Below are 57,671 nucleotides of genomic sequence, written 5' to 3'. Positions count from 1 at the left end.
CTTACCAGTGATATCCTGTTTGGTGTAAGCAACGAAACCTATCTGGATGTTCACGGAAATAATTATGAGGGCATGGGTATTCCTCCCAACATTGCTGTGCCATTTGCACCACTGCAAGAGCGCCAAAATAGTTATGATGCCGGAATAGACTCTGCCATCAATTGGATTAAGGGAACCCGCTAATTTAAGGTGTAGATACGCCCTCACAGCCAGTGCCTTTATAAAATTATTCTGTCAATCAGGTGCTGTGAGGCAGCTTAAATTAATTTGCGAATCCAGTGGCAGTGTGGAATTAAAATAACGTATGGCTACATTCTGCATGCCGGGTTGCTCTATATTTTTAACAAGCAATTTGGGGGGGCATGAGAATGGCAGTTTGCTGTTGCTAGTGTAAATTGCAACAAATAACACGTAGGTACGATTAACTCAGCGTAATCGTACGCATGAAAAATCAATCGCCAAAATTTCAGGAGGCAAGGAAATGCCCAATTATTGCCGCTTACAAATACCTGGTTCCACCTGGTTTTTTACCGTCAACTTACTGCAGCGCCATAACAACAATTTGCTGATAGAGGAAATTAAAATCCTAAAGGCTTGCATTAAGAGGGTTAACCGCGCCCGTCCGTTTGAGATTGTCGCTTGGACGGTTTTACCTGATCACATGCATTGCCTCTGGCGACTTCCAGATGGTGATACTGACTACGCTACGCGTTGGCGATTGATCAAAACCTATTTTTCCAAAGCCATTCCCCAACAAGAATATCGATCATCAATACGAATTAAAAATGGCGAACGCGGTATTTGGCAAAGGCATTACTGGGAGCACTGGAGACGCGAAGAATTTGATGTCAAGCAACATTTCGATTACATACATCGCAATCCTGTAAAGCACAAACTGGTCAATCGTGTTGTTGACTGGCCTTACTCAACATTTTATAAATATGTAAAAGCAGGAATTTATCCCGCAAACTGGTGTGGGGATAACAGCATGAAGATAGAAGCTGGTGAATAACATGCGTACGATTACGCTGCGCTAATCGTACCTACATATGTTTTATGGCGATTAAAACGTGCTCGTCACCACCCCAGCCTTCACTTCCTTTCTCCAATGCCTCACCGGGCATGGAGGCAGAAATGCAATCGGGGTTGGCGATGATTTTTATTTTTTCGCCGCGTTTTATTGTTGTGGTATCCCGGAAGACTAATTGTTAGCGACGGTGGGGATTAGCGCTTATCAATCGTTTGCGTGGTGTGTTGAGTGATTGCTGAGCGTGGTAGCCAAATGGAAACATTTAACCCGCGTTCCGGTCGGTTGGAAAAATGAATCCGGCCATTATGCGCTTCAATAATTTCGCGACAGAGCGCCAAACCCAGGCCGGTGCCATCGCGTTTGGTTGAATAGAAGGGCAGCATTGCTTGTTTCAATTGCTCTTCGCTCATACCGCTGCCGTCGTCACCCAGGGTGATTACATCCCAGTCACCTTGTTCTTTTATGGCCAGAAAAATTCCCTTTTCACTCGCACCAGCTTCGCGCGCATTTTTTATCAAATTAATGAGCACTTGTGAGATTTGTGCCGGGTCGGCAAATGCTGACCGATAGTGACAGCTATTGTCCCACTCAAAATACATTAAGCCTTGCAAGTTGCGTAAAAAAGCGATCCAGTTGATCGGCTCGCGCACCGGGGTTGGCAACCGGGAAAACTGGGCGTAGTCGCTTAAGAAATCGCGTAAATGCTCTGCGCGCTCTTGCACTGTAGCAAGTATTTTCGTTAACAGTTCTTGTTGGTGCGCGGGTAGGGCAGTGTCGTCAACAAGCTTCAAACCGGAATGGGCGAGTGAGCAAACCGGGGCGAGTGAATTATTCAGTTCATGGCTAAATACCCGAATAACTTTTTTCCAGGTATCTACTTCAGTGCGTGCCAGCGCGCGCGTTAAGGGTTGAAAGTGATAGAGACAATGCTCATAGCCGTGCAATTGAAATTTTTCACAGAATAAATACCAACTTTCGGTTTCACCGGTGGACTCAAGCATGCTTGCTGATTGAGTGTGTCCCTCGGGTAGGGTGAGTGATTTATCCAACGTAAACATGAGGTTTTGCTGGTGAGTAATGGCTTCCTGCAGCGATACCGGCATGTTGGCAACCAGATCATACAAGGAAAGTCCGCGCACAGGTTTGCCATGATTTAACAGCTGTCGCGCTGTGGGGTTGCATAGCACAATCTTTTGGCGGGTATCGGTTAATACCAGGGCGGAAGAAACCGTTTCAAACACACGATTCAGCATCAGATCGCGCTGCAACAAATGCGTTTGTTTGGCGCGCAGACCGGCAATGACCTGGTTAAATAATTGCCCCAGCTGATTGAACTGTGAATTTTTCTGTGTCGGTAATTGCAGAGAAAGTTCGCCGTCTTTTACATGCAATAAGGCGGATTCCAATGTGTGCAAAAACCTATCCAGTGGTTTGCCAAACAGGCGATAGGTCAACCATGTAACAATCACCATCGCCAAAAAGCCACCGGCTATTGCAGTGCCGGGTTGGTTGATGGTGCGGTAAACCAACAGACCACAGCCTAGTGCCAGGCAGTTGCCTAGAATGAGTGCCAGCAAACGTAATGAATGGTTCATGCGGTGTCTACCGAATTGGTGCCGGTCTTATCATTGGAAAAATAATCCTCCGAATTGAGAGCATATTTTTCCATACGACGGTAGAGCGCTTGTCGACTCAAACCGAGTAATCGCGCTGCTTCGGCGAGGCTACCAGCCTGGGTTAAACACTGGCGTAATTGCGCTTCACTGGGTTCATAGAGTGGGCGATTTTTTATTTTCTGGATCGGCAACTGCAAATCGCTCGTTTCAATATTGTGAGCGCTGGCGAGCAGGCAGGCGCGCTGAATCGTGTTTTGTAATTCGCGCACATTGCCTGGCCAATCGTGTGCTTCCAATGCGCGCAAGGCTTCCGGTGTAATCGGTCGCCCTTTTAAAAAATGGCGTGCGAGTGGAAGAATGTCTTCTTTGCGTTCCGCTAAAGCCGGCGTGTGCAATTCAATAACGTTCAAGCGGTAATATAAATCTTCGCGAAATTCGCCGCGCGCGATGGCGGCCGGTAAATCGCTGTTGGTCGCGGTGATAATCCGCACGCGGGCGTGGCGTACCTGAGTTGATCCCAATCGCTGGAATTCTCCGGTTTGCAGCAGGCGCAATAATTTCATTTGCCCGCTTAGAGACAGGTTGCCAATTTCATCCAGAAATAATGTACCGCCATGAGCCTGTTCAAAATGACCGACGCGGGTCTGTTTGATGCCGGTGTAGGCGCCGGCTTCAGCGCCAAACATTTCTGCTTCCATTAAATCCAGCGGCATGGCACCGGCATTTAAGCGAATGAATGGTCCGTTTTTAATGGATGAATTGCGTTGGATAATTTCGGCAATTTTTTCTTTGCCGGAGCCATTGGGGCCAGTGATGAGAATGGGTACATCAGCTTTGGCAACCTGTACGGCAGTGGTGAGTAAGCGGTAGATGCTGTCTGATTGGTAAATAACGCCGGCCAGGTCAAATTTATTTTCCAGAGCGCTGCGCAGTTGTTGCCGTTCACTGGCCTGTTCGCGCTGCTGGTGTGCCACCTCGGTTAATTCCAACAAATTGTTAACACTCAGTAATAATTTTTGGTCGTCCCATGGCTTTGCCAAGTAATCTGCGGCGCCTGCTTTTACCAGCTCCACGGCGCTAGTCAGGTCCGCCCAGCCGGTTAACAAAATAATGGGCAAGTCGGGGTTGATGGCGCGCGCTGCATAAAAAAAGCGTTTGCCTTCTTCACCGCTGGTGGTCTCGCGCTGGAAATTCATATCCGCAATAACCAGCGACGCCGCGCCTTGCTTAATAAGCTCTAGCGCATGCGACGGGTATTCGCTGGTTATGCAGGGAAAGCCATTTAACGAAAATAATATCTGCAGCGATGTGAGCACTGCCGGGTTGTCATCAAGTATTAAAATGCTAGTCATAAGTGCTTTGAATAAATTATTTTAATCACATTATAAAGTACGTGTTGCCAGACTGGGCGAAATTTTTCCCGCCTGCCAGGCGGGTACGGCAGCGCTCACCAGACTAATAATGAAAATAACCAGCGCGGTCGCGAATAGGAACCAAGGCGATATGGCTGCTATGTCGGACGTTTGGTAGATCAACTGGCTGAGGGAAAATGCCAGCGCTACGCCTAATTCCAACCCAAACAATAAAATGACTGCATTTTCCAATAATATTTGGGCAATGAGCTTGCCGCGGGTTGCCCCCAGTGCGCGCAAAATGCCGAGCTGTTTGCGTCGCTGATGCACAGAAAAATAAGCCTGCCCCGCAATAGCAATAATCGACGCAATGCTTAATACCAGTGTGATCATTACCAGCAAATTGATGGTGCTGTGATTTTTGTATTTTTCAACGATGTGATCCAACTTGTCAGCATAAAAAATCAGTCCTTGCGGATACTGTGCAGCGATATATTGCTCAACAGTTTGAATAACCAGTGCGCGTATTTCCGGCGTTCTGGTGCGAACCAGATAGCGAAATTCCTTATTCATTTCGTTGTATTCGGGAAAAAATACGGTGGATTCCGAGCGGTACATTTGCGGATAAAAACCGCGCCAATCAGAGGTTACCCCAATGATTTCATATGGCTTGCCTTTTTCATAAACCACCTTGCCAATAGCATTATTATTTTCACCAACGAGCGCTTTGGCCATAGTCTGGGTAACAATGATGACGTGCGGCTCCGTTTTATACGTAAATGCCATATCGGTGTTTTTAAATTGCCGCCCGGCTACTAAGGTAAGGCCCATTGTTGTCAGTGCATTGGGTGAAACATTGCTACGCACAAAGCTTATTTGTTGCAGGTCGTTCTCTGGTGTGGTGGTAAAACTGCCGGTTTTCAGATTAAAGCGTTCGTCAAAGGGAATGGCGTCCAGGCTAGCCACATCAACGACTCCCGGAATTACTTTGATTTTTTCCAGGTCGCGTAAGCCATCTGCCAGCATGATTCCCTTCAGTTCTGGTGGAATGCGCAAGGTGAAACAGACAAGATATGGATCATCGATACCAGTAGGCGCTTGATAAAATTTATTTATTTCATTGAGCACGTGCGCCATATTGCTCACTAACATAGTGATTAACGCAATCTGCAACGTCAGTAACACCAGCATCAGCTTTTTACGCAACAGCGGTTTTATAATCGGCGGTAGAGCAAGCATAGGATTTCCGTATTTTTAATCGAGATAATTGGGTTCTCATAAACCTGAAATTGAATTTGTAGCGGCGTCATTGAATTTTCAAATAGTTCGCGGCAGCAACCCGGCAGGCTTGCCAGGCGGGATAGAGTCCCGCACAAAGACTGGCGAGCAGCGCTGTTGCGATACAACTCGCCAGGATGGTCAGGTCTGGTTCCATGAGTGCAACATTGTCTGGCCCCAATAGCCCATTGGCCGGTGGCGGTGCTGATTTCCACGCGAGCTTCACGTACCACAAACCAGCGATAGTCATGACTACGCCCAGTGCTCCTGCTGCCGCACCCAGGGTGGTACTTTCCAGCAAGTGCTGCATAAATATTGCCTGGCGGTTTGCCCCTAGCGCGCGGCGCACACCTGACTCCGGTAATGCACGCATAAATTTGGCTAACAGCAATGCCACAAAATTTAATGTGCACACCAGCAAGGTAAAAGCCCCTAGGTAAATAGTGGTGTTGTCTTCATCGTAGGCAGCCTGGTTCAGGTGCATATAGTCGCCAATGCTGGTTAATGCGAAGCGCAAAGGTCGTGGATAGTTGCCCGACTTTTTTTGTTCTTGAATATAGCTGCGTACAAATTCTTCAAATTGTGTTTTTTGCGGATCGTCCGCAAATTCAAACCACAAACTTATCCAGGTGCAGCTATTAATCAAGCGTGGCTGATACCAATGGGACCCGTAATCGCGCGTGTCTTCCGGGCATTCGTAGCGTATCCATGCCCCTAGTTCTGTGGCCTTTAATATTGAAATGGGAAAGTAAAATTGCGCGTCTGGCTGGGGCCAGCGATAGAGTGCAATTTCATAAGTGGGATTAGTGCGGAGTTTCTTTTTTACTACTCCCACAATTTGATAGTGGGCGCTCTCGTAAACGACTGACTTACCAACACTGTTTTTACCACCAAATAATTGTTGATTCACATCGTCACTGATCACGATGACATTTTGAAAGTGATCATCGGCGGTCGCGTTCCAGGGCGCCCCGTAGATAAATTCATGCTCAAACATACTGAAGAAGTCGTGCGTGGTTATATGGCCGCGCACAAACAGCGCTTTTTGTTGCAAGTCCGGATTGTGAATAGATCCGCCCCAATTGGTAATCGCGGTTTTGCGCAGGGGTATATTGCTGGCTAGCAACCCCATGGAATCACGATAGCTATGCAACGGTGGTAACTTGTTAGGCGTATTTTCGTATTGGTGTTTTGCATCCCAGGAATCCGTTTGTAGTAAAAATAAATTCTCATCTTTGTGGGCGAGCGGATTCTTTTTTAAATGGTAATAGTGGGTGTAGCTAATAGTGGTTATCGCAACACCCGTCGCCAGTACGAATACCATGACGCTACTGAGTATCGGCGCCTTGCGAATTGAACGCAGGGCTAATTGCAGTGGATACCAAAACATAATTGTTCCTTTAATGAGCTAGTCCTTAACTGTGTTTAAACACTTCGGTGACCTGGCCATCCACAATTTGAATATGGCGCTGGGTACGGCGCGCCAGATCCTGATCGTGAGTCACCATGATGATGGTAGTGCCCTGGTCATTTATATCTTCCAGCAGTTCCATCACTTGTCTTGCCATTAAGGTATCCAGGTTGCCAGTGGGCTCGTCCGCGAGAATAAATGCGGGCGATCCTGCAATTGCGCGTGCGACGGCAATGCGTTGTTGTTGCCCGCCCGATAATTGCGCCGGGAAATGTTTTGCGCGCGACTCCAAACCCACTCGCGCCAGCGCTTGCCGTACACGCTCTTTGCGTTCGCTGCGGGGCATATTGCGATAGCGCAGCGGCACTTCGATATTGTCATAGGCATTTAAATCGGGAATTAAATTGAAGCCCTGAAATACGAAGCCGATTTTGGTATTGCGCAAGTGGGATAGCTGGTTATCGTTTAAATCGCGCGTGTTAATTCCATCCAGAAAATAATCGCCGGCGGTGTAGGTTTCCAACAAACCGGCAATATTCAGGAAAGTAGTTTTACCGGAGCCGGAGGGGCCGGTAATTGCGACAAATTCGCCTTCATTAACCTGCAAACTAAAATCGCGCAGCGCATGGGTTTCAATGAGTTCGGTGCTATATACCTTGCTGATATTGTGCATGGCAAACAGCGCTTTTGCTGCTTGCGTATTGTGCGTGATCTGCGCTTGATTCATAGTCCTGCTCGTGATGTTGGTGTGATTGCTATTGGATGTTTATGCAGTTGTATGCGCGCGTTTATTGCCGTAAATACAGTGATTGCGCATCGCGAAAGCCCGAGGTATCGGAAACGATGATTTCTTCCCCCAGTGCCAGGCCGTTAGTAATTTCAATATCGTTTAACCCCCATACACCGTAGCTCACGGGTGTTTTAAGTGCTTTGTTACCGATCACTTTAAATACGCTTTTGCCATTATCCAATTCGGCGTACAGGCCGCGTGGAAGTTTTAATACCTGAGTGCGAACTTCCAGCAGAATAATCGCAGTAATGCGCTGGTTTTGGCGCAACTGCTGCGGTTCTGTGCCGGTAAAATGCAGGCGTACTTTCACCTGGCCGGCATTAACCTCGGGTGCGATTGCAGTAATAGCACCCGCATACAATGTGTTATCGAGTTTTATTTCGGCCGTCATTTCTGGCACCAACTCGGCAACATAGTTTTCCGGTACTTCTATTTCCACTTCGTAATGAGCGAGGTCAATGACGGTAATTAATGCCTGATGCATGACGACAGCACTTTTTTGATTTAACGACAGATTGCCCACTATGGCATCTACCGGAGATTTTACCTCCAGTGCGTTTACCTCGCGCGCGAGTTCACTGACAACAGCTTGCTGCTCTTCAATTTGTTTGGCGGCATTTTGTATTTCAGTATTGCTGACTTGTGTAATCAGGGTTAGTTGTTCCGGGGCCTGCTGTGCTTTTAATTCGGCAATATGTAAATTTTCCTCGGCGCGATCAAACTCCTGTTGTGACACAAAACCTTTAGCTAATCCAAGTTGGTAACGGCCAAAGTCGCGCTGCGCATTGCGCAAGTTTAATTCGGCAAATTGTAATGCCTGTTTCGCTTCCAGCTGGCTTTTTTGTGCGGCGATTTCCCGCCCGTTTAATTCATTGTGCAAACGCGCTAATACGGCGTTCGCTTGTTGATAGCGGCTGGCGAGGGCAGGGCTTTCTACCCTTAACAGTAATTGTCCTTGTTTAACTTTGTCGCCCGCGTTGACTTGATAAGTCACTATGCCATCGGCGCTGCTATAAAGGGTGGGGCTATTGGCTACCACGACTTTACCCTGGGCCGAAATTTCACGGCGTATATCGCCGCGTGTTACGGGGGCGATAACAAGTTCCGAGCGCGCTACACGCCGATCAGTTTGCAGTTGGTCTCGCCACATAAAGACGCTCGCTGCCAATAAAACAATCAATAAGAACAGTCCTGCTATCAACAGTCCCGCTATCAACAATCTGCGCCGGGTAAGCAGAGCTGAGCGAGCTGCGCGTTTCACATCCTGGGCCTCAGTGCCTTGGATTCCCGTCACGCGGATTGTATGGGCATCAGCTTTAAGACCCTGAGACGACGGTTCGCGATGGGCCTGTTGGTCCTGGTCTGCCTGTGGCTTGCAGTGTGTTTGTTGTTGTGCGTTGTGCATCGTTTACCAATTAATAAAATGTATGGCGATGCAGTGGTGATTGCAGAATGAATGCCAAATTGGCAAGTGATTAATCTTAAAGCGGTTTTTGTAAATGCGTGGAAAAAAGATGTGTCCGGAACCAGTGTCCGCTACGCGCAGCGGACACTGGTGCTGTACTTATTGCGGGGCTTCTTCGCCTGGAATCATGACCATCCAGCCTACGCCAAACTTGTCGGTTACCTGGCCATAAAGTGGTGACCAGAAAGTTTTCATTAATGGCATATCCACCTTGCCACCTTCACTGGCGAGTGCGTTAAAAATACGGCGCGTTTCTTCTTCCGTGGGAACTGATAAAGCGATACGGAATCCACTGAATTTTTCGACATCATTGCAACCGTCGGACGCCATCACTCGCACATTGCCCAGACTAAATTCGGCGTGCATCACTTTATTTTCAAAGCCGGGCTGCAACACCCCTTCCGGCATGGGCTCCGGGCTTTCGTTAAAGCGAATTATAAATTTTACGTCTGCACTTAAGTGTTCTTTATAAAATGCCAGTGCTTCATCGCAGCGACCGGAAAAAAATAAATAATTTTGTACTTCCACTTTTTGCATCGCGATGGTTTGACGCAGTGCGTCTTCGTGTGCAGCGGCTGTTCCGTCCAGGTCTGCTTCTGCAAAATCCTCCATGGTATAAAAGGTGCGAATTTCAATATCGGAATCTTCATCGTCCATGGGGTTAGGGCATTTTTTCGCCCATTCAATGGCTTCTTCCATGGAGTTCACATTCCAGATCCAATAGCCGGCAATTAATTCGTTGGTCTCAGTAAAGGGGCCAGTGGTGACTACGCGTTTGTCGCCGCTGAAACGAATACGGTAACCCTGGCTGCTCGGTTTCAATCCATCGCCAGATTCCATAATGCCAGCTTTGACTAATTCTTCATTAAACTGACCCATAGCGGTCAGCAACTCCGCACTGGGCATTTTGCCTGCTTCGGAACCGGGGGATGCTTTTACCATTACCATGACTTTCATTGGGTTGTCTCCTTCGATTGAATTGAAACTAACAGGTTTAGGGGATGTTCTACACCCTAGTCGAACTCGGCTGACGGATTTAGACAGTGTGATAAAAAATAGTTAAATTTTTTCTGTTATTCGCACATTTCCCGCCGTTTCATTCACCACCAATTGTTTGAAAGAGGCCAAATGTGCGACTGCAAGGCTAATATGCAAGTTCACCTCTGCTCCATAGTCTACCGACAGAATCTGGCCTGGAAATTGGTTTACCAAGTGACGAATTCTGGTCTCCCTGGAAAAATCCACGGCGATCTCAAGTTCTATGCAGGGAATCACCGCGCGTAACTCAGCGTTATTCACCGCGTGGGATACGGCTCCCGAATAGGCGCGCACCAATCCGCCGGCCCCCAGCTTTACCCCGCCAAAATAGCGTACTACTACGGCGAGTGAATTACCCACGTCGCGCTCGGTTAATACATGCAGCATGGGTTTACCGGCGGTGCCGGATGGTTCTCCATCATCGCTAAAGGCCTGGGTCTGCGGCTGGCGGGTGTTGCCAATCACGTAGGCCCAACAGACATGGTTCGCATCGGGGTATTGCTGGCGATAGGTCTCCACCAACGCGATAGCCTCGTCCCGTGATGTAACAGGATGAAGGAAGGTAAGAAAATCGCTGTTTTTTTCTTCGGTACTGGATTCAACCGGAGCGGCGAGAACGGTGTAAGACATAACTGGCTCATCAAACCTGATAAGCGGTGATTATATCCGTGAATCCATGTAAATCGGTTGCAGGAGTCTAGAGTAGCGGCTATAAAATTCGATAGTACGGCGCTAAGTTCGTAGCGTTAAAAGGCGGTAGTTGAAGTTAACCTTGAGTCCGTAGGTATGGAAAAAGCTGAATCCTGGTCATTAGTCCGTATGGCGTATGCCACCTTGGCTGGCGTCACTTTGGCGTTAGGTATTTTGGGGTTATTCCTCCCCCTTTTACCGACAACCGTTTTTGTACTCATTGCCGCGTGGGCTGCTCCTAAAGGGTCACCCAGGTTAAACCGTTGGATTCGTCACCACCCACAAATTGGCCCGTTACTAGAGGCTTGGCATACCAAAGGCGCCGTACCACGCACCGCAAAATGGCTTGCCTGCATCACCATGAGTTTGAGTTGGATTGGTTTGTTTTTTATGGGCATGAACGGGATAGTGTTAACGGTAATGGCAGTGTTATTTATTGCGGTTGCGGCGTTTTTAATTACGCGGCCTGAGCCGGAGAACTAATGTATTGCTCAAACTGCGAGCCCAAGCAGATACATTCGCGTTTTCAATCGTTATCCAAGCTGCTGTTCCCTTCTTGTTCTTCTAATTTTCTTCACCCAAATGCTCTCCATAAACACCATGAATATTGAAACCATCCAGGCCCCTCGGCGCGCCAATAAATCAATGCAAATAAAAAACCCGATCATTGCTGATCGGGTTTTTTATCTGGGTGTTTGGTGGAGCCGGGGGGATTTGAACCCCCGTCCGCCAGCACTCCATCCTCGGCTCTACATGTTTAGGTCCGTTTACTGATTTAACCCTTCACAGCCCAGCGGGCAGGACGTGAAGCGCGATCCTGTAGAGATTTAGCCACTCGGCACCAGGCAGGCTTTGCGGCGATCCAGTTCTGTATGACGGGCTCTAGCGCGGTACTGGCACCTTGTCAGAGACCGTTAGCAGCAATTAAGCTGCTAAAGCGTAAGAATCGTCGTTTGCGACTATTCAAGTACAGCTTTGGATTAACGTGATTGGCTGTCATCACGACATGCACCTCGGGCTTTGTTACCGGCGTCGAATCCAAATCGGCCCCAGTCGCTGGACGGTTACTATCTGAGGTAATAGTGGGTGTCCAAGCCAGCGAGAACTCGCATTGTAAATGCCTGGGAGGATTGCGTCATCAGTTAATTTTACGATGGCGATTAGCGGGTAAAAAAATTGAAAATTTTGATCGGCAATCACTCAATTTTACCCAAATTGTGGAAAAATGCGCGGGCGATGGAGTCTTGGGGTATTAGGGAATCTGTCGGGATCAATTTGGACGTTAACTATCCCGGAGTATAAAAATGAGGAAGATTGGCCGTAATGTAGCAATTATCGGTTCTTTTTTTGCAATCCTGGCCACTCAGGCAGTTGCCCAGAGTAAGAAAGAATCCTTGGTGTTAAGCCAAAAGAAAGTGGAGTTTTCCAGCGAAGAGGGAGCTCCAGCACCTGCCGCGGAACTGATAACCGCACAGGTGAGTAATACAAAATCAACCGTGTTTTATTTGGTTGAGTCACAAACAGCGCTAGTTAAGTCTGCTTCTGTTGCCCTGGTAAACGGCGGTGCACAGATCAAGATAGCTCCTGAAGTTGCCGCTAAAGTCCCAGAGGGCAATAATTCCGGGATTGTGCTCATAAAAGCGTGTAAAGATCAAAAGTGTAAAGTCCAGTTTGCCGGTAGCCCTGCGGCTGTTACCGTAAAATACAAAGTCAAAAAGAAAAACAAGTCCAGCAGTTCCCTCTCAAGTAGTTCTTCATCCAGCAGTGTTTCCGCGACGGCGTGCACCAACAGCTTGGGTGATGTATTTTTTGATGAGGTGTGCTCACCTTGGCGCCCGGTATCGGCCTATGAGCAAAACTATGCGGACTACACCAATGCCTACGAAACCTCTGATGGTAATGCCAGTAGCGGAGCACGTTTTAACATAGTGCAGTCAACAGACTCCGGCCGTAACAAAGTACTGGACATCCATTATCTTGATGCGCCTGAATTTTTCAGTGCTGTGCATATTCGCGCCCCTGAGGCAGTGCCCGAAGGTATCGACATGAGTGAATTTGCCAATGGTAAAATTCAATTCGATTTGAAAGTGATTAGCCAGGGTAGTTTCAACGCGCCTTTGGAATTCTCGCTTGATTGTTCCTGGCCCTGTGCAAGTACGCCCAAACTGATTCGCGTTGACCAGTTGAATCAATGGAAAACTTATGAGTTTTCAGTTGCGGAAATGATTGATCGCGGTTTGGATATCACACGTGTTTCTCAAGGTTTTATGTTGCTTCCCACCTGGGCTATGCAAGCCGGCGCACACTATCAAGTCGATAATGTACGTTGGATAAAAGGCAATGCACCTAAACACCCTGAATCAATCTGCTATTCCAATTTTCTGGATACTCCATGGGCCGGCGGTGTGAGTGGAACGGGCGTCTCGATTATCGGGATTGACCGTGAAGTACCTTGGGATCAGTTAATGAATTTGACTCAGGGTGTTTTGCCTTGGGTTAAAGCTAATCCTAATTGGAGTTTGATGAACTTCCGTTGGCTTTATGCAATATCAACGGAAATGAATTACCAAACTGGCGACTTGACTGACCCAGACCGGTTATCCAGCTGTTCCGGGGCGGGCACATTATCCTTGGAGGTATATACACCGGCAGCTCTGGTTGCGGATGGTAAGTTGACCTTCTCCTTAAGTTTTGTGCGTAACGATTGGTCGGTAATGGATATTCCAAATTCCACCTTTAGTATGGCGGGTATGAAGGCAGATGATTGGAACAAAATTTCAGTACCTTTGTCAGCCTTAACCATGAGTACAAATCTGAAGTTCGTGGCAATGAACATAGATGCAACCTCGGTGTCGCCGAGCCTGCAGGCGGGCTTTAACGTAGATAACATTCTGATCAAGCAGCCAGCTAAACCCGGTGCAGTTTCCAGTCGTTCATCATCTTCGCGTTCAGTCAACAGCAGTTCAGCGGCCAACTCCTCCTCAGTAAACCTCTCTTCAACTGGTGTAAGTTTTTCCAGTAGTTCGTTGGGTTCAAACTCTCCTGTTTCCAGTAGTGTTGCATCCAGTGAAAGTCGTGTTATGGCCTGTAACGGAACCATGGGGGATGTGTTTTTTGATGGAGTTTGTTCGCCCTGGCGTTCAGTGTCCGCCTATGAGCAAAATTATGCGGATTCGACTAATGCTTACGAAACTACCGACGGCAATACCAGCGGTGGTGCACGTTTTAACGTAATTGAGTCATCCGAGCCGGGGCGCGGTTCTGTACTGGACATTCATTACCTGAACTCTCCTGCGTTTTTCAGTGCGGTTCGTATTCGCGTACCTGAATCAGAAAGCAATGCGGTGGACATGAGTGATTATGCTGATGGCAAAGTTGTTTTTGATTTGAAGGTTATTCAAAACAGCGATGCTAACGCGCCACTTGAATTTACACTGGATTGTTCCTGGCCCTGTGCGAGCACCCCGAAATTTATTCGCGTAGCTGCGTTGAACGAATGGAAAACCTACGAGTTTTCGGTTGCGGAATTAATTGCGCGTGGTCTGGATATCAAACGTGTTTCCATGGGCTTTATGTTGCTGCCAACTTGGGGGCAGCAGTCGTCAGCTCACTATCAGGTAGACAATATTCGTTGGGTCAAAGGTGATGCGTCGACACGTCGCGATTACATCTGTTATTCCAATTTCTTTGATACACCGTGGAATGGCGGTGTTAGTGGGGTAGGTGTCTTAACCACAGGCATGACATCGTCAATTCCATCAGAGGCGTTGGCGACCTTAACGCAAGGCGTTATTCCCTGGGTTACTACTACACCAGACTGGAGTTTAATGAATAATCAATGGGCCTACTTGTTCAGTGGTGCGATGAATTATCAAACCATGGAGGTTTTAGATCCGTTTGCGTTACCCGATTGTTCCGGGGCCGGGACTTTGTCGGTTGAGATCTACACTCCCGCAGAATTGGTTGCGGATGGACAAGTAACTTTCTCGCTAGCGCTGATGGATAGCTCGTGGGATAGAGTGGATTTGCCTGGCACTTTCTCAGCGGCGGATATGAAGCCTAACGAGTGGAATAAGGTATCAGTCCCGCTCTCTGCTTTTACCTATCGCTCAAATTGGAAGTATGTAAGTGTGATGATTAACGGAACCAATGTCTCACCGACATTGCGAGCTGGCTTTAACATCGACAACATTGTGATCAAGCATCCCTTGCAATGAATGCAAAAGAAGTAAAAATAAAAAAGCCGGCATTTCGCCGGCATTTCGCCGGCTTTTTTTGCAGTATTGATTTTACTACTTGCTTAACAAATCAGGTTGATTAATCACGATAAGGAACAATCGTTTGGATGGTGCCGTCCGCGTTGTAATTGAGTGGTGCCATCTTCACAGAGCGTAAGTGGGTAATGCCTTTGGACAGTACGGAATCGTGGTAGAACAAATACCACTGGCCTTGGTACTCGGCGATTGAGTGATGCGTCGTCCAACCGATTACTGGCTCCAGAATACGGCCTTGGTAAGTGAACGGGCCGTAGGGGCTGTCGCCAGTGGCGTAACATAAAAAGTGAGTGTTGCCGGTGGAATAGGAGAAATAATATTTACCGTCGTATTTGTGCATCCAGGAGGCTTCAAAGAAGCGGCGGTCATGGTCACCTGCAAGTAATGGCTGGCCGTTTTCATCGAGGATTTTAATTTCGCGCGGTGTTTCGGCAAATTGCAGCATGTCATCGCTCAGGCGCGCAACGATGGGGCCGAGCGCAGGTTCATTATCTGCCGGTTCACCGCGGTTTGCGTCGTATTGGTTGTTGCGATAATTCTGCAATTGACCGCCCCAAATGCCGCCGAAGTACATGTAGTGACTGCCATCGTTATCTTCAAACACGGCGGGGTCGATGGTGTAACTGCCTTCGATGGCTTTTGGTTCGGCTTTAAATGGACCGACGGGTGAGTCACCTACGGCCACACCGATTTGAAAAATATCGTCTGCACGTTTCGCGGGGAAATATAAATAGTATTTGCCATTTTTGTGCGCCGCATCGGGCGCCCACATTTGGCGTTTGGCCCAGGGTACATCTTTCACGTGCAGCGCTACACCGTTATCAACTGCCGGACTGGTGGGGGAGTCCAGAGAAATAACGTGGTAGTCCTCCATCCCGAAATGATCGCCGTTGTCATTAAAGGGAATGCCAGCCTCAATGTCGTGCGATGGATAAATATAAATTTTTCCATTAAATACGTGCGCTGAAGGGTCAGCGGTATAAATGTGTTCAACCAGCGGTTGGGAAATCGCACGCGCTTTTAAATCGGCGATGACTTCCGGGGCTAGAGTTTCTTCAGCGGCCATAGATATTTCTCACTTCTTAAAAAATCTTTTCAAAAAAATTATTTACCAGCGGCTTTGCGGCGCTCGTTTAAGTCTGACTCAATTTGAGTCTCCATTTTTTTGTTGATGGGGTAAAAGTACATCAACACGCAAATCGCAAAGAATGGAATTGATGCGTATAGACTGACGATCAGCCTGATACCGTCAATAGTTTCATCGGCCTGTAAGGCTAATCCACGCTGATAGCCGTAGCCGGCGAGTAAACCTACCAATACGCTCGATCCAATCGTTAAACCACCTTTCAAACCCAGGATCATGGCTGAAAAGATAATGCCAGTGGCGCGACGAAAGTTTTTCCACTCGGAAAAGTCGGCGACGTCTGCAATCATTGCCCACAACAGAGGGATGGTGACTCCGTAGGTGAAGCCGTGTAGAATTTGCGATGTAAACATCAAGCCAATGGCATCTTTGGGGATGGCAAAAAATATCAAGATAAAGAGTGTGGAGATAAAAAGACCTACACCGAATGTATTACGTTTGCCAAACCGGTCTGCCAATGGCTTGGATAAACCAATACCCACAATCATCATCAGAATGCCAGCACCATTAAACAATCCAAACGCGGAGGCATCTGGTTCGGTTGGCCATTTGAAGTTTGGCCAAATACCCTGAATAGTGGTGATCAGCTGGGTAAATCCAATGGTATTGAAGAATTGCGTCAGCGCTTGAGTGTCTGCGTAATATTTAAAGTAATAGACGTAAGCACCGCCTTTTAGCGCCAGCGTGATGAACAAAAGCACCACAGAAAATAACATCACCGCCCAAGGCCAGTTGTGAAACAGGTCGTTGATATCTTGTCCGATTGAGTTGTCTGATTTTTCTGGCTGCATTCTCTCCTTGGTGGTGAGAAAGGTAATAACGAAACAGATAACGCTGGCGATCGCAAATATTTGCATCACCTTTTCAAATCCAACGGCTTCATTACCGTCACCCATGACTAATACCAGTGGGCGCAACAAGGCCTGAATAATGAACTGGGCAACCATTACCGCCACAAAACGGTACGCGGAAAGACTGTTGCGCTCAGCCATGTTGCCAGTAAGTACGCCGCTTAGGGCGGAATATGGAAGGTTGTTGGACGTATAAAGGGACATCAGCAAGAGTAATGTGGCAAAGGCATAAATTAGCTTGCCGGTTTCTCCAAGATTGGGGGTGCTGAAGGTGAGAAAAATCAGTACGGCAAAGGGCACGGACGTGAACAAGATCCAGGGGCGGTAGCTACCCCAGCGGGTTCTTGTACGGTCTGCCAGCGCACCAATAATTGGTGCCAAAACTACACCACCCAGTAATCCACAAGTCCCGATAACCCACTGGGCTTTATCGGGGGCAAGCCCATAAACGTCGGTATAGTAATAGGCGATAAAAGTAACAAAGGTTTGAAATACCAGGTTGGCCGCCAGGTCACCCAGGCTATAGCCAACTTTCTCTACTACGGAGAGTTTTTGCGCGTTTTGTTGAATCATTGTTGTATCTTCTTATAGGTGTTGGGGTTGTCTAATCAGCATAGCAGCCAAAAAACAATCGCCCGTATGGCCAGGACGGAGTTCTCGTGTACAAGTCGGCATCAGGATCGCCTAAAATATCCTTATAGTCAAGGTGCATATAACTTGGTCGGGCCAGTCAAAGCGACCTTGAGACGAAGATTGGGTGAGGGGCTACAACTGTTTTACTTCGCGCACCCAGTAAATGGTTGCACCTGCTACTGCGATTGGCGTAACAAAGATGTTGAGTATGGGAACCATGCTACCGAGCAGGATAATACCGCCATAGGAAAAACTGGTCAGTTGTTGTGAGTTCAGCCGGCGGCGCAGTTCGCGAAAGCTGAGCTGGTGATTGTCGGCGGGATAATCAGAATATTGGATCGCCATGCACCAGCAACTCCAAAGCGCGGCCATGAGCACGCCGAGCAAATTGGCGCCGGGGATAAAAAATAGCATCACAAAAATAGCAAACACCAAGGCGCCGCGGCTAATAAAATACCAGAGCTTTACCGCTTCGCGTTGCAGTGTGCGCGGGATTAACTGGCTCCAGGGTTCATCGGGTGGTGCAGTTCCCGTTAACTGGGTTTCGATTTTTTCAGCCAGCAAGCCAAAAAAGGGGGCTGCTAAAAAATTGGTGATGATATTAAAGCTGTAGCCATACACGATTAAAAAAACAAAGGCGACCAGCGGCCATAACAGCCATGCGAACCAATCAAGCCAGTCAGGGGACCATTCCAGAATTTGGTTGAATGCCTCACCAAAGGCGTTCCACAAATAAGCAGTGACTACAAAAAATATCAGTACATTGACCAGTAATGGAATCAAAATAAATTTTCGTAGTCCCGGTTGGGAAATGAATCGAGCACCTTCCAGAAAATAGCTAACAGCTTTGCTTGGTGAGCCTTGCATTTAAGGTTTCCTTTTCATGAATTGGATAAGTTCATCGCCCAAGGCAAATGCGGCACCGGCCATAGCGCCGTACACGTGCGACTCTACCGCGACCGCAGCGGGAATTAATTGCTGCAAATCAGTTGCTACATACCCCGGCAGATTTTCTTGCACGAGCTTTCCCATTGCCAATAACAGTCCGCCGATTTTTATCCACCAAGGGTAAGCGCGCGTTTGTATTAATCCCGCGAAAACTAAACCGTGAATGGCGCCCGATAAACCGGCATAGGGGTGGTATTGTGGATTAAGCCAATAAATTCCTAGCCCCACGGAAAGGCAGCATAGCAAAAATAAACACAGATATTTTGTCAGGGATATTTCACTCAGCAATGCCAGAGTGCAAAGCAACAACGCCGCGACATTCATCAGTGTGTGCGCCCAGCCAAAGTGAACAAAATTGGCGGTAAGAATGCGCCAGTATTCACCGGCATTTACTCGCAATGGTTCCAGGCTCAGCGTGTTAAATAGGTTTGCTTCTGCCGTTGCTAGCAGCAGCGCGATTGCACTAAAAACAATACTTGCATAGGTGGTCGGTGTAAACGTAATTGGTTTCATCAAATTTCAAGAGAAGCAAGCAATGAGTGGTGATAATGATGGTTTGCACCAGCAGGTATAGTCGCATAAACTGCCAAAAAATAAACACAAAAAGGAGCAAGCAATGAAAAAAGTAGCAATCTATGTAGCTAATCGCTTATGGGTAATTCTGGCAATTTATCTAACGAGTATTCTTATCGCCGCGGAGTTATTTTCCGTATTTGAGTCAAAGTCATTCGCTGATGGCATTTGGTGGGCTGTTGTAACGGCGCTGACAATCGGTTATGGCGATCTAAGTCCTGCGACAGTTCCAGGGAGAATTACCGGAATTTTCTTTGGACATTTTTGGATATTTGGCATTATCCCTATGATTGTAGCGAATATCATTGTGAAGCTACTGGAAGATAAAAATGCCTTCACGCATGAAGAGCAGGAGTGGCAAGAGGATATTCTAACGGACATTGCAAAGAAGGTAGGTGTTAAAGCACAGGAAACTCCGCCGGATTATTGATTTGTGCGGGATATTGAATCGGTGCCAATAATAAGGCAGCCAATAAAAGCTGCCTTTTTCGTTTTTGGTGGGCTGCGAAATATTATTTCGCGCCCACTGCTTCCAGAGCAATGGCATATTCTTCGCCGTTGCGGTGTGCTTTTACAACTTGCAGGAAGGTTTTGCCTTCCGGGCCAACGGCGTTGATGTCTTTGCCGGCTTCGACGAAAAATTTCACGAAGGTGGCAAAGTTTCCGCCGAGCATGCCGCGATAGGCTTTTTCGAGCAGATGGTAATCGGCGTTCACGCCTGCAGGGGCAGGGTAATCCAGAAATGTCGCAATGCGGGCATCGTCAAAGGTTTCGCCCAGTACTTTTTCTTTGTCTTTACGTAAGCTCATGTTTCAAATTCCGATAAAAATTTTTGAATCGCGCTCGCAGAGCGTGTGTAGCTCTGCAAGCGTGATTGATTAACCATTCAGTTTCTTGATTAGCAGTTCGTTTAATGCTTGCGGGTTGGCTTGGCCTTTGGACGCTTTCATCGCCTGACCTACGAAGAATCCAAGCATTTTTGCACGCTTGTCTTCGGCGGCAGCCCGATATCCTTCCACTTGGGTAGTGTTGGCTGCGATTATGTCGTCGATAATTTTTTCCAGCGCGCCGGTATCGGAAACCTGTTTCAAACCTTTGGTTTCGATGATGGTGTCGGCATCGCCTTCGCTGTTGGCGATAGCTTCGAATACTTGCTTGGCGATTTTGCTGGAGAGGGTGCCATCTTTAATGCGCACTACCAAACCTGCGAGCAATTCTGGAGTTACTGGTGAGTGGTCGATACGTTGCTCGGTGCGATTCAAATAAGCGCCCAAGTCGGCCATAATCCAGTTAGCAGTGAGTTTTGGCTCGCCCGAAATTTTAGTGGATGCTTCAAAAAATGCTGCGCTGAATTTATCCATAGTAATTTGGCCAGCGTCGTAGCTGCTCAAACCATATTGCTCTACAAAGCGCGCGCGTTTTGCTTCGGGCAGCTCTGGCATTTGTTTGCGCACAGATTCGATGTACTCATCATCCAGAATTACCGGCAACAGATCAGGGCAGGGGAAGTAGCGGTAATCATTGCTGTCTTCTTTGCTGCGCATACTGCGCGCTTTTTTGGTGTCACCGTTGTACAAGCGGGTTTCCTGAATAATTTTGCCGCCGTCTTCCAGTACATCAATTTGACGTTCAACTTCCAGTTCAATCGCCTCTTCCATAAATTTGAAAGAGTTGAGGTTTTTCGTTTCAGTGCGGGTGCCGAGTTTTTCGGTGCCTTTTGGGCGTACCGAAATATTCACGTCAAAACGCATGGAGCCTTGGCTCATTTCGCCATCGCAAATTTCCAGCGAGGTGACGATTGAGTGCAATTTTTTGGCAAAGGCAACGGCTTCTTCAGCGCTGCGCATATCCGGCTCGGTTACTACTTCAATCAGTGGCGTTCCTGCGCGGTTCAAATCGATTCCACTCATGCCGGCGAAATCTTCGTGCAGGGATTTACCCGCGTCTTCTTCCAGGTGTGCGTGATGAATGCGAACACGCTTGGTGCGACCACCTTCAAGTTCCAAATCCACAAAACCGGCACCGACAATCGGTTCAGCAAGTTGTGTGGTTTGATAGCCTTTCGGCAAATCCGGATAAAAATAATTTTTACGTTCAAATACTGAGCGCTTGCCAATTTCCGCATTCACCGCCAAGCCAAACATGGTGGCGAAACGGAACGCCTCTTCGTTGGCCACGGGCAGGGTGCCCGGCAATGCCAAATCAATGGCGCAGGCCTGAGTGTTTGGTTCAGCGCCGAAGGCAGTGCTGGCGCCCGAGAAAATTTTGGTTTTGGTTGCAAGTTGTACGTGTACTTCCAACCCGATTACAGTTTCCCATTGCATAGAAAGGACTCCTTACTCAATGCCAGGGGCAGTTTGTTGGTGGAAGTGGGTGGCTTGCTGGAACATATGCGCCGCATTGAGCAATTGTGATTCCGCAAAGAAATTGCCAATCAGTTGCAAGCCAACCGGTTTGTTGTCCACCAATCCGCAAGGAATGGAGAGGCCGGGCAAACCGGCGAGGTTAGTCGCGATGGTGTAAATATCTTCCAAATACATAGCCACTGGATCTTTGGTTTTTGAGCCAAATTGGAATGCCGGTGAAGGCGAGGTTGGGCCGAGGATGACATCGACCGTTTGGAATGCATCAACAAAGTCCTGCTTGATTAAGCGGCGAATTTTTTGCGCCTTGCTGTAGTAGGCATCGTAATAGCCAGCAGACAAAGCGTAAGCGCCGACGAGAATGCGGCGTTTTACTTCTGCACCAAAACCTTCGCTGCGCGAGCGCATATAAAGATCATTTAAATCGGTTGGATTTTCGCAGCGATGGCCGTAACGAACACCGTCAAAACGCGACAGGTTCGCTGAGCATTCGGCCGGTGCAATCACGTAATACGCCGGTACTGCAAGGTGGGTGTGAGGCAAGCTAACACTATGAATACTTGCACCGAGGCTTTCGTAGACTTTAATCGCAGATTCTACGTGAGCTGCTGTTTGCGGATTCAAGCCTTCGCCGAAATATTCTTTTGGAACACCGATGCGCAGACCAGTTAATGGCTTGTTTAAATCCGCGGTGTAATCTGGTACGTCGCGCTCAACGCTTGTTGAGTCTTTCGCGTCGTAGCTCGCCATATCGTTTAGCAAAATCGCCGCGTCTTCTGCTGTGCGTGACAAAATTCCAGCTTGATCCAGGCTTGATGCAAACGCAATCATGCCCCAGCGCGATACGCGACCATAAGTTGGTTTAATACCGGTTAATCCGCACAGCGCCGCTGGTTGACGAATCGAGCCACCGGTATCCGATGCAGTCGCTGCTGGCGCTAAATGTGCGGCAACTGCAGCTGCAGAACCACCTGAAGAGCCGCCGGGAACACAATCAATCGCCCAAGGATTTTTAACCGGACCGTACCAGCTGGTTTCGTTGGATGAGCCCATGGCAAATTCATCCATATTGGTTTTACCCAGCATCACCACACCGGAATTTAAATAATTTTCAACGATGGTGGCGTTGTAGGGGGCGATAAATTTATCGAGCATTTTTGATGCGCAAGAAGTGCGTACACCGGTGGTGCAAAAAATATCTTTGTGCGCAATAGGTACACCGCAAAGTGCGGGTGCGTTACCCGCGGCCAGGCGTTGGTCGGCAGCAGCCGCTTGTTGCAGCGCAATGTCACTGGTGACGGTGATGTAGCTGTTATAGGTTTTATCCAAACGCGCGATGCGATCCAGATAATGTTGGGTCACTTCGGTACTGGAAAAGTCTTTGTTGCGCAGACCTTTTACCAGTTCGGCAATGGTGAATTGATGCATTGCGAATATCCTGATTTTTGTCGGCGAGTTTTCGCCAGTTCTATAAAAATGAGTGCGATGATCTTTCCAGAAAAAGAAGTTTTGGGATTCAAAACCATCGAAGACAGGGATGTCGACGATGAGCCTCCATGGATGGATACACGGCGTATTTTGAATCCCAAAACTTCTTTTTCTTTGTGGGGTGTGTGTTCTTATTCAATAACCTGCGGAACCAGATACAAGCCATCCTGCGTTGCCGGTGCAATTGCCTGGAAGGCTTCGCGCTGGTTTGGCTCGGTTACCACATCCGCGCGCAAGCGTTGTACCGCATCCAACGGGTGCGCCATGGGCAATACGCCATCGGTATTCACGGCTTGCAATTGGTCAACCAGTGCCAACACATCGGAAATACTCTTTGCCGCCTCATCAGCAGCCTCATCGGAAATCTGGATACGCGCCAGCTTGGACAGCTTGGTGATATCGGAACGGTCAACAGCCATGGGAAGCTCCAGCAGATAAAATCGAAACATGCGGTGAACATGCGGCCAACCCGCGTTATACCGCCAAAAACGGGCGCCAAAGGTATCACATTTGCGCCTTGCCCAGAAACCCTGTGGTTGATAGAGTGCAGCCAGTTTTTAACGCGGCGAGCAGTTGTTTCTGAATTCGGCGAGATTGTGCAAAATTTAAACGCAATTGGCGCGAATTATCCGACATCCGGTGAACTTTACTTACAAAGTGGGTCGGATAAAAAAACAAATTCACTTATACTGCGCGCTTGCGAAAAAGTGCAAGGAGAGTCCTCCGGGAACGGATCAGCTATAACAGATCCGGATTTTGAGGTCCTTAACTCAGGGAGTGTGGGTCCCACCAGTGTGCCCCGAGTCCAGGCTGGAACAGAATTTTATATTTAACCTATTTTTAAGGCCCCATCACATTATGATGAAACTTCTGCGTGGAGCTTTCTCCAACGACCTTTCCATTGACCTTGGCACTGCTAACACCCTGATCTATGTGCGCGGCCGCGGTATCGTCTTAAACGAACCATCGGTAGTTGCAATTCGCCATCACAACGGTACCAAGATTGTGGAAGCGGTAGGGGTTGAGGCCAAGCGCATGTTAGGTCGTACCCCGGGCAATATCACGGCGATTCGCCCACTGAAGGACGGCGTTATTGCTGACTTTCAGGTTACCGAAAAAATGCTGCAACACTTTATCCGCAAAGTGCACGAAAACTCCTGGTTTAATCCATCTCCCCGCGTTTTGATTAGTGTTCCCTGTCTTTCTACTGAAGTAGAAAAACGTGCAATTCGTGAATCTGCGCTGGGTGCGGGCGCGCGCGAAGTGCGTTTGATCGAAGAGCCTATGGCGGCAGCAATTGGTGCAGGCCTGAAAGTGTCTGAGGCCAGTGGTTCTATGGTGGTGGATATCGGTGGCGGTACTACCGAGATCGCGGTTATCTCGTTGAACGGCGTGGTGTATTCCGATTCTGTGCGCATTGGCGGTGATCGCTTTGATGAAGCCATCGTGAACTATGTGCGTCGCAACTACGGTAGCGTGATTGGTGATGCGACGGCGGAGCGTATCAAGCAGGAAATTGGCTGCGCATTTGCGGGCAGCGAAATTCGTGAAATTGATGTGCGCGGACGCAATCTGGCTGAAGGTGTGCCGCGCAGCTTTACCCTGAGTAGCGATGAAGTGCTGGAAGCGCTGCAAGACCCTCTCGCAGGTATCGTACAGGCGGTTAAAAGTGCATTGGAACAGTCTCCACCTGAACTGGCTTCAGACATTGCTGAAAGCGGCGTGGTCCTGACTGGCGGTGGCGCTTTGCTGCGCGATATCGACCGTTTGCTCTCCAACGAAACCGGCTTGCCGTTTATTGTGGCGGAAGATCCACTGACCTGTGTTGCTCGCGGTGGCGGTATGGCCCTGGAGATGAGCGACAAGCGTAATATGGATTTGCTGTCGTCCTGATAAATGACGGGGGCGATGTGTCGCTCCCGCTGCCCTGTTTGCAGGGTTAATAACAAACAGGAGATACGGCCATTAAACCGCTCTTTGCCCGAGGCTCATCCGCAACCAGTCGCGCCTTCCTGTTCATTGTGATCATGATGGTGCTGGTCGTTGTTGGGCTCTATACCGATAAACTGGAGCCACTGCGTGAAAAGCTGGCCCAGTTTGTGACTCCCTTTTATCAAATTACCAATGTGCCCAGCCGTGTTAACGATTGGCGCAAGGATACCTTTGTCTCTCAAGCTGACCTCAAGGTTGAAAACGAGGCGCTCAAAACCGAGTTGCTCATTCATCAGCGTAAACTTCAACAATTAGCGTCATTGGCGGCGGAAAACGTGCGTCTGCGCCAGTTGCTTAATGCCAGCCAGATGTTGCAAGACACAGTGCTGATTGCTGAATTGATCGGAGTGTCGCCCAACCCGCTTAGTCATAAAGTCATTATCAATCGCGGCACGAAAGATGGTGCTTTCAAAGGCCAGCCGGTCTTGGATGCTTTTGGGTTGATGGGGCAGGTCACCGAGGTGAGCGAAAGCTCCAGTACTGTGTTACTGATTTCGGACTCTACTCACGCGATTCCGGTGCAAGTAAATCGTAATGGTGTGCGGGCGATTGCAGAAGGCACTGGTGATTTAAATAGCCTGAGTTTGCGTCATGTCTCTGCCAACACCGATATTCGTGCAGGCGATTTGCTGGTGAGTTCCGGTCTTGGTGACCGCTTCCCGGTGGGCTACCCGGTGGCTGAAGTGCTGCAAGTGGTGCGTGATCCAGGCAAAGCGTTTCTAACGGTGATCGCAAAGCCTATGGCGCGTCTGGATCGTAGTCGCCATCTGTTGCTGGTGTTTGAAAATCGCGATCAGGCCAGTGTGCCAGGTGCCTTGGCGAAAGTTTCTCTGCCTGCCGTCGTTGTTCCTACTTCCAGCAGTAGCGCCAGTTCTGCTTCAAGTTTGCAGGGCGGGGCACAATAATGCCCGCCCAGCCAATTAATCTCTTTTTCATTATCGCCTTCAGTTTTTTGTTGGCGCTGGTGCTTTCCGTTTACCCCTTGCCGATGGATTTTCGCTGGTGGCGGCCCGAGTTTGTATTGGTAGTGGCAATTTACTGGATATTTTTCATGCCACTCACCGTCAGTTTTCTGTTCCTGAGTGCGCTGGGTTTGTTCCAGGATTTGCTGGAAGGAGTGCCTTTTGGGCAACACAGTCTGGGCTTGGTGATAGTGGGTTACATCTGCATTTTGTCTTACCAGCGAGTGCGCAATTTTTCACTTTGGCGCCAATCCGCATGGATTTTTGTGTTGGTTGGGATCGCTCAACTCACTGATAACTGGGTTCAGGGTATGGCCGGGCGTCCGTTGTCCGGCATTCAGTTTTTGTATCCTGCGCTAACCAGTGCACTGATATGGCCGGTGTGTTGGGTTTGGTTGAACCGTCTGACCCACAGTCACCAACATTAATGCCAAATTGGTTCAGGGTTTATCCATAAACGCTTTACTAAAATAATTCCTCACCAGTTCAGGAGCGCCCAACCGTTGATTCCCGATTTATATCTTGCCAGCCAGTCGCCGCGCCGTCGTGAGCTATTAGACCAAATTGGTGTAATGCATTCGGTGGTGCGGGTCAGCGTGCCCGAGCAGATGGCGACCGGCGAGTCAGCACTAGCTTATGTACAGCGTCTTGCCCGCGAAAAAGCGGCCGCCGGATTTGCAGAGTTACAACAACAAAAGTTGCCGTTGGCGCCGGTATTGGGGGCAGATACCTTGGGTTTGATTGACGGCGTAGTTCTCGAAAAGCCGCGTGATAAGGCCCATGCCCGCCAGATCCTGCGCCAGCTATCGGGTCGAACCCATGAAGTTATTACCGCAATTGCCCTCCACAGCCAAACACAACAAGCGCAACGACTGGCCGTTACGCGGGTGACATTTCGCGAACTAAGTGATGCAGAGATAGACGCCTACTGGGAAACCGGCGAGCCGCAGGATAAGGCCGGTGGCTACGGAATCCAGGGTTTGGGTGCAGTGTTTGTGAAGGAAATTCACGGCAGTTATTCCTGCGTCGTGGGCTTGCCGATTGAAGCGACCTGCGAATTGTTACGTGAGTTCCGGGTGCCCTGGTGGTCGTTGGGAGTAAAAGCATGAGTGAAGAAATTCTGATTAACGTATCCCCGGTGGAAACCCGTGTTGCCCTGGTTGAAAACGGGGTAGTGCAAGAGTTCTACATCGAACGCAGCCATGGGGAAACCTATGTTGGCAATATCTATAAGGGCAAGGTTGTAAGGGTTTTGCCCGGTATGCAGGCTGCTTTTGTGGAGATAGGTTTGGAGCGCACGGGATTTATCCATGCCGCTGACATGATGCCGGAGCCTCCGGAAGGTGAGGTGCGTCGCACCGAAGTGCCAGATATTCGCTCACTGGTGCGTGAAGGCCAGACCTTACTTGTTCAAGTAGCGAAAGACCCCATCAGCACCAAGGGTGCGCGTCTTACCACTCACTTGACCTTGTCTTCCCGTTATCTCGTATATATGCCCAATGCCAATCACATTGGAGTCTCCACCCGTATCGAAGATGAGCCTGAACGCGAGCGTTTGCGTCAGGCTGTGGAGACGGCAGTCGCTGAGCAGGACATTAAAGGTGGCTTTATCGTACGCACGGTAGCGGAAGGCGCTGAAGCGGAGTCTATAGTGGCGGACATCCCCTTTCTGTTGCGCCTGTGGGAGGATTTGACTCATAAATTGCCAGGATTGGGTGTGCCAGCGGAACTTCATCGCGATATGCCGCTCTATCTGCGCGCCCTGCGTGATATGGCGCGCGCGCCTATTGATCGGGTCAGAGTGGATTCACGCCTGACCTTCCAGCAAATGCTCGAATTTGCGTCCAAATATGCGCCCCAGTTAATTGATTTGATCGATCTTTACAGTGGCGATCGGCCGCTGCTGGAGCTGTATGGTGTAGAAGAGGAAATCCACCGTGCATTAGAGCCGCGTGTAGCGCTTAAATCCAGCGGCTATTTGATTATCGAGCAGACCGAAGCCATGACCACGGTGGATGTAAACACTGGTGCGTTTGTCGGCCATCGCAATCTGGAAGAAACGATTTTCAAGACCAATCTGGAAGCGGCCTCGGCGATTGCACGGCAACTGCGCCTGCGTAATCTGGGTGGGATTATCATCCTCGATTTTATCGACATGAAGGACCCGGAGCACCAGCGTCAGGTGTTGCGTACTCTGGAGAAAGCACTGGAAAAGGATCATGCCAAAACCCGTATTACCGGTGTATCCGAGCTGGGGCTGGTAGAGATGGCACGCAAGCGCACACGCGAATCTCTGGAGCAGATGCTGTGCGAGCCTTGTCCTGTATGCCAGGGGCGCGGGCAGGTGAAATCCGCCGAAACTGTGTGCTACGAAATTTTCCGGGAAATCCTGCGAATGGCGCGTACCTACGACAACGAAAAGTTTTTGGTGCTGGCCTCGCAAGTAGTAGTAGATCGTTTGTTGGATGAAGAAGCAGCCTATGTGGCGGATCTGGAGGCCTTTATCCGGCGGACGATCGAGTTCAGGGTTGAAGCCGTATTCCATCAAGAGCAATACGATATTGTGTTGGTTTAATTTTTTGGCTGGGAAACTCTGACGTTTAATGAGGCGCGCATTTCGCAAATTGGTTAAGTGGTTTTATCTGCTGACTGCCTTGGCACTGATTTTGTTGGCAGTGCTGGTGCAGTCGGGGCGGAGCTTTTCCCATTTGTTGGGCGACTATAACCACAGCATTGCTTCATACCTTTCTTCCACGCTTAATGCGCGGGTCAACATCGGTCATATCGAATCGGACTGGACTGGATTAAAGCCTAGCCTGGTGGTGCAGGATTTCAGCATCTACAGTCAGGAGGGGCAGCCGATTATCGCCCTGCAGCAGGCTCGGTTGCGGCTGGATATTCTTGAATCGCTACTAAATTTCCGGCCGGTGTGGAGCAGCCTGGTGCTCACTCAGGTCGATATGAATTTTACCCAGACGTCCGAAGGCTTTTGGCAGATCCCCGGGTTGCCGCGCACTAGCGCTACGCCTGCCAATAATACGCGTGCGCAGTTGGATACTTTGGTGGACATGCTGCTCTTGTCCACCCGGATTGAATTTCAGCGCAGTCATTTGGGCTTCACATTTCATTCCGGACAACAAATACAGCTGAACTCACCCTATCTGTTGTTGGAAAACGCCGATGATTTCCATCGCCTCGCATTACAGATAGACGTAGGCGACCAGCCTCGTACCGTGTATTTTGTCGTGGAAGGTAAGGGCGACCCGCGCGATACCCAACAGTTTCTAAGCAAAGGTTATTTGCAGCTCAATCGTTTCCCGACCAGCGAGCCCATTGCAGCTGCCAGCGCTTTTTTATTGGGCGGCAAGTCAGCGCTACACGGCGAAGGGCAAGTGGATGCGAATATCTGGTTCGAAACCCGCGCGGGCGGTAAAGGTTATGATTTGGTCGGTAGCCTGGGAGTACAACGCCTGGCTTTGCCGCTGGGTGAGCGCAATTTGGCCTTGGATGATTTTGCGACCGAACTAACCGGGTTTTGGTTGCCCGGGGGTGAATGGCGTTTGGGGTTACAGCAAATCAATGCCGCGATGAAAGACCAGCAAATCAATGGACTGAATCTGGCGGCGAGTTCGAGTGGATTCCAGCAACCCCTTAAGGTGAGCCTGGATAATCTGGATCTCGAACGTTTGACGCATATGCTCGATGGTGCAGGCGCCTTGGGAACCGCGCGATTACAGGAAGTCTTGCGTACGCTGAATCCGCGCGGCCAATTGCGTAATATCCAGCTAAGTCTGCCAATTCAACAACCCAGAGACTGGCAATTACGGGCCAGCCTGGATCAAGTCGCGGTTAACGCTTGGCAGGGCGTGCCAGCGCTGGTGGGGGTAGACGGATACTTGCAGGTCGGGCAAAAAGGCGGCTTTGTCGATATCGATTCCCGTCGTGGCTTTTCGATGCATTACTCTCCTACTTACGCGGCACCCATGGAATATGACTCCGCCAAAGGCCAGGTCGCCTGGCATTTGCAACCTGAAAATAACCAGATTTACGTTAACAGCGGCCAGCTGGAATTCCGCAAGGGCGATGAGCTGGCGCGTGGCTATATGTGGCTCGGGCTGCCCTGGAAACGCAATACCGGTGATATAGATTTGTATTTGCAGATTGGTGGTCAGACGCTCAATGCCAGTCTTTATAAAAAATACACGCCCGCCACCATTCCGGCGACCCTCGCCACCTGGCTTGCCAGTAGTATTGGTTTAGAGAACCCAGGCTTGGCCAACGAGGCCGGCTTCGTCTATCGCGGTACGCTCAATACTAAAAACCCCATGGCGCGCACTTATCAGTTGTATCTGGATTTGGACCGCGCCGCGCTCAATTATCATTCTGGTTGGCCGGCGTTAACTGACCTGCAGGGGCGTTTGCTGGTTACGGATACCAAGGTTGCAGCCAGTGTTAACTCGGCGCGCCTGTTGGATAGTCGGGCTCAAGGCGTTGAAGTACTGGTGAACCCGCGCGCTCAAGGCCATGGGTCCTTGTTGCAGGTGACTGGCCAAATTAATGGGCCAGCGAGCGATGGAATTCGCGTGTTGCGCGAAGGTGAAATGCGCAAATACATGGGTTCCAGCCTGGATTCCTGGACTATGCAAGGTGAAATGCGCGCGCAGCTGGAACTGGATATTCCCATTGGAACCGGCGAAGCAAAGCCGTTCGGCCATCGCCAACAAGTCGATGTGGATCTGCAATCACCGCTGTTTGAACTACAAAACCTCAATTTAAGTGTGACCGATTTGAACGGTCACATCAGCTATAACAGCGACACAGGTATTGGTAGTCGCGAGCTGCGCGGGCAGGTTTTTGGCGAGTCGTTAACCGCAGAGCTCAGCACCCAAAAGCTGGCGAGTGAAAAACAGGAAACCTACAACAAAACCTTGATTAGTCTGGCGGGTGCGGTAGATGCGCGACAACTGGCTTACTGGAGCAAGCGCCCGGAAGTATTGTTTATGGAGGATAAGTTGCCCTATCAGGCGATGGTGGAATTGAATCATCGTCCGCGCCAGAGCAAAGCGGTGGAGTTAAGTCCGGAAGCCGCTGCCGCGCCACTGCAAACACCGGTTGAATTTGCCAATGACGCCTTCGCAGCAATTACCGTTACCAGTGAGTTGCAAGGCGTAAAAGTCGATTTGCCAGCGCCTTATGGCAAAACAGCAGAACAGACCCGCCCGCTGGTTTTCCAATATTGGCTGCAAGATGCCCAAGCGCAAATTCATCTGGCCTATGGCGAAAATACCCAGAGCCTGCTGCGGTTGGATCGCCGTCATAACCGCTTGCTCTCGGCCAATATTGCGTTGGGCAGTGATGCCCAGTTAGGTAGCGGCAATGAGTTTGTCGTTTCGGGGTATGTGCCTGATGTGAATTTGGATTTATGGAAAGCAGTGCAAACTCGCTATCGGGACTTCAGTGAGCAGCTAACCCCGGTGGTGGCACGTGGCCTAAACGCTCCGCGCACGGCGCAGGAGGTTGAGGAAATGCTTGCCACCGAGTCCGACGGTGTGGGGCGCATTGCCGGTTTGCCGTTCCGCACCGATTTGGTGGTTGGCCATTATGAGTTGGGCGCCTTGACCCTGAAAGATTTACACGTAGTGGCCGTGCCTGTGCAAGCAGGTTGGAATTTAAAGGTTGCCAATCCTCAAGTTGCTGGAGAGCTGCTGGTACCGTCAAGCAGTCTTGTGCCGCTGGAGGTAAACCTCGACTATCTGGCCCTCACCAAAGCCGCGCTGGGTGATGAAGAAAATGTGGTCGCCGCTGAGACTGAAGCTGCACTGACCAAGGAGGAAAGCGGCGATGCAGCACTCGCACCGCCCGAGCCCAAATTACTTGATCCGCGCACCATTCCGCTGGCGAATGTGAGTATCAAAACCCTGTCGTTAGATGGCGATAATTTTGGCAGTTGGTCGTTGCAATTGCGCCCGAATGCGCAGGGTGTGTTGATCGATCAGATTCGCGGCAGCATTCGCGGCGTCACTATTGCCGGTACCGAAGAAAACCCTGGTGCGCAAATCCAGTGGGGTTATACCTCGCAGGGAATGCAAACGCACTTTATGGGCGTACTGACCGCCGGAGATATGGGCGCGGTACTGCGCGAATGGAAAAAGCCTGACACGATTGAAAGTAAATTGGCGCGCTACGAGACAGATCTGTTCTGGCCGGGCTCCCCGCAGGATTTTAGTCTGGTTGCGCTGGGTGGTGAGATGCGTATCCACATGGAAAATGGTCGCTTCAAACGCGACGCCAGTGCGGGCGACGGAATCCTGCGGCTACTCTCCATTCTCAACTTTGACTCGCTCGCGCGCCGTATGCGCCTGGATTTTTCTGACCTCTACAAAAGCGGTTTGGCCTACGACGAAATCAACGGCAAGGTACGCTTTAATCAAGGCACCCTGGTCTTTGAAGATCCGCTGCTGGTGCGCACACCCTCTAGTGGTTTGCAAATGGCCGGCACAATTAATTTACGCGATGAAACCATCAATACTCGTTTAATCGCTACTTTGCCAGTGACTGGTAATCTCACCTTTTTTGCCGCCCTGGCGACAGGCTTGCCCGCTGCTGCCGGTGTTTATCTGGTCAGCAAATTATTCAAAAAACAGGTAGATCAAGCCACCAGCCTCAGCTACACCATCAAAGGCAGTTGGAGTGATCCCAAAATGCGTTTTGATCGCTTGTTTGAAAGCGAAAAAAGTTTGCGTGATAGCGTCAATAAATCTGAAGATGAAAAAGACCCACCGCCCAAGCGACGACGGCGTTAGTAAGAAATTCAAAATAAAAAAGCCACCGCAGTGTTGGGTGGCTTTTTTCATTTTTAGGAGATTCAGCGGTCCACGGCTTGCTGAAGGCTATGAATAAGGGAAGATTTAAAGGCTGCGTCGTTGGCAAAAAGTTTATAAAGCTCCAGTTCATCCTTGCGGCGTTGCAACATTATTTCCTTGAGGATTTTTTCGAATGCCAGGTTACGATTGTGTGGGTCTGGGTTGTTCTGGTATTTCTCAGCAAAGTCCGGGTGATTTTTCATGCTGTCCGTCATACTGACAAACTTAATTCGCTGTTCTTCAGGTGTGGCGCTCCAACCTTGAAACCATCGCTCATTGAAGGTTTTGATAATGTCATCAAGTCGGTCTTCCTCTTCGCCTCCAGATTGTGGGTTGCGCGGGTTGGGGTTTTGCGGATCAAGCTCGCTTTCAGTGGCATCCAAACCGATAGATTGGTTGAGTTGTACGCGCTGTAAGCCGTAGGAATTCAAATCCACTGACTCCAATAGCTCATCCAGCAGTTTTTCATTCGGGTCTTGCACTTTCAGTTTGGGCACTAAAAATTTCAGAAACCAAAATAGCTTTTCCCAAGCGACAACCTGGTAGGGCATGATTGAAGCCATTTGCCCATAAATTTTTACAAATTGTTTGGACTGCACTTTAAATTTAATTTTTTGCTCGTTTTCCAACCCCAACTCATGATTAAAGCGGTTGGCGGCGATATCGATAATCACACTGAGTTTTTCACCATCCTCATTGGTCCAGAAACGCTTATTAAATTCTTCCACCTCCATCCACTCATATACACCCAACTCATCCAGTGAGTCTTTCAGGTCGTGAAGTACATTTACGTCAGTCTCCTCTGACAAGCTGGTGGAGGTGTAAAAAGGGTCAAAGGCTTTTTTAATTTCATCGCTGCTGTTGAAAAAATCCAGTACAAACAGGTCTTCGGTTTTTTTACCCAACTTGGGCGCGGCGCGATTCAGGCGCGAGAGTGTTTGCACGCAAAGCACGCTGGCGAGCTTTTTGTCCACATACATGGCACAGAGTTTGGGTTGATCAAAACCGGTCAGATATTTATTGGCTACTACCAGAATGCGATAGTCATCGCTGTCGAATTTATCTTTGGTATCGGCTTCAGCAAAACCATTTATTCCGGCCTCGGTGTATTCCACACCATCCACTTCTTTCGTACCGGAAAACGCAATCAAGGCTTTAAAGGGATAGCCTTGTTGCAGCAATAGATTATTAATGGCGTGGTAATAACGAATGGCCGCTTCAATATTTTGTGTTACCACCATCGCTTTGCCTTTATTAGCCAGCTTTTTGGCGATAACAACATGCTGGCTGAAATGCTCCAGCATAATCTCGGCTTTAATATTGATGGTTTGCTGGCTGCGCTCCACATAAGCACGCAATTTTTTCTGGGCTTTTTTCTTATCAAATAAGGGGTTGTCTGCAATGGATTTTTGAATTTCGTAATAGCTTTTGTAGGTGGTGTAATTGGCCAGTACATCCAGAATAAAACCTTCTTCTATCGCCTGCTTCATGGAGTACAAGTGAAAAGGTGTAAAACTGCCATCGGCCTGCCGCACCCCAAATTTTTCCAAGGTGGTGTTTTTGGGAGTTGCGGTAAACGCGAGGTAAGAAGCGTTGCCTCGCATTTTGCGTGCTTGCATGGCGGCTAGAATTTTGTCCTGCGCATCTTCGGCATCGGCGTCTTCTTGCTTGCCCATGGCGCTATTCATTTTGTCGTGGGCGCTACCGCTTTGGGAGCTATGAGCTTCATCGATAATCACTGCAAAACGTTTATCGCTCAAATCGGCAATACCATCCACAATAAACGGGAACTTTTGGATGGTGGTGATAATAATTTTTTTGCCGTTTTCCAGCGCCGCTTTTAAATCCGCCGACTTAAACGCGGGTGCGATAATATTTTTCACCTCGGAAAATTCTTTAATGTTATCGCGCAGTTGTTTATCCAGCAGACGGCGGTCGGTAACCACAATCACCGAATCAAACAAGGGTTGGTCTACCGCTTTGGCGCCCGGCGTGAAAGCCGTTGCCGGGTAGACTTCAATCAATTGATAAGCCGCCCAGGTGATGGAGTTGGATTTACCGGAACCGGCGGAGTGCTGAATTAAATAGGTTTTGCCAACGCCGTTTTCCGCCACATCTTTAATTAATTTACGTACCACATCCAACTGGTGATAGCGTGGGAAATAGAGTGAGCGCTTGTTGAGCGGTTCACTACTGCTGCCATCCAAGCGCACAAAATGCTGGATAATGTTGGCTAAACTGGCTTTGGTAAAAAGCTCACGCCACAAATAATCAGTTTTGTGGCCATAAGGGTTAGGCGGGTTGCCTTGGCCGAAGTTGTTACCTTTATTAAGTGGCAAAAAATAAGTGCTTTTTCCCGCTAACTTGGTGGTCATAAATACTTCATCAGTATCCACCGCCATGTGTACCAAGCAGCGTGCAAAATTCAGTAGTGGCTGATTGATGTCGCGGTCTTCGCGGTATTGTTTTTGGCCGTGGTAGCGGGCGGTTTGTCCCGTCCAGGCATTTTTTAATTCCAGAGTGATAAGCGGTATGCCATTAATGAACAGCACCATGTCAATTTCTTGCAGCGGGTTTGCCAGTGAATAACGAACCTGGCGAGTGCAGCTAAAAATATTTGCAGCGAAATTCTGTTTTACTGTTTCGCTACTACTCGCTAGTGGTGCCGGGTGCATGAGTGAAAAATGTGCGTCGTCCACGCCCAAACCTTTTTTCAGCAAATGTAAAATGCCGTGTTTTTTCATTAAGCGGTCAAACCGCTCCAGAATTTTAAGCTGCCAATCATTGGGGTTATTTTTTTGCAGCTTGTCCAACTCGGGCTGTTGGGTGTTTTGCAAAAACTGCCAGAACAAGCAGGTATCCAGCGCGTATTGGGCGTTAAAGTCACTGGCTAAACCGCGCACAAAACCTTGGTGTGCGGTATAGGGGGTTTGCACCGCGTCCTGTGCGTCAGCCTCATTGACTTTGGCGCTAGTAAAACCGGTGAGTACTTTTTCAATCGCCATTTCCAGCGCTTGTTCATTGGTTTGGCTGACCATGTTATGTCCTTGTGTTAATGAATAACCACTCACGGCCTTTAGCAGTGAGTCGATACTTTTGCGTAGGGCTGCGGGGAGAGGCTGGCTGGGTACGTTCTATTAAACCTGCATCAAGTGCCGGGTTTAAGTAATTGTTGCGGAAACTGGGGCGATGACTCAGTGCCAGCTCAAGCATTAACGCCTGATTGGTAAGCGGCTGTTTACTCAGAGCACGCAACAGCCTTGCTACTTGGTCGCTTACTTGGTCGCTTACTTGGTCGCTGTTGTAGTTGGGCGTAGCATTCACTGCGTCAAAAATTCGCTCCAGCATAAATTCTATAAAGGGCGCCGAATCGGTTTTGTCTGTGCTTTCTTGCAGCGCTTGGTAATACTCGGCTTGATGCTGGTGAACCATGCTCTCTACTGGAATGTGCGCAAATAGTGAGTTCCATTGGCTGAGGATTAATGTTTGCCATAGCCTACCCATGCGCCCATTGCCGTCTGCAAAAGGGTGGATAAATTCAAATTCGTAATGGAAAACACAACTCGCGATAAGTGGCGGTGTTTCAGTCGTTGCCAGCCATGTGAGTAGGTCTTCCATCAGCTTGGGTACACGGTTGGCACCGGGTGCCATATGAATCACTTTATCGCCGGCCATTACGCCTACGCCACCTGTGCGGTAGTAACCTGCTTCATTAATCAAACCGCGCATTAATAATGCATGAGCTTCCAATAAATGGACTTCGTTGGCGGGGCTCCAATCCAACAATTTTTCATAGGCCGCAAAGGCGTTGTGAACTTCTTGAATTTCGCGCGGTGGGGCAATAACGCGTTTACCTTCCAGAATCGCGGTAATTTGCGCTTCGTTAAGTGTGTTGCCCTCAATGGCCAACGAACCCTGAATCGTGCGAATGCGGTTCGCGCGGCGCAACCGGAGCGAATCCAAGGGTTCCATCTGCGCACTCAACCGCCCAACGGCTTCGCTGATCTCGCTTACTCGTTTAAGCGTCTGCAGGCTTATGCTGAATGGCGGTTGGTATTGTTTAGGCATAGTGTTTGACTATGTTGTCAGTTAAATATCTGTAGTTGGTTTGATTGTAGTGCATGAATTAATTTTCATCCGTCACTTTGATTTTTCCTGTCACCGCACTATTAATCAGCGTGGTTTTGTATTCTTTTAGTTTTTCGATTTGCTCAGCCTGAATTGATATTGATTGTTCGATTAATAAAGACTGATTTTCAATAAACTCAATAATTTTTTGTTGTTCTTCCATTGCAGGAATCACGACAGGAAAGGAGCTTACTATTGAGCAGTTTAGTGCTTCTTGATTTGAACCTTGCCCTTGATTCCTAATTTGAGAATAGGCTTGAATTAAATATAAATGTAAAAAATCACTACTCAAGAATTTAGATGGAATTATTCCAGCAACATTTTGATTTATTGTTGTATCTAGATTAAGCCTCGCTGTTGTTCCTCTTGTTTTTCCTTGCCCAACGATCCCAATAATAATTGTTCCTTTTGGAAAAACTCTCAATGAACATTCGCGAAGTGCTGACTCGCTAATGTACTCGGAGGGCTCATTGACAATAAAATCATTAACTTTGCCAGACGAAATCCAAGGAATTGTTCCATTTAACCAATATCTTGAAATTTCTCTGTTGGGAGTTGAACCATTGAATACCTTTGAGTACATGCCAATTTTGGAAACAATCCAATGCTTCGGCACCTTCCCAATCCACTCAACCTCCGAATCTTTCATCGGCACATTCGGGTTCAAGCCCTGAGTCACGGCTTTTTGGATAATGATTTGCTTGCGCTCTTTAAGTAATTCTATTTGCCGCTCTTTAATAGCGATGGCTTCGTCAATTTGTGCGGTTTTTTGATCCAGAAAGTTGGCGATGGCGGTTTGTTCTTGACTCGGAGGAATAACGAGCATCATTGTTCGCATTTCGTCATATCGGGTTGTCCATAGATCTGCGACTATACCCCTGCCAACGCGGTAATATTCCTCAATAAAAGCATTACTTTTCAATACGTAGTTACAAAATTTCGGAAGTACGTTTCTTGGTTTTAAAACAATATTAATTAGTGATACTGATCCATTTCTATCAGAGACACCGCTAGAACCCTTTCTGTCTGAGCGACTATTGATAACAAAATCGCCAGCTTTGACTAGCTTTCTATTGTCACCATCTTTTGTTTTTGCTGCGCTGTCCAGTTGGGGAAGAATTCCATTTTTTGTTACTGATAATGGAGGAAAGTCCTCGTCTGAGACTTTAGTTCTACGTTCTTCGAATAATGAGCCTAAGCGAGTGACGGACCAATGTGTAGGTACAATCCCAATCCAATCCACCCCAGAATCTCTATAACTCTCATACCGCTGCATCTTCACCAACTCCATCTCAAGCTCCCTGTACCAACGCAATATCCACACCCAAAATCTGCGCGATCAGGCCCTCGGCTTTTTTCTCCAGTGCGATAATGTCCGCTGCTACATCCTCCAAATTGCGTAAAGGTTTATGGCGGTAGAAATATTTGTTAAAGCTGATTTCGTAGCCAATTTTTACCGGGTCCAAATTGATCCAGGCTTCATCCACATGGGGCTTTACTTCCTGCAAAAAGTAACTGTGAATGGTTTGGTTAAGCGGAATGGATTCGCTGTCGCGCAGGTCGCTGCTTGACTCGTAAGTCAGGTATTCCCCTTTTTTTGGGGTGGGGTAATAGCCGTAGTCTGGCAATTGTTCGGTGGTGCAGTTATAGCGGGTGAGCAATTCACCCAGTTTGTCGCCGCTGAGTTTTTCTATTTTCTTAACTACTTTATCAGCGGTTTCATCGTATTCACTTACGGCATTAAGCAGCGCATTTTTCTCGCTGGCAGAGAGTTTTACGCCGAGGGTTTTTAATTCGGAATCCACCAAATCTTTAAACTCGTTAAAGTTTTTAAATTCCTTTGTGCCAATGGCCTGCATAAGCTGGCAGGAGTTTTCATACAGATTTTTCAGGTTCAGCCAGTAATCAGTATCCAGCAATTTGGATTTGTCTTTGGCGTTCAGGCTGATGTCGTTATCTTCACACCATTGCAAGGTTTGTTTGTCGATGGATCTTAAAAAGCCTGCGCTATACACCTTGTCGCCATGTTGTTGGTAAATATGCTCCATGACGTCACTGAGGGATTTATCAAACCGCAGGGGCTCCAACGCGGCTTGACTAAATTGCGCACGGCGGCGGTCGGGGCGTTCTATGTTGACTTTGTAGTAACCAAAATCTTCATTGCGGAAAACCTGACTGGCAATGCCGAGCGGATCACCATTGGCATCAATTTCACGCTCAACCGCAGCGCAATCCAAATAAGTTTGCGTAATCTGCGCAATATGTTCCGGTGCGAATTCGCAATTTTTATTGCCCAAGTTTTTGCGCAGTTTGCGAAATAATAAGCTGGCATCTATGAGTTGCACTTTGCCTTGGCGTGCGGCAGGTTTGTTGTTGTTTAGCAGCCAAATATAAGTGGTAATGCCGGTGTTATAAAACAAATTGTTGGGCAGTTGCACTATGGCTTCCAACATATCGTTTTCAATAATGTAGCGGCGAATATTGCTCTCGCCGCCACCGGCATCGCCGGTAAATAAGCTGGAACCGTTGTGTACCGAGGCAATGCGGCTGCCGACTACACCTTTGCCGGTGGCTTTCATTTTGCTGACCATTTCCATGAGGAACAGCAATTGGCCATCGCTGGAGCGAGGTGTGGCGTCTTCGTCTTTTTCTACACCCCAGTAATCGTTCAGCTTCACTTTAAAGCGTGGGTCAATCACATCGCTGCCGTCTTTAATATTTTTTGCTCACTCGCCCAGCTTTTACCGTAAGGCGGGTTGGAGAGCATAAAGTCAAACCGCTGCGCGGAAAACTCGTCGGTAGAGAGGGTAGAGCCGACTTTAATGTTTTCCGGGTTATTACCCTTAATCATCATGTCGGATTTACAAATTGCGTAGGTTTCGTCGTTAATTTCTTTACCATAAAGGTAGATGTCGCGCTTGCTTTTGGATTTGGCGGGCAGCGGATATTTTTCTTCAATAAAGTTTTGCGATTCGGTAAGCATACCGCCGCTGCCGCAGGCGGGGTCATAAATGGTAATTACACTGGGAAGCTGGTCTTTGATTGGATCAAACACCAAGTGGGTCATCAGCTCAATCACTTCACGCGGGGTGAAGTGCTCTCCGGCCTCTTCATTATTCTCTTCGTTAAATTTACGGATGAGTTCCTCAAACACGTAGCCCATGCCTAAATTGGTGAGCGCGGGCAGTTTACTGCCGTCCGGGTCTTCTGCGGGTTCTGGGGTGAGGTTGATGTAAGGTGAGACAAATTTTTCCACCACATCCAACAATACTTGTTTGCCCGCCATGTGACGAATTTGCGACTTGAGATTAAAGCGCTCAATAATTTCTTTTACGTTATCGCTAAAGCCCAGCAGGTATTCTTCAAAGTTAGCCAGCAAGATTTGCTGATTGTTAGTCGCGGTGCTGAACAAGGTTTTTAGGGTCCATTTGGACGTGTTGTAAAACACGTAGCCGGACGCAACTGTCAGCGGAAAGCTTTCTAACTCCGTGTTGCCATACGCTTCCTTTTGCGTTTTTACTTCTTCCATCACCTTTTGTTTTGTTGGTTCCAGCAAGGTATCCAAACGGCGTAGTACCACCATGGGTAAAATAACGTCGCGGTATTTGCCGCGCACATAGACATCGCGCAGGCAGTCATCGGCAATGCTCCAAATAAACGAAACCAGTTTGTTGTGTACTGAGTGATCCATGGTTATTCCATATCAATAAAGCCAGTGCATAGGGGGTTGTTTGACTTTTGCACTGATCGGTAGGCGAGAAACGTTGCGGCGAATACTAATCGTTTAACAAGATTAGCGCCATTACGGAGAGCTACAAGGGTGGCAGCGCTGGCGGGGTGATTTCGGCATTACTGGGAAGTGGCGATTTACCGCTTGTTGATGCCCGGACGCCAAAGGGTGGGCCGGGCAGTTTTACTCAGGTATATAGCGGGCTGGCCTTTTTATGGTATTGCGCGGTTAACAACCACTTCCACCCGACTCCCCGTCGGCGGTACAAAATCCAGCGTCGCTGTGTAGTTTACACCGGTTTTGCGCCAGGCTTTTTCTGCATTAAAAATTGTTTCTGGTGTTGCGCGGGCGGTGCCGAGTAATTCTCCGGTGGCATCGACAATACGCAATTGCACATCGGCTGACGGATAAACAGCGCGCTTGTGGCGATGAAAAATTTTTGCGGAAAATTTTGCGCTGTCGTTGTGCGGAATCATGCGTGCGGCAATCACTTTCCAATCGCTTTCTGTGTCCATTTGATAAACATAGAGTGAGTCATTTTGTTGATGGTTTGTTGCCGCTTGCGCATTGGCGCCGGGGAGCGCACTTAATAACAGCGTGAGCACACTGAGACGAATTAATTGAAAGGTTGGGTTTGGATTTTTCATTACAAATTTCCGCTTAAGGTTTTGGATGAGTTAATAGGTGTGCTGCTGGCGAAGGGATTTAATTCGCCGGCGGCGATCTGGAGTTGGTAATAGCTGCGCAGGGCTTGCACGCGGCTTTCTACTTCGGCGAGGGCGGCGCGGGTGTGTTGTTGCTGGCCGAGCAACAGCCCTTGCAGATCCTGCTCGCCCAGGCGATAAGCTTTGTGTAACAGGCGCGCGTTTTCGCCGAGGTTGTTGGTCATTTGCGTGGCCAGTTGCCAGCGCTGATAGTCACTGTGGGTTTGGCGATAATGATTTTCGGCTTGCGCGCGCAGGCTGCGCAGCAGCAATTCTTTATCGGCGCGTGCCGCCGCCTCTTCGGCGTAGCCCTGGCGCATGGCTTGGGTGCGCTGGCTGCCGGGGATGGGCATGCTCAAGCGCAGGCCCACCACCGATTCCTCCCCGAAAGATTCGCGCCCGCTGTAAACGGCGATACTGGGGTCGGGAATGCGCTCGCGTTTGGCTTTATCGGCGGCGGCGCTCGCGGCTTTCAGGCTGGCATCGGCCTGCTGCAATGCCGGTTGCTGGCTGAGCAGGCGCTCCTGCCAGAGGCTTAAATCGCCGTCCACTAATCGCGGTGTCGGGATTGCTTGCAGGGCCGGTGAATCAACCACCGTCCAATTTGCAGCCGCCCAATTTACAACCGTCGGATTAACAGGCATCGATTTAACAGGCATCGATTTCACTGACCCAGGACTTTTAACCGGTTTGTTTTCCGTGGTCAGACTTTCGGTGGCGATTTTTTCCCCATCGTCGGCGCGCGCGGATGTATCCAGAGCAAGGGCAAAGGCCGGCACACTGGCGGCCGGGTAGCGCAGGCGGAAGCTGGTCCAGCGGTTGTGCGCGGCCTGCTGCGCCTGGCTCAGTTCCTGTTGCAATGCCTGACTTTCAGCGGCGGCAAGGCGGGCATCCAGCGCGGGGGCATCGCCTGCTTTGACTCTGTACTCCACGGCGTGCAGGTTGGCCAGGGCAAAGGCCAGTTCCTGTTGCAGCAGGGCGAGGCTGGCGCTGGCGTGAAGCGCATCCAGATAGCTATCGATTAATTCAGTGATGGCCAAACGCAAACCGGCTTGCTCATCGGCATCGGCCAGCTGTCGCAGAGCCTGCGCCTCACGTCGGCTGGCGGCACCCTTGCCGGGTAATTGCAGGCTGCGCTCCAGCTCCAGATTCCACTCGCGCGATTTATCGGCGCCGGCTAATTCCGGCTGGCGATACTCGCGCTCCTGACGGCTATAACTGGCGGTCCATTCGTAACCGGAACTGGCGGTTTGGGCAGCTTGGGCCTGCAGCGCCAGCTTGCGGGCTTGTATCCCCTGAAGCGCCGGGTCATCGCCCAGCCATTGGACGATTTGTGCTTCGCTCAGCAAATCCATTGGGGGTGAAGATTCGGTTTGCGCCCAAGCCACTGGCGATACACCTGAGGCGAGGGGCGCTGTGTTCAGGGCAATCGCCAGTGCGAGGGGTGTTAAGCGAGACAGTTTCATTAGAGTTGTCCCTCCTCAATCACCGGCGTCAGCCAGTAGCGCAAGCCGGAGCCGCTGAACAGCGCTTCCAGATCCTGCAGTAATTGCCGGGCAAGGGTTTCCGGCACCAGCACCTGTACCAGTACCGCACGGGCGCGGCCCAGCACCTGCTCGCTGGCATCCAGGCCATCGTGACTGTGACCGCCGTGGCTGGCGCAGGTCTGGCTGGTAAAGGTGAGGTCATGGGGGCTGCGCAGTAACTGGTCGAGCAGTTTTTCTTCCAAGGCGGGCGAGCCCAATAGAGACAGGCAGACGAGACTCATAGGGATGTCCCTCCAGTCGAATGATTAGTGGGAAGGGCAAGATTGGGCAGGCTCTTAACAGCGGGGAAGGCAAAGCGCGCATAGAGCAGCGGCAGCATTACCAGCGTCAGGGCGGTGGCGGTAATCAGACCGCCAATCACCACTATTGCCAGCGGGCGCTGGATTTCCGAGCCAGGCCCGGTGGCAAAGAGCAGCGGAATCAGGCCGAAAGCGGTGATAGCCGCGGTCATCAATACCGGGCGCAAGCGACGTTTGGCACCAGTGCGCACCACCTGCGCGAGCGCCATGCCCTCGGCGTGGAGCTGATTGAAATAACTCACCATCACCACGCCGTTAAGTACCGCAATCCCGAGCAGGGCAATAAAGCCCACCGAGGCAGGCACTGACAGGTATTCGCCGGACAGCCAGAGCGCAATGATTCCGCCCACCAGCGCAAAGGGAATATTGCTGAACACCAGCAATGCCTGGCGTACCGAGCCAAAGCTGGAGAACAGCAGAATAAATATCAGCAGCAGGGCGACTGGCGTTACCAGCCCCAAGCGGGCGGCGGCGCGTTGCTGGTTTTCAAATTGGCCGCCAAAGGTGAGGCGATAGCCCTCGGGCAGTTTCACCTGCTGGGCGATAGCCGCGCGGGCTTCATCCACAAACCCCACCAGATCGCGGCCACTGACATTGGCGATCACCACGCTATTGCGGCTGCCCATTTCGCGGTCGATTTTGACCTGGCCTTCCACTCGCTCCAGGCTGGCGATGCTGCTGAGCGGCACTGACTCGCCATTGGGCGCAAGCAGATGCAGGTTGGCGAAATCCCCCGGCGAACGGCGCAGGTCGTCATTGCCGCGCAATTGGATGGGCGTGCGGCGGTCGCCTTCGGTGACCGTACCCAATACTTCGCCTTGCAGCTGGACGCGCAGGAAGTCCTGCACCTCCGCCATGGTGAAACCCAGTTGGCCAGCGGCGAGGCGGTCGATATTTACTTGCAGGTATTGCACGCCGTCGTTGGTCAGGGTGTAGGCGTCTTCGCTGCCTTTCAGGTTTTCGACCACGGCGAGAATCTCGCCAGCCAAGCGGTTGAGGGTTTCCAGATCCGGGCCGAAGATCTTGATCGCCAGATCGCCGCGCACGCCCATAATCATTTCGGATACGCGCATATCGATCGGCATGGTGAAGTTGTAAGCAATGCCGGGCATGTCATCGAGCACGGTGCGCAGTTCATCCAGTAATTCCTCCTTGGTTTCCATCCGCCATTCATCTTTGGGCTTGATGGTGAGGAAGGCATCGGTCTGGTTCAGCCCCATGGGATCCAGGCCGATCTGGTCCGAGCCGGCGCGCGCCACTATGCCGGTAACTTCGGGGATACGAGCAAGAATGGCCTGCTGCAAACGGGTATCCAGTGCGACACTTTCTTCAAGACTTATAGAGGGCAAACGCTCGAGGCCAATAACTATGTCGCCCTCATCCATGGTGGGCATAAAGGTTTTACCGGTGGCGCTATAGACGCCAATGGCCAGCACAAACGAGAGACCGGCAGCGGCGAATACGGTTTTCTGGTTTTTGAACGCCCACTCCAGAACGGGGGCGTAGAGCGCCTGCAATTTGCGTGGCAGCCAGGGTTCATCGTGGCTGACTTTGGTGAGTAGATAGGAGGCGATTACCGGGATGACGGTTAGCGATAGCAAGAGCGAGCTGGCCAATGCAAAGACTATGGTGAGCGCCACCGGGGCAAAGAGTTTACCTTCCATCCCCTGCAGGGTAAGCAGGGGCAGGAACACGGTGATAATTACCAGAATACCGGTCGTCACCGGCGCGCTGACTTCGCGCAGGGCGCGGTAGATCAGGTGCATTCGCGGCAGTTTGCTGCGCTCGTGTGCCATGTGTTGCACCAGATTTTCTACCACCACCACAGCGGCATCCACTAGCATGCCGATGGCAATGGCGAGCCCGCCGAGGCTCATCAGGTTGGCTGACATGCCCACCTGGTTCATCATCACAAAAGTTGCCAGCGCGGATAGCGGCAGTATCAGCGCAACAGTGATGGCGGCGCGCAGATTGCCGAGGAACACGCCCAGCAAGATCAGCACCAGTACTATGGCTTCGGCCAGCGCTTTGGACACAGTAAATACCGCTTGATCCACCAGTGAAGCACGGTTGTAAAACACATTCAGGTGCGTGCCTTCGGGCAGGCCGGGTTGGATCTCGGCGATTTTCTGCTCGAGGCCCGCAACTACCGCGCGCGCATTGGCGCCCGCCAACCCCAGCACCAGGCCTTGGGCCACTTCGCCAGTGCCGTGGGCCGTGACCATGCCGTTGCGAGTGAGTTCGCCAATGCGCACTTCGGCCAGATCACTTAAACGAATCGGGGTGTTGTCGCGCAAGGCGATCACCATAGCGCGCAAATCTTCCAGGGTGCGAACATTACCCTGGCTGCGCACCAGCAGTACTTCGCCACCTTCCACCAAGCGACCAGCGCCGTCGCTGCGATTATTGTCCTGAATTGCCTGCTTTAACTCGGCGAGGCTAATTCCCGCCGCCGTCAGCTTCAAACTGTCGGGAATTACCTCAAAAATGCGGCTAACACCGCCCAATACGTTGACATCGGCAACGCCCGGCACAGTGCGCAGGGCGGGGCGAACCACCCATTCCAACAGCCCTTTGCGCTCCATCAGACTGAGCTTGGGGTTGTCGAGGGTAAAGTGGAACATCTCCCCCAATGGTGTGGTAATGGGGGCAATACCACCTTCGAGATTGGCCGGCAGTTGATCGCTAATCCCCGCCAGACGCTCGGCAACTTGCTGGCGCGCCCAGTAGATGTCGGTGCCATCGGTAAAATTCAGGGTGATATCCACCAGCCCGTATTTCACCAGGGTGCGCAACATGTCCTGATTGGGAATGCCGAGCAACTCCGCTTCCACCGGTACCGCGATACGGTTTTCCACTTCTTCGGGCGTCATACCGGCCGCTTTGTAAATCACCTTCACTTGAGTAGTGGCCACGTCGGGAAAGGCATCAATCGGTAATTGGCGAAACGAGTACCAGCCATAACCGGCCAGCAGGGTGGTCATGATCAATACGAACAGGCGCTGGGTAAGCGCAAACTGGATCAGGCGAACTAGCATCTAACGCGCCTCCGCCAGGTGCACAGCGGCGGGTTCTGCTGCGACTGAGGCAGATGTCTGGCTGTCCAGATGACTCAGCCAGGCAGCTTTCAGGGCGACCACGCCGGCAGATGCGATTTCGGTGCCCGTTTGCAGCCCGCCGGTAACCAGCGCGCGCTGGCCACCGCTGGCGATCACTTCAACGGGTAGTGCATCGAAACCTTGGTGACTGCGCACAAACACATAGGCCTGGGCGCCGCGGCGGGCGATGGCGGCGAGCGGTAGATCCCAACTTTGGTGGGCGCTTAACGGCAGCAGGGCTTGCTGGTAGCTACCGGGCAGAAGTTGCGCTGAGGGGTGTTCGATCAATCCGCGCAATACGCGGGTTTGCGCGGCCGAGGTGACCGGGCTCAGATTCAGCAGTTTGGCTTCAGTGCCATCGGCTAGCTGAAAACGTGTGTTCGCCGGCCAGAGCCCGGCCTGATTTGCGGGTATCTGCACATCTACCCAGAGTTGCGCGCGGTTTACCAAGCGCAGCAAGGGCGTGTTATCGCTTGTGCGCCAGCCGGGTTTGGCGACCAGCTCGGTCACCACTCCCGCCACAGGCGCGCGCAGGGTCAGGCTGTTGCTGGCTTTGCCCTGGCGGATCAGGTTATCTATGCCTTTTTCATCCAGGCCTGCCGCCAGCAAGGCCGAGCGCGCCTGAGTCAGGGCGGCGCGCGCATCCTGTTCCGCTGCGCGACTTTCATCCAGTCGGCGGCTAGGAATGATACCTTCGGCGAGCAATTCCTGATCGCGAGTTAAACCTTGTTGTGCGAGCTGCCAGCGGTTGTGGTTTTCAATAGCGGCCAGGCTGAGTTCACCCAAATTCTGGCTGCTGATTACCAGTAGCGGATCACCGGCTTGCACTGCCTGGTTTTCCAACACTAATACCTGTTGTACCAGGCTGCTTTCCGGTGCTCCGAGCCGATACTCCTGCTGGGGCGGCAGCACAATTTGCGCGGGATAGCGAGCGCTGGCACTGACTGCGCCAGTTTCGAGCTGAATGGTTTCAATACCCAGATTGCGAATTTGCTGATCGCTGATGGGCAGCGGGCTAGTGGTTTGGGCAACAGTGGGCCAGGCTGACACACAGGCAAAGGCCAACAGCCAGCGGCGAGCCGGCAGGGCGCGGATAGAAAAACTCATAAAAACCTCACAACCGCTCAGCACCAGAGTGCAGCGGCAATCCATTTACAGGGGAATAAAATTAAATGGCTGGCCTGTATCAGGCTGTGATTTGGCGTGGAGGTGCGCGCAGTGGCGGACGCAATCCTTGGTTGGTTTGCGGGTGGAAGGAAAGTATTAACAGGGTTTTGAAATAACCTTGTTGTGTCAACAACAGGATAACCAGACCGGCGATGAGCAACACCGCAAGGTTAAGATTTTTAGCGGGCGTGGTGTTTGACTCGGTGTCCACATGAGGGCTGGCTTTGTGGCCATAGGAATCGGCAAGCGAATCTTTGAAGAAAGAACTATCCAATGTCGCCGGGCTACCATCCAAAGGGATGTGACTGTGCAGGCCTAACAGGCCGGCACAAAACCAGCTGAACAAGGCTGCAAACGTCACTATCTTGGCGATATTGCGAACTTTCACGGGGGATGATTTGCTATTAGCTAAAAATTGACACGAAAAGCATCTTAACCTCGACCTTAAGGCAGGTCGAGCAAGTGCTGGGATTTTTGTGAATCTTTACATGGCCATCTTAAATAAAACTTAAGATGGCCTGTTGGGGGTGGTGATTGGTTAATCTTGCAGTTCAAGTTGGTCACGAATAAAGCCAAACAACTTGCGCGCGCTGGCAGCTGGCTTGTTTTCTTCCCGCTCTTTTTGTGCAGAGCGAATTAGCTGGCGTAAATGTTGGACATCAATGCCGGGACAGGAGGTTACCAATGTTTGGAAAATCTGCTTATCACCTTCAATGAGTAGGTCGCGATAGCGCTCGATCTGGTGTTGACGATGGACATACTGATCGTTGCGGTTTTGCATTTTATCCACGGCGGCTTTGATTTCCTCGTGGTTGCCCTCACGCATTAGGCGGCCGATATACTGAATCTGGCGGCGACGAGCGTCTTTCAGTGGCATTTTGCGGGCGAGATAAATGGCTTCCAGCAGGTCTTCGCTCAAGGGGAGCTGAGCCAGCTGCTTTTCATTCATAGCGATGAAGCTTTCTCCCAGCGCCTGCAGCGCATGCATATCGCGCTTAACTTGGGATTTGCTCAGGATGTAATCGTCGGGATTAATATCGTCGTAGTTGTAAACCATGGTGGTGCCGTTGGCTGAAACAGTAAAAGGGCGCGCAGCTTAGTGCAGTTGCCGCTTAAGGACAACCATTGTGCTGGCTATAGAGTAAACAATAGGCGATTTATTCGCCTTCTTCAAAGCGATCGGCGATCAGGGCGCGAATGGCGTTAAGAGCCGCTTCAGCGTCATCTCCCTCAATGCTGATCTGTAGGGCGGTGCCGCAGCTTGCCGCTAACAACATCAGTGACATGACGCTTTTCGCATCCGCCCAGTTGCCTTCACCGACTCGCACCAGAATTTTGGCCGTAAATTGGTTGGCCAGGGTGGCGAGCTTGGCAGCGGCGCGGGCATGAAGTCCGCGTTTGTTAATGATGTCGAGAATGTCTGTGTGCATTGCCAGTTTCTGTATGTGAAATCAGTGTTTTTTGTGTTTGTTAATATCGCGGTGACGCACTTGTACATCGCTAAAACTTTGGTCAAAGTGCTTTTGCAAACGCTCTGCTAAATAAACCGACCGGTGTTGTCCACCAGTACAGCCTATGGCAATGGTGATATAGCTGCGGTTGTTTGCTTGGTAGCGCGGCAGCCAGCGCGTTAGGTAGTGCTCAATATCGTCGTACATCTCCTTAACAGTTACCTGTTCCTCCAGGAAGTCAATCACGTCCTGATCTTTGCCTGTTTGTGGGCGCAGATTCGGCTTCCAGTGTGGGTTTGGCAGGCAGCGCGCATCAAATACCAAGTCGGCATTCACAGGTACACCGTGTTTGAACCCAAAGGATTCAAACAGTATCGCCATGGTGGATTCGCTGCGCCCAACCACGCGCTCTTTTACCAGGTCGCGCAATTCATGCAGGTTCAGGTGGCTGGTGTCGATTACCTGGTCTGCAGTATCGCGAATGGGTTCCAGCAGATGCTGTTCGGCGGTGATGGCTTCTTCCAGGCTGGTGTGTTTGTCAGACAGCGGGTGTTTGCGACGCGTTTCGCTAAAGCGCTGAATCAATACGGCCGGTTGGGAGTCGAGAAACAGGGTGCGAAATGGCAGGTGCGCATCCTTCAGAGTGTTGATCATCTGCGGGAAAATCGCTAAATCTTGCCAGGCATTGCGTACATCTATGCCAATCGCAAACTTTTGCTTATCGTCCTTATGGATCTGGATTTGGGCAACCAACGCCGGGAGCAGGCTGACAGGCAGGTTATCAATGCAGTTAAAACCCACATCCTCGAGTACGTGGAGTGCGGTACTTTTTCCCGAGCCTGAAAGGCCGCTGACAATAACCAGATGCATAAGGCTGTGCCTCTAGAGTGCCGCGATAGCTGCCTGGTAGAGCGCTTGATCGCTCTCCGCCTTGCGCAGCCGCTGGCGGTATTCCGGATTATTCAATGCGCCTGCCAGAGTAGCCAGGGTTTGCAGATGCTCATCATGAGCATCTTCTGGCACCAGCATCGCAAAGAGAATATCCACTGGTTGTGAATCTATGGCGTCAAAATCGATTGGTTCTGCCAAGGTAATCAACGCGCCTACTGTACCGGTGCAATTTTCCACGCGGCAGTGGGGAATGGCGACACCGTGGCCAATTCCGGTAGAGCCCAGGCGCTCGCGCCCTATAAGGCGCCGAAAAAGTTCATCGGCATCAATTGCTGGAATATCTTGCGCAATGGCATTGGCCAGCAATTCCAGTGCACGTTTTTTGCTGCCGCCTTCTACGCCGCACAGGGTGCGGCTGGCGCTGATAAGTGATTCGATTTGCATAACTCAACTGATGCCTTGGCATCCTCGGTTGCGCGCTGAAATCATTCAATTAACGATGACTGCGCATTTTTTCTTTGTGTTTAATTAATTGACGATCCAGCTTGTCTGCCAGGGCATCAATCGCCGCGTAAAGATCTTCGTGGGTTGAATCGGCATGGATATCTTTGCCGCTTACATGAATGGTCGCTTCTGCTTTTTGAATCAGTTTGTCTACGGAGAGAATTACGTGTGTTGTAGTGATGCGGTCGTGATGATTGCTCAGGCGTTCAATTTTACTGGTGACATAATCTCTTAATGAGTCCGTGACTTCGAGGTGATGGCCACTGATATTTATTTGCATAGGTGCTTCCTCATAGTTTGGCTGGCCAAGGGTGCCAGTCGATCAATAAAATCAATGCAGTGTTTGTTCTGCATGCAACATCCCTATCCAGTTTCCTGTATAAAAATTAAATCGTTTTGCGCTCATTTGACGGTGGAATATTCAGCGATTCACGGTACTTGGCAATAGTGCGACGCGCCACCTGAATTCCTTGTTCAGCGAGTAGATCGGTAATTTTACTGTCACTTAACGGCTTTTTAGGATTCTCGGCATTTACCAGTTTTTTGATAATGGCGCGAATCGCTGTTGATGAACATTCGCCGCCGCTGTCGGTGCTTACATGGCTGGAGAAAAAATATTTCAGCTCGAAGATGCCTTGCGGAGTGTGCATATATTTTTGCGTGGTTACGCGCGAAATGGTGGACTCATGCATTTCCACAATTTCGGCAATATCGTGCAACACTAAGGGCTTCATTGCCTCTGGCCCGTAATCAAGGAACCCGCGTTGTTTCTCGACAATACAGCTGGCGACTTTTAACAGGGTTTCATTGCGGCTTTGCAGGCTTTTCAAAAACCAGCGCGCTTCCTGCAAATTATCTTTCAGAAACGTATTGTCGCTGCTGGAATCAGCACGTTTCACCATGGATGCATAATCGGCATTGATACGAAGACGCGGTGCAATTTCTGGATTCAGCTCAACTAACCAGCGACCATCGCGCTTTTCTACAAAGACATCGGGTACTACATATTCTGTATCGCCACTGGCAATCATATCGCCCGGGCGCGGATTCAAGCTTTGAATCAATGCGACCGCTTGGCTCAATTCAGCTTCTTTTAGTTTGGTGCGCCGCATTAACTGGCGATAGTCGCGGCTGCCAAGCACAGGTAAATATTGTTTTGCGATTAATTTGGCAGAGTCGAGAAAGGGTGTCTTGGGGTCGAACTGTTGTAGTTGCACCAATAAACATTCAGACAGATTTTGGCTGCACACTCCGCAAGGGTCGAATTGTTGCAGGCGGTGTTGAACAGCAACGACTTCATCCAGCTCGAGCTCTTCAAATTCATCGCGCATGCCTTCGAAAATTTCTTCGAGCGTGATTGAAAGCATGCCGCTGGGTTCTACTGCATCGATGATAGCCATCGCCAGGATACGGTCACGGTCAGACATCGGTGTAAGATTAAGTTGCCACATCAAGTGATCATACAAAGAATCAGTTGCTGCACGACGACTTTCAAAATCGTTGTCTTCATTATCGTAATTGCTCGAGCTGCTGGATGAAGATGCCTGATATACATCGTCCCAGCTAGTGTCTACTGGCAAGTCGCTGGGGATCGCTTCACTCCAGTCGCCATTGTCGGCACTAAAGTTTTCACCTTCGCCATATACATCGGCATCACCAAAAGATTCACTTTCACCAAAACTCTCACCATCGCCGAAGCTATCGCCATCGCTAAAGTTGTCGCCTTCGGAATAATTGCTGGTTTCCTGATAACTATCACTATTGGCGGTGTAATTTTCGGTACCGCTGAAATCGGTGGTGTCATCCCCGTTAGTGTCGGCGGCGATTTCCTGCTGGCGATTGTAGTCGGTAGCGTCCAGCTCACTGCCTTCGTAATCTGAAGTTTGGCTGGGGGAATCAAAACCTTCTTCCACTTCAAGCATTGGATTGGATTCGAGTGCTTCCTGGATTTCCTGTTGTAAATCCAGAGTGGAAAGCTGCAAGAGGCGGATAGCCTGTTGCAGCTGGGGAGTCATGGTCAGCTGTTGACCGAGTTTGAGCTGGAGCGATTGTTTCATTGTGAGGTAGACAAACCCTTATGGCGCAGAAGCGTTATCAAAGCGCAGGATGAAAACAACAGATAAGCGGAGTTTAGTCAGGGTTTGCGCCGCAAGCAACAACCGTAAGCAATCTCTATGCCTAATAAATAAATAATGTTACTTGTCAAGTTGTTTGTCACTAGGATCAGCTGGGTAAATAGGTAATACCCAACGGGTCTTTGAGTTGAATGGTGATGTGTCGGCGGTAATTTAATTAGAGGCGGAAGTTCTCGCCCAGATAGACTTCGCGTACCTTGCTATTACTCAGCACGGTATCGGCATCACCCTCGGCGATAATATGGCCTTCGCTGACAATATAGGCGGTTTCGCAGATATCCAGTGTTTCACGTACGTTGTGGTCGGTAATGAGAACGCCTATGCCGCGATCTTTCAGGTGGCGAACAATTTCTTTGATGTCGTTTACCGAAATAGGGTCAACGCCGGCAAAGGGTTCATCAAGTAGGATAAATTTGGGATCCGTTGCCAGGGCGCGAGCAATTTCAACCCGGCGGCGTTCACCGCCTGACAGGGCCATGCCCAAACTGTCACGGATATGGGTAATGTGGAATTCATTGAGCAATGACTCCAGTTTTTCCTTGCGTTGGGCGGCGTTCATATCCTGGCGAGTTTCAAGAATTGCCATGATGTTATCGGCTACGCTCAGTTTGCGGAAAATCGAGGCTTCTTGCGGCAAATAGCCAATGCCAGCGCGGGCGCGGCCATGAATTGGCAAGTTGGTGATATCGCGTTCGTCGATCAGTACGGTGCCATTATCGGCGGGCACCAAGCCGGCGATCATATAAAAACAGGTGGTTTTGCCGGCGCCGTTTGGCCCTAGTAGGCCGACAATGTGCCCGCTTTCCACGGTAATAGAAACATCAATAACCACTTTGCGTTTCTTGTAGCTTTTGGCGAGATGGCGAGCATGCAAACGGGACATAGGCATTAATTTTGTGAGCTGGTTGATGGAGCGGCAGCGCTACTGGTTTCAGTGGGTGCGCTGGCTGGCGCAGGTGCTTGCTCGTCGAGCTTTTTGATCTCAACGGCGTCACCTTTGGCACCTTTGGGTGGGATCACAATCTCAATCCGCTCGGCATTGCCATCGATACTGCTGTTGCCACCAGCGGCCTTCATAACCTCTTTCACCAGATCGTAGTCAATTCGGGGCCCTTTCATAACCGCGCCGTTTTGTTCAACGGAAGCGTCTTCAATCAGCAATAAGCGCTGATTGTCAGGGGTATAGGTAATTTGTTTGGCGGCGGCGGTTACCAACCCCTGATCTTTTTCCGGCTGTTGCTGGAAGCGGGCGGGAACGCCCTGAGCCACCATTTTTTCTACATCGTTATCGGCGTTGGTGTGAATCACGATCGAGTCAGCAGTGATAACCAATGTTCCCTGCTGAATGATCACTGAACCGGTGTAGGTTGCAATTCCGTTTTTTTGGTCAACGGTAAGTTTTTCTGCAGAGCCGCGAATGGTTTCGTTTTTATCGCTGGGTAGCGCAAATGACTGGCAGGCACAGGCAAGCAAGCTGAGAGCAACAAAATAGCGCGTAGCGCGTAAGAATTTTTTAACGAGGGTCATAAACAGCCTTAACCTGGGACTTTAACTGAAGCCGACTTTGCACCAGGTCGGCATCCATACCTAGAGCGTCTATCTGGCCTTTCGCGCTGCGCATCTTAACAGCTTTGTCTGTTTCCGCGAATTGTTCGCGGGTACGCACTTGCAATTCATCGGTGGTGACGCGCATTAGTCCCTGGCTGGGCGAGCTTTGCTGGATGACTACATCGCCTAGGAGGCGAATTAGTTCATTGTTGGATTCACTGCGCCCATGGGTCGCCGACAACCGCCAGGGGGTACCATTTTGGGTGTTGTAAAAAATCATTTTGGGTGCATCAATCAGGGTGTAATCCTGGGTGGATGGGCCATTAATATCCGGCTGGTAGAGGGTAACTTCTGGCGTGGTGAGCTCAAAACTCAGTTGGCCCAGGCTATCATATTCCCGCGTCTGTACCTGTTTCATATAAATTTGTGGAAAGCCGCTAGGGTCGTATTCATAACCTACCGGGTCTTCTTTCTGGCGCAGCGAAAACAGGAAGTAGCACAAAACCAGCACGCCGGCGATCAGCCAGGGGCCAGGAATGTGCTGATGAACCTTGTATAAGCGCTGAAATAAATTCATAAATTAGTAGCTTGTTATTTCTCGTGTAGCAGTATGCGATTAAGGCGCTAGATAGCGCGCCAACGCTGTGTCAAAGGTGTCTTGGGCCTGCATAATTAGATCGCAGGCGGCACGCACCGCACCGTCACCGCCACGCTCGCGGCTCTGCCAGTGGGCTCGTGCAGCTACGCTTGTATGGGCGTTGGCAACGGCAAAGGCCAGTCCCACGCGTGTCATCACACTCAAATCGGGCCAGTCATCGCCCATAAAGGCAATTTCGTTCAGTTGCAACGGATGCTCTTGCAGTATTTCCTGCAATGCATCCCACTTGTCTTCGCGCCCCTGTACCAGAATGTTAATACCCAGGTCATTGGCGCGGCGCGCCACCAGGTTACTGGTACGGCCAGTAATAATGCCGACCTTGACCCCACTTTTCTGTAACAGTTTGATGCCGTGGCCATCCAAGGTGCTAAAGGCTTTAAATTCTTCGCCGTTGTTGCCGAAGTAAAGCTTGCCATCGGTCAACACACCATCGACATCCAGCAGTAATAATTTAATACGCGCAGCGCGCTCACGCAGTTCGGGATTCATAGGGTTTCTATTCACAAAAAGGAGATTTAAATAATACCGGCGCGCAGCAGGTCATTGATTTTGACGACACCAACCAGTTTTTTTTGTTCGTTGGTGATTAGCAGAACGTTAATTTTTGCCTGTTCCATTAGCGCGAGTGCTTCGGCGGCGAGTGTATTATCACGCAATGTTTTGGGGGTGGTATTCATCAATTCCCCCACTCGTGCAACGCGTATATCGATCCCGCGATCGATACTACGGCGCAAATCACCATCCGTGAAAATTCCCAATAAGTCGCCTGCAGAGTTCATCACCGTGGTCATGCCAAAACCTTTTTGAGACATTTCCATCAGCGCATCAGCCATTGGAGTTTCGGGCAATACGCGGGGAATTTCGTTGTCTGTATGCATCACATCCGAGAGGCGTAAAAGCAGTTTGCGCCCTAGTGCCCCGCCCGGGTGGGAAAAGGCGAAATCCTCGGCCGTGAATCCGCGCGCTTCCAACAGTGCTATAGCCAGTGCATCACCTAGAACGAGAGTGGCAGTGGTGCTTGATGTGGGTGCGAGATCCAGCGGGCACGCCTCGTGAACCACGCTGATATCTAGGTTGACTTCGGCTACTTCGGCGATGGTTGAGTCGGGGTTGCTGGTCATACTGATTATTTTGATACCGCCACGTTTTAGCAGTGGCAACAGGGCAACAATTTCAGAGGAGGTTCCGGAATAGGAGATGGCCAGCAAAATGTCGTCTTTGGTAATCATCCCCAGATCGCCATGGCTGGCCTCACCGGGATGGACATAAAAGGAGGGAGTACCAGTGCTCGCCAGAGTGGCAGCGATCTTTTTGCCTACATGGCCGGATTTGCCCATGCCGGTCACTATCACTCGCCCTTTGCCGTTCAAAATCAATTCACAGGCCTGGCTAAATTGACCATCGATGCGACTCATTAATGCCGTAACAGCTTCCGCTTCAAAGCGAATGGTACGCAACGCAGAACTGACATAATCAAAAGTGGCCATATAAATCCCATTGCAGGCAATTCGGGGTGGGGCATTATAACGAGCGAGCGTGTTTAGGCGAGTTGTGTTTACGTCTTTTTTCCCTTCAGGCTCTTAAGAATTTTAATACAGCGATGGTATAGTGCGCCCCGCAACGCCACCGGCGGCGCTTCCGCACAATAAATCGCCACAATCCTAATCAATGACAAAGAATGGCACCTTAGGGAACTAGCGCTGTCTGATGTATGGCTGTAAAGCAATCAGGGCATAAGGCAATCAGGCTTTAGCCTCACTTGGTTAATGGAAGGTTTATACGATGAAAACTGTTTCCCTGTTGAAATCCCTGTTCGGATTTTCTTTATCAATCGCCTTGGTCTGGTCGCAAGTGGCAGGTGCACAAGATGCCGCTAAACCAGCAGCAGACCCCAAGGTTATCGTTGAATCTGTAGCGCAAGAGCTGTTTGGTTTGGTGAAGACCAAAAACACCGCCAAGACTCCTGACGATCAATATTACAAACAAGTTGAAAAAGTGTTGGATCCGGTCGTTAACTTTCCCTTTATCGCCGGTTCGGTAATGGGCAAGGCGACTTACAAACAAGCAACGCCGGCTCAGCGTGAACAATTCCTCAAGGTGTTCAAGGATGGCATGGTCAAATCCTTGGCCAAAGGGGTTTTAGGCTATGCGGATAGCAAGGTAACTATTGCAGGAGTGGATACTGTTAAAGCTGATCGTGTCGTGGTCAAGCAAGAGGTTAGTGCTGAAGGGGCTACCCACAAACTGGACTACACCATGGTTAAAGGTAAATCCGGTGAATGGAAGCTGATCAACGTAGTCCTGAACGGTGTAAATCTCGGTCAGTCCTTCAGCAGTCAATTCAAGGCGGGTCTGAAAAAGCACAATGGTAATGTGGATCAGGTTATTGCTAACTGGCTTGCGGATGCTTGATTGTTGGCGGATTACTGGCCTCTGCAGACGTGTCTGCGCAGGCCAGTAAAGGTCTGTACATTTTCAAATTGTTAATATTTGTCGCTCTATTTTTTTAACATTTATTGGACGAACCATGGACACAGGTTTACAGTGCTTGGTAGCACTCGCAGGATTCCACCAGCTCCCCGCTGATGCTTCACAACTCTCCCACCAATTCGCAATTCCCGGTCAACCGTTTAGCAATACTGAAATCCTCCGCGCCGCCAAAGCGCTGACTTTTAAAGCGAAATTATTTTCGTTTAAACTCGATAAATTAATCGGTTCCAGTTTGCCCGCAATTGTTAAAACGGTCGATGGCGATTACATCATCCTCGCGCGCGTGGCTGAAGAGGAGGGCAAACCGGTTAAGGTGTTGGTGCAGGATTTGCGTGAGCAAGCGCCCAAAACACTCACCGCAGAAGAGTTTGCATCACTCTGGTCTGGTGAAATTATTTATGTAACGCGCCGCCTGGGTTTGCGCGAAAGCCTGCAACAAAAGTTCGATATCAGCTGGTTTATTCCCTCGTTAATCAAATACCGGAAATTATTTGGCGAAGTGATTATCGCCTCATTTTTTTTGCAGCTCTTTGCGCTGATTACACCACTGCTATTTCAAG

The 57,671-nt window shown here is 50.0% G+C and carries 49 protein-coding genes, 1 other RNA gene and 1 pseudogene (2 of these 51 cut by a window edge); 13 read left to right on the top strand and 38 right to left on the bottom strand.

From position 1 onward, the window contains the following. On the top strand, positions 1–183 hold the 3' portion of the coding sequence (locus D0C16_RS09975) for a S41 family peptidase (protein WP_151032246.1). 1,464 nt of this gene lie to the left of the window's left edge; only the last 183 of its 1,647 coding nucleotides appear in the window; the start codon falls outside the window, past its left edge; it ends in the stop codon at positions 181–183. Positions 184–481: 298 nt separating this feature from the next. Next, positions 482–1,012: a transposase gene (locus D0C16_RS09970; RefSeq protein ID WP_151032245.1), complete on the top strand. Its 531-nt coding sequence runs from the start codon at positions 482–484 to the stop codon at positions 1,010–1,012. A gap of 212 nt (positions 1,013–1,224) precedes the next feature. Here the strand turns inward: D0C16_RS09970 and D0C16_RS09960 are convergent, their stop codons facing one another. The 8 genes from D0C16_RS09960 to D0C16_RS09925 form a co-directional block, all read right to left on the bottom strand. Next, entirely contained in the window at positions 1,225–2,625 is a 1,401-nt protein-coding gene (locus D0C16_RS09960) for a PAS domain-containing sensor histidine kinase (RefSeq protein WP_151032244.1), read from the bottom strand. Further along, on the bottom strand, positions 2,622–3,998 hold the full coding sequence (locus D0C16_RS09955) for a sigma-54 dependent transcriptional regulator (RefSeq protein ID WP_151032243.1): 1,377 nt from the start codon (positions 3,996–3,998) through the stop codon (positions 2,622–2,624). Before D0C16_RS09955 ends, D0C16_RS09960 begins: the two co-directional genes overlap by 4 nt. Before the next feature lie 30 nt (positions 3,999–4,028). After that, positions 4,029–5,237, bottom strand: coding sequence for an ABC transporter permease (locus D0C16_RS09950; protein ID WP_151032242.1), 1,209 nt, complete (start codon positions 5,235–5,237; stop codon positions 4,029–4,031). A gap of 67 nt (positions 5,238–5,304) precedes the next feature. Further along, a complete protein-coding gene (locus D0C16_RS09945) occupies positions 5,305–6,666 on the bottom strand; it encodes an ABC transporter permease (protein WP_151032241.1) in 1,362 nt (453 codons plus the stop codon). A gap of 25 nt (positions 6,667–6,691) precedes the next feature. Further along, positions 6,692–7,414 carry an ABC transporter ATP-binding protein gene (locus tag D0C16_RS09940; protein ID WP_225318972.1) on the bottom strand — a complete coding sequence of 241 codons (723 nt, stop codon included), beginning with the start codon at positions 7,412–7,414 and terminating at the stop codon, positions 6,692–6,694. A gap of 61 nt (positions 7,415–7,475) precedes the next feature. Beyond that, positions 7,476–8,882: an efflux RND transporter periplasmic adaptor subunit gene (locus D0C16_RS09935; protein WP_151032240.1), complete on the bottom strand. Its 1,407-nt coding sequence runs from the start codon at positions 8,880–8,882 to the stop codon at positions 7,476–7,478. Between the two features lie 159 nt (positions 8,883–9,041). After that, a complete protein-coding gene (locus D0C16_RS09930) occupies positions 9,042–9,899 on the bottom strand; it encodes a YciI family protein (protein ID WP_151032239.1) in 858 nt (285 codons plus the stop codon). A gap of 102 nt (positions 9,900–10,001) precedes the next feature. Then, positions 10,002–10,610, bottom strand: a complete 609-nt coding sequence (locus D0C16_RS09925) for a YigZ family protein (RefSeq protein WP_151032238.1) — start codon at positions 10,608–10,610, stop codon at positions 10,002–10,004. A gap of 156 nt (positions 10,611–10,766) precedes the next feature. Between D0C16_RS09925 and D0C16_RS09920 the strand changes: the two genes are divergently transcribed. Beyond that, positions 10,767–11,153 carry a YbaN family protein gene (locus tag D0C16_RS09920; RefSeq protein ID WP_151032237.1) on the top strand — a complete coding sequence of 129 codons (387 nt, stop codon included), beginning with the start codon at positions 10,767–10,769 and terminating at the stop codon, positions 11,151–11,153. 213 nt (positions 11,154–11,366) lie between these two features. Here the strand turns inward: D0C16_RS09920 and ssrA are convergent. Next, positions 11,367–11,721: a transfer-messenger RNA gene (gene ssrA / locus D0C16_RS09915) on the bottom strand. 253 nt (positions 11,722–11,974) lie between these two features. Here ssrA and D0C16_RS09910 point away from each other — a divergent pair. After that, a complete protein-coding gene (locus D0C16_RS09910) occupies positions 11,975–14,887 on the top strand; it encodes a hypothetical protein (RefSeq protein ID WP_151032236.1) in 2,913 nt (970 codons plus the stop codon). Positions 14,888–14,987: 100 nt separating this feature from the next. Here D0C16_RS09910 and D0C16_RS09905 read toward each other — a convergent pair whose 3' ends face one another. From D0C16_RS09905 to rrtA, 4 genes are all read right to left on the bottom strand, one after another. Further along, a complete protein-coding gene (locus D0C16_RS09905) occupies positions 14,988–16,010 on the bottom strand; it encodes a glycoside hydrolase family 43 protein (protein WP_151032235.1) in 1,023 nt (340 codons plus the stop codon). 38 nt (positions 16,011–16,048) lie between these two features. Continuing rightward, positions 16,049–17,512, bottom strand: a complete 1,464-nt coding sequence (locus D0C16_RS09900) for an MFS transporter (RefSeq protein ID WP_191968682.1) — start codon at positions 17,510–17,512, stop codon at positions 16,049–16,051. Between the two features lie 192 nt (positions 17,513–17,704). Next, positions 17,705–18,439, bottom strand: a complete 735-nt coding sequence (gene cysZ, locus D0C16_RS09895; RefSeq protein WP_151032234.1) for a sulfate transporter CysZ — start codon at positions 18,437–18,439, stop codon at positions 17,705–17,707. Beyond that, positions 18,440–19,033, bottom strand: coding sequence for a rhombosortase (gene rrtA / locus D0C16_RS09890; protein ID WP_151032233.1), 594 nt, complete (start codon positions 19,031–19,033; stop codon positions 18,440–18,442). Positions 19,034–19,136: 103 nt separating this feature from the next. On the opposite strand from rrtA, the gene D0C16_RS09885 reads away from it, so the two are divergent. Then, positions 19,137–19,523 (top strand): potassium channel family protein, encoded by a 387-nt coding sequence (locus tag D0C16_RS09885; protein WP_151032232.1) that lies wholly within the window; start codon positions 19,137–19,139, stop codon positions 19,521–19,523. Positions 19,524–19,605: 82 nt separating this feature from the next. On the opposite strand, the gene D0C16_RS09880 is transcribed toward D0C16_RS09885, so the two are convergent. The 4 genes from D0C16_RS09880 to gatC all read right to left on the bottom strand — a co-directional run bounded on the left by D0C16_RS09880 (position 19,606) and on the right by gatC (position 23,363). Continuing rightward, positions 19,606–19,902 (bottom strand): PA4642 family protein, encoded by a 297-nt coding sequence (locus D0C16_RS09880; protein ID WP_151032231.1) that lies wholly within the window; start codon positions 19,900–19,902, stop codon positions 19,606–19,608. A 69-nt stretch (positions 19,903–19,971) separates the two neighbouring features. Next, positions 19,972–21,417: an Asp-tRNA(Asn)/Glu-tRNA(Gln) amidotransferase subunit GatB gene (gene gatB, locus D0C16_RS09875; protein WP_151032230.1), complete on the bottom strand. Its 1,446-nt coding sequence runs from the start codon at positions 21,415–21,417 to the stop codon at positions 19,972–19,974. Positions 21,418–21,429: 12 nt separating this feature from the next. Further along, entirely contained in the window at positions 21,430–22,884 is a 1,455-nt protein-coding gene (gene gatA / locus D0C16_RS09870; protein WP_151032229.1) for an Asp-tRNA(Asn)/Glu-tRNA(Gln) amidotransferase subunit GatA, read from the bottom strand. A 191-nt stretch (positions 22,885–23,075) separates the two neighbouring features. Continuing rightward, complete coding sequence (gene gatC, locus D0C16_RS09865; protein ID WP_151032228.1) at positions 23,076–23,363, bottom strand: Asp-tRNA(Asn)/Glu-tRNA(Gln) amidotransferase subunit GatC; 288 nt, start codon at positions 23,361–23,363, stop codon at positions 23,076–23,078. 439 nt (positions 23,364–23,802) lie between these two features. On the opposite strand from gatC, the gene D0C16_RS09860 reads away from it, so the two are divergent. From D0C16_RS09860 to D0C16_RS09835, 6 genes are all read left to right on the top strand, one after another. Further along, the gene (locus D0C16_RS09860; protein WP_151032227.1) at positions 23,803–24,837 is read left to right on the top strand and encodes a rod shape-determining protein; all 1,035 of its coding nucleotides are present in this window, start codon (positions 23,803–23,805) and stop codon (positions 24,835–24,837) included. 137 nt (positions 24,838–24,974) lie between these two features. Further along, positions 24,975–25,841, top strand: coding sequence for a rod shape-determining protein MreC (gene mreC, locus D0C16_RS09855; RefSeq protein ID WP_255482105.1), 867 nt, complete (start codon positions 24,975–24,977; stop codon positions 25,839–25,841). Further along, positions 25,841–26,326, top strand: a complete 486-nt coding sequence (gene mreD, locus D0C16_RS09850; protein WP_151032222.1) for a rod shape-determining protein MreD — start codon at positions 25,841–25,843, stop codon at positions 26,324–26,326. Before mreC ends, mreD begins: the two co-directional genes overlap by 1 nt. Before the next feature lie 75 nt (positions 26,327–26,401). Next, positions 26,402–27,007, top strand: a complete 606-nt coding sequence (locus D0C16_RS09845; RefSeq protein WP_304487108.1) for a nucleoside triphosphate pyrophosphatase — start codon at positions 26,402–26,404, stop codon at positions 27,005–27,007. Further along, positions 27,004–28,473: a ribonuclease G gene (gene rng, locus D0C16_RS09840; RefSeq protein WP_151032220.1), complete on the top strand. Its 1,470-nt coding sequence runs from the start codon at positions 27,004–27,006 to the stop codon at positions 28,471–28,473. The genes D0C16_RS09845 and rng overlap by 4 nt, the downstream gene beginning before the upstream one ends. Positions 28,474–28,501: 28 nt before the next feature. Beyond that, positions 28,502–32,701 carry a YhdP family protein gene (locus D0C16_RS09835; protein WP_151032218.1) on the top strand — a complete coding sequence of 1,400 codons (4,200 nt, stop codon included), beginning with the start codon at positions 28,502–28,504 and terminating at the stop codon, positions 32,699–32,701. A 62-nt stretch (positions 32,702–32,763) separates the two neighbouring features. Here the strand turns inward: D0C16_RS09835 and D0C16_RS09830 are convergent, their stop codons facing one another. The 21 genes and pseudogenes from D0C16_RS09830 to D0C16_RS09730 all read right to left on the bottom strand — a co-directional run bounded on the left by D0C16_RS09830 (position 32,764) and on the right by D0C16_RS09730 (position 56,108). Beyond that, on the bottom strand, positions 32,764–35,799 hold the full coding sequence (locus tag D0C16_RS09830) for a type I restriction endonuclease subunit R (protein ID WP_151032216.1): 3,036 nt from the start codon (positions 35,797–35,799) through the stop codon (positions 32,764–32,766). Between the two features lies 1 nt (position 35,800). Continuing rightward, a complete protein-coding gene (locus D0C16_RS09825) occupies positions 35,801–36,829 on the bottom strand; it encodes a Fic family protein (RefSeq protein WP_151032214.1) in 1,029 nt (342 codons plus the stop codon). Between the two features lie 58 nt (positions 36,830–36,887). Continuing rightward, positions 36,888–38,180, bottom strand: a complete 1,293-nt coding sequence (locus D0C16_RS09820; RefSeq protein WP_151032212.1) for a restriction endonuclease subunit S — start codon at positions 38,178–38,180, stop codon at positions 36,888–36,890. 1 nt (position 38,181) lies between these two features. Then, positions 38,182–40,580: pseudogene (locus tag D0C16_RS24770) on the bottom strand (N-6 DNA methylase). A 251-nt stretch (positions 40,581–40,831) separates the two neighbouring features. Next, on the bottom strand, positions 40,832–41,266 hold the full coding sequence (locus D0C16_RS09810; RefSeq protein ID WP_151032210.1) for a hypothetical protein: 435 nt from the start codon (positions 41,264–41,266) through the stop codon (positions 40,832–40,834). Then, positions 41,266–42,789 carry a TolC family protein gene (locus D0C16_RS09805; protein WP_151032208.1) on the bottom strand — a complete coding sequence of 508 codons (1,524 nt, stop codon included), beginning with the start codon at positions 42,787–42,789 and terminating at the stop codon, positions 41,266–41,268. Before D0C16_RS09805 ends, D0C16_RS09810 begins: the two co-directional genes overlap by 1 nt. Next, a complete protein-coding gene (locus D0C16_RS09800; protein ID WP_151032206.1) occupies positions 42,789–43,091 on the bottom strand; it encodes a DUF3240 family protein in 303 nt (100 codons plus the stop codon). The genes D0C16_RS09805 and D0C16_RS09800 overlap by 1 nt, the downstream gene beginning before the upstream one ends. Beyond that, entirely contained in the window at positions 43,088–46,207 is a 3,120-nt protein-coding gene (locus D0C16_RS09795; RefSeq protein ID WP_151032204.1) for an efflux RND transporter permease subunit, read from the bottom strand. The genes D0C16_RS09800 and D0C16_RS09795 overlap by 4 nt, the downstream gene beginning before the upstream one ends. Further along, positions 46,208–47,374, bottom strand: coding sequence for an efflux RND transporter periplasmic adaptor subunit (locus tag D0C16_RS09790; RefSeq protein WP_191968681.1), 1,167 nt, complete (start codon positions 47,372–47,374; stop codon positions 46,208–46,210). A 79-nt stretch (positions 47,375–47,453) separates the two neighbouring features. Beyond that, on the bottom strand, positions 47,454–47,822 hold the full coding sequence (locus D0C16_RS09785; protein WP_151032200.1) for a hypothetical protein: 369 nt from the start codon (positions 47,820–47,822) through the stop codon (positions 47,454–47,456). Positions 47,823–47,972: 150 nt separating this feature from the next. Further along, a complete protein-coding gene (gene yjgA, locus D0C16_RS09780; protein ID WP_151032198.1) occupies positions 47,973–48,491 on the bottom strand; it encodes a ribosome biogenesis factor YjgA in 519 nt (172 codons plus the stop codon). A gap of 100 nt (positions 48,492–48,591) precedes the next feature. Further along, entirely contained in the window at positions 48,592–48,864 is a 273-nt protein-coding gene (locus tag D0C16_RS09775) for an HPr family phosphocarrier protein (RefSeq protein WP_151032196.1), read from the bottom strand. A gap of 21 nt (positions 48,865–48,885) precedes the next feature. Beyond that, on the bottom strand, positions 48,886–49,755 hold the full coding sequence (rapZ, locus tag D0C16_RS09770; RefSeq protein ID WP_151032194.1) for an RNase adapter RapZ: 870 nt from the start codon (positions 49,753–49,755) through the stop codon (positions 48,886–48,888). A gap of 12 nt (positions 49,756–49,767) precedes the next feature. Beyond that, positions 49,768–50,220, bottom strand: a complete 453-nt coding sequence (gene ptsN / locus D0C16_RS09765; RefSeq protein WP_151032192.1) for a PTS IIA-like nitrogen regulatory protein PtsN — start codon at positions 50,218–50,220, stop codon at positions 49,768–49,770. A 49-nt stretch (positions 50,221–50,269) separates the two neighbouring features. Further along, positions 50,270–50,560, bottom strand: a complete 291-nt coding sequence (hpf, locus tag D0C16_RS09760) for a ribosome hibernation-promoting factor, HPF/YfiA family (protein ID WP_151032190.1) — start codon at positions 50,558–50,560, stop codon at positions 50,270–50,272. A gap of 106 nt (positions 50,561–50,666) precedes the next feature. Next, on the bottom strand, positions 50,667–52,337 hold the full coding sequence (locus D0C16_RS09755; protein WP_151032188.1) for an RNA polymerase factor sigma-54: 1,671 nt from the start codon (positions 52,335–52,337) through the stop codon (positions 50,667–50,669). Between the two features lie 235 nt (positions 52,338–52,572). Then, positions 52,573–53,298: an LPS export ABC transporter ATP-binding protein gene (gene lptB / locus D0C16_RS09750; protein ID WP_151032186.1), complete on the bottom strand. Its 726-nt coding sequence runs from the start codon at positions 53,296–53,298 to the stop codon at positions 52,573–52,575. Positions 53,299–53,303: 5 nt separating this feature from the next. Then, complete coding sequence (gene lptA, locus D0C16_RS09745) at positions 53,304–53,942, bottom strand: lipopolysaccharide transport periplasmic protein LptA (RefSeq protein WP_151032184.1); 639 nt, start codon at positions 53,940–53,942, stop codon at positions 53,304–53,306. Continuing rightward, on the bottom strand, positions 53,929–54,540 hold the full coding sequence (gene lptC / locus D0C16_RS09740) for an LPS export ABC transporter periplasmic protein LptC (RefSeq protein ID WP_151032182.1): 612 nt from the start codon (positions 54,538–54,540) through the stop codon (positions 53,929–53,931). The genes lptA and lptC overlap by 14 nt, the downstream gene beginning before the upstream one ends. 39 nt (positions 54,541–54,579) lie before the next feature. Beyond that, the gene (locus D0C16_RS09735; protein ID WP_151032180.1) at positions 54,580–55,110 is read right to left on the bottom strand and encodes an HAD family hydrolase; all 531 of its coding nucleotides are present in this window, start codon (positions 55,108–55,110) and stop codon (positions 54,580–54,582) included. A 26-nt stretch (positions 55,111–55,136) separates the two neighbouring features. Then, on the bottom strand, positions 55,137–56,108 hold the full coding sequence (locus D0C16_RS09730) for a KpsF/GutQ family sugar-phosphate isomerase (RefSeq protein ID WP_151032178.1): 972 nt from the start codon (positions 56,106–56,108) through the stop codon (positions 55,137–55,139). 295 nt (positions 56,109–56,403) lie between these two features. Between D0C16_RS09730 and D0C16_RS09725 the strand changes: the two genes are divergently transcribed. Further along, positions 56,404–57,033, top strand: a complete 630-nt coding sequence (locus D0C16_RS09725; RefSeq protein WP_151032176.1) for a phospholipid-binding protein MlaC — start codon at positions 56,404–56,406, stop codon at positions 57,031–57,033. Between the two features lie 115 nt (positions 57,034–57,148). Continuing rightward, positions 57,149–57,671: the 5' end (the start) of a type I secretion system permease/ATPase gene (locus D0C16_RS09720; protein ID WP_151032174.1), read on the top strand. 1,658 nt of this gene lie beyond the right edge of the window; 523 of the gene's 2,181 nt are visible here — the first part of the coding sequence; the start codon lies at positions 57,149–57,151; its stop codon lies beyond the right edge, outside the window.

The sequence above is a fragment of the Cellvibrio sp. KY-GH-1 genome, assembly GCF_008806975.1.
Classification (GTDB): Bacteria; Pseudomonadota; Gammaproteobacteria; order Pseudomonadales; family Cellvibrionaceae; genus Cellvibrio.
This window is presented reverse-complemented; position numbering and strand designations above follow the sequence as displayed.

Excerpts from the sequence above, each read along its gene's own strand:
- D0C16_RS09970 (WP_151032245.1), top strand. The coding sequence starts at position 482 with ATGCCCAATTATTGCCGCTTACAAATACCTGGTTCCACCTGGTTTTTT.
- D0C16_RS09960 (WP_151032244.1), bottom strand. The coding sequence starts at position 2,625 with ATGAACCATTCATTACGTTTGCTGGCACTCATTCTAGGCAACTGCCTG.
- D0C16_RS09955 (WP_151032243.1), bottom strand. The coding sequence starts at position 3,998 with ATGACTAGCATTTTAATACTTGATGACAACCCGGCAGTGCTCACATCG.
- D0C16_RS09950 (WP_151032242.1), bottom strand. The coding sequence starts at position 5,237 with ATGCTTGCTCTACCGCCGATTATAAAACCGCTGTTGCGTAAAAAGCTG.
- D0C16_RS09945 (WP_151032241.1), bottom strand. The coding sequence starts at position 6,666 with ATGTTTTGGTATCCACTGCAATTAGCCCTGCGTTCAATTCGCAAGGCG.
- D0C16_RS09940 (WP_225318972.1), bottom strand. The coding sequence starts at position 7,414 with ATGAATCAAGCGCAGATCACGCACAATACGCAAGCAGCAAAAGCGCTG.
- D0C16_RS09935 (WP_151032240.1), bottom strand. The coding sequence starts at position 8,882 with ATGCACAACGCACAACAACAAACACACTGCAAGCCACAGGCAGACCAG.
- D0C16_RS09930 (WP_151032239.1), bottom strand. The coding sequence starts at position 9,899 with ATGAAAGTCATGGTAATGGTAAAAGCATCCCCCGGTTCCGAAGCAGGC.
- D0C16_RS09925 (WP_151032238.1), bottom strand. The coding sequence starts at position 10,610 with ATGTCTTACACCGTTCTCGCCGCTCCGGTTGAATCCAGTACCGAAGAA.
- D0C16_RS09920 (WP_151032237.1), top strand. The coding sequence starts at position 10,767 with ATGGAAAAAGCTGAATCCTGGTCATTAGTCCGTATGGCGTATGCCACC.
- D0C16_RS09910 (WP_151032236.1), top strand. The coding sequence starts at position 11,975 with ATGAGGAAGATTGGCCGTAATGTAGCAATTATCGGTTCTTTTTTTGCA.
- D0C16_RS09905 (WP_151032235.1), bottom strand. The coding sequence starts at position 16,010 with ATGGCCGCTGAAGAAACTCTAGCCCCGGAAGTCATCGCCGATTTAAAA.
- D0C16_RS09900 (WP_191968682.1), bottom strand. The coding sequence starts at position 17,512 with ATGATTCAACAAAACGCGCAAAAACTCTCCGTAGTAGAGAAAGTTGGC.
- cysZ (WP_151032234.1), bottom strand. The coding sequence starts at position 18,439 with ATGCAAGGCTCACCAAGCAAAGCTGTTAGCTATTTTCTGGAAGGTGCT.
- rrtA (WP_151032233.1), bottom strand. The coding sequence starts at position 19,033 with ATGAAACCAATTACGTTTACACCGACCACCTATGCAAGTATTGTTTTT.
- D0C16_RS09885 (WP_151032232.1), top strand. The coding sequence starts at position 19,137 with ATGAAAAAAGTAGCAATCTATGTAGCTAATCGCTTATGGGTAATTCTG.
- D0C16_RS09880 (WP_151032231.1), bottom strand. The coding sequence starts at position 19,902 with ATGAGCTTACGTAAAGACAAAGAAAAAGTACTGGGCGAAACCTTTGAC.
- gatB (WP_151032230.1), bottom strand. The coding sequence starts at position 21,417 with ATGCAATGGGAAACTGTAATCGGGTTGGAAGTACACGTACAACTTGCA.
- gatA (WP_151032229.1), bottom strand. The coding sequence starts at position 22,884 with ATGCATCAATTCACCATTGCCGAACTGGTAAAAGGTCTGCGCAACAAA.
- gatC (WP_151032228.1), bottom strand. The coding sequence starts at position 23,363 with ATGGCTGTTGACCGTTCCGATATCACCAAGCTGTCCAAGCTGGCGCGT.
- D0C16_RS09860 (WP_151032227.1), top strand. The coding sequence starts at position 23,803 with ATGATGAAACTTCTGCGTGGAGCTTTCTCCAACGACCTTTCCATTGAC.
- mreC (WP_255482105.1), top strand. The coding sequence starts at position 24,975 with ATGGTGCTGGTCGTTGTTGGGCTCTATACCGATAAACTGGAGCCACTG.
- mreD (WP_151032222.1), top strand. The coding sequence starts at position 25,841 with ATGCCCGCCCAGCCAATTAATCTCTTTTTCATTATCGCCTTCAGTTTT.
- rng (WP_151032220.1), top strand. The coding sequence starts at position 27,004 with ATGAGTGAAGAAATTCTGATTAACGTATCCCCGGTGGAAACCCGTGTT.
- D0C16_RS09835 (WP_151032218.1), top strand. The coding sequence starts at position 28,502 with ATGAGGCGCGCATTTCGCAAATTGGTTAAGTGGTTTTATCTGCTGACT.
- D0C16_RS09830 (WP_151032216.1), bottom strand. The coding sequence starts at position 35,799 with ATGGTCAGCCAAACCAATGAACAAGCGCTGGAAATGGCGATTGAAAAA.
- D0C16_RS09825 (WP_151032214.1), bottom strand. The coding sequence starts at position 36,829 with ATGCCTAAACAATACCAACCGCCATTCAGCATAAGCCTGCAGACGCTT.
- D0C16_RS09820 (WP_151032212.1), bottom strand. The coding sequence starts at position 38,180 with ATGGAGTTGGTGAAGATGCAGCGGTATGAGAGTTATAGAGATTCTGGG.
- D0C16_RS09810 (WP_151032210.1), bottom strand. The coding sequence starts at position 41,266 with ATGAAAAATCCAAACCCAACCTTTCAATTAATTCGTCTCAGTGTGCTC.
- D0C16_RS09805 (WP_151032208.1), bottom strand. The coding sequence starts at position 42,789 with ATGAAACTGTCTCGCTTAACACCCCTCGCACTGGCGATTGCCCTGAAC.
- D0C16_RS09800 (WP_151032206.1), bottom strand. The coding sequence starts at position 43,091 with ATGAGTCTCGTCTGCCTGTCTCTATTGGGCTCGCCCGCCTTGGAAGAA.
- D0C16_RS09795 (WP_151032204.1), bottom strand. The coding sequence starts at position 46,207 with ATGCTAGTTCGCCTGATCCAGTTTGCGCTTACCCAGCGCCTGTTCGTA.
- D0C16_RS09790 (WP_191968681.1), bottom strand. The coding sequence starts at position 47,374 with ATGAGTTTTTCTATCCGCGCCCTGCCGGCTCGCCGCTGGCTGTTGGCC.
- yjgA (WP_151032198.1), bottom strand. The coding sequence starts at position 48,491 with ATGGTTTACAACTACGACGATATTAATCCCGACGATTACATCCTGAGC.
- D0C16_RS09775 (WP_151032196.1), bottom strand. The coding sequence starts at position 48,864 with ATGCACACAGACATTCTCGACATCATTAACAAACGCGGACTTCATGCC.
- rapZ (WP_151032194.1), bottom strand. The coding sequence starts at position 49,755 with ATGCATCTGGTTATTGTCAGCGGCCTTTCAGGCTCGGGAAAAAGTACC.
- ptsN (WP_151032192.1), bottom strand. The coding sequence starts at position 50,220 with ATGCAAATCGAATCACTTATCAGCGCCAGCCGCACCCTGTGCGGCGTA.
- hpf (WP_151032190.1), bottom strand. The coding sequence starts at position 50,560 with ATGCAAATAAATATCAGTGGCCATCACCTCGAAGTCACGGACTCATTA.
- D0C16_RS09755 (WP_151032188.1), bottom strand. The coding sequence starts at position 52,337 with ATGAAACAATCGCTCCAGCTCAAACTCGGTCAACAGCTGACCATGACT.
- lptB (WP_151032186.1), bottom strand. The coding sequence starts at position 53,298 with ATGTCCCGTTTGCATGCTCGCCATCTCGCCAAAAGCTACAAGAAACGC.
- lptA (WP_151032184.1), bottom strand. The coding sequence starts at position 53,942 with ATGACCCTCGTTAAAAAATTCTTACGCGCTACGCGCTATTTTGTTGCT.
- lptC (WP_151032182.1), bottom strand. The coding sequence starts at position 54,540 with ATGAATTTATTTCAGCGCTTATACAAGGTTCATCAGCACATTCCTGGC.
- D0C16_RS09735 (WP_151032180.1), bottom strand. The coding sequence starts at position 55,110 with ATGAATCCCGAACTGCGTGAGCGCGCTGCGCGTATTAAATTATTACTG.
- D0C16_RS09730 (WP_151032178.1), bottom strand. The coding sequence starts at position 56,108 with ATGGCCACTTTTGATTATGTCAGTTCTGCGTTGCGTACCATTCGCTTT.
- D0C16_RS09725 (WP_151032176.1), top strand. The coding sequence starts at position 56,404 with ATGAAAACTGTTTCCCTGTTGAAATCCCTGTTCGGATTTTCTTTATCA.